General features: G+C 58.5%; 50 protein-coding genes, 4 tRNA genes, 2 pseudogenes and 1 riboswitch (1 of these 57 cut by a window edge). Of the genes and pseudogenes, 15 read left to right on the top strand and 41 right to left on the bottom strand.

Features of this window, described 5'->3' with window-relative positions; all coding sequences use genetic code 11:
* Positions 1 to 536 precede the first annotated feature (536 nt).
* Both PSH64_RS08545 and PSH64_RS08540 read left to right on the top strand, forming a co-directional pair.
* On the top strand, positions 537 to 1,076 hold the full coding sequence (locus PSH64_RS08545) for a hypothetical protein (RefSeq protein ID WP_305480444.1): 540 nt from the start codon (positions 537 to 539) through the stop codon (positions 1,074 to 1,076).
* A 158-nt stretch (positions 1,077 to 1,234) separates the two neighbouring features.
* Positions 1,235 to 4,537: an NERD domain-containing protein gene (locus PSH64_RS08540; RefSeq protein ID WP_305480443.1), complete on the top strand. Its 3,303-nt coding sequence runs from the start codon at positions 1,235 to 1,237 to the stop codon at positions 4,535 to 4,537.
* Between the two features lie 376 nt (positions 4,538 to 4,913).
* Here PSH64_RS08540 and PSH64_RS08535 read toward each other — a convergent pair whose 3' ends face one another.
* The 9 genes from PSH64_RS08535 to PSH64_RS08495 all read right to left on the bottom strand — a co-directional run bounded on the left by PSH64_RS08535 (position 4,914) and on the right by PSH64_RS08495 (position 12,658).
* Complete coding sequence (locus PSH64_RS08535) at positions 4,914 to 6,029, bottom strand: ATP-binding protein (RefSeq protein WP_305481124.1); 1,116 nt, start codon at positions 6,027 to 6,029, stop codon at positions 4,914 to 4,916.
* Positions 6,030 to 6,040: 11 nt separating this feature from the next.
* Positions 6,041 to 6,598 carry a helicase HerA domain-containing protein gene (locus tag PSH64_RS08530; RefSeq protein WP_305480442.1) on the bottom strand — a complete coding sequence of 186 codons (558 nt, stop codon included), beginning with the start codon at positions 6,596 to 6,598 and terminating at the stop codon, positions 6,041 to 6,043.
* Positions 6,599 to 6,613: 15 nt separating this feature from the next.
* On the bottom strand, positions 6,614 to 7,825 hold the full coding sequence (locus PSH64_RS08525) for a DUF4297 family anti-phage-associated protein (RefSeq protein ID WP_305480441.1): 1,212 nt from the start codon (positions 7,823 to 7,825) through the stop codon (positions 6,614 to 6,616).
* Positions 7,826 to 7,906: 81 nt separating this feature from the next.
* Positions 7,907 to 9,133: a hypothetical protein gene (locus PSH64_RS08520; RefSeq protein ID WP_305480440.1), complete on the bottom strand. Its 1,227-nt coding sequence runs from the start codon at positions 9,131 to 9,133 to the stop codon at positions 7,907 to 7,909.
* 828 nt (positions 9,134 to 9,961) lie between these two features.
* The gene (locus PSH64_RS08515; protein ID WP_305480439.1) at positions 9,962 to 10,369 is read right to left on the bottom strand and encodes a sel1 repeat family protein; all 408 of its coding nucleotides are present in this window, start codon (positions 10,367 to 10,369) and stop codon (positions 9,962 to 9,964) included.
* Positions 10,370 to 10,741: a hypothetical protein gene (locus PSH64_RS08510; protein WP_007898892.1), complete on the bottom strand. Its 372-nt coding sequence runs from the start codon at positions 10,739 to 10,741 to the stop codon at positions 10,370 to 10,372.
* Positions 10,738 to 11,079 (bottom strand): helix-turn-helix domain-containing protein, encoded by a 342-nt coding sequence (locus PSH64_RS08505; RefSeq protein ID WP_105339953.1) that lies wholly within the window; start codon positions 11,077 to 11,079, stop codon positions 10,738 to 10,740. The genes PSH64_RS08510 and PSH64_RS08505 overlap by 4 nt, the downstream gene beginning before the upstream one ends.
* 114 nt (positions 11,080 to 11,193) lie before the next feature.
* Entirely contained in the window at positions 11,194 to 11,649 is a 456-nt protein-coding gene (locus tag PSH64_RS08500; protein ID WP_105339742.1) for a YkvA family protein, read from the bottom strand.
* 295 nt (positions 11,650 to 11,944) lie between these two features.
* The gene (locus PSH64_RS08495; protein WP_105339743.1) at positions 11,945 to 12,658 is read right to left on the bottom strand and encodes an FKBP-type peptidyl-prolyl cis-trans isomerase; all 714 of its coding nucleotides are present in this window, start codon (positions 12,656 to 12,658) and stop codon (positions 11,945 to 11,947) included.
* Between the two features lie 269 nt (positions 12,659 to 12,927).
* On the opposite strand from PSH64_RS08495, the gene PSH64_RS08490 reads away from it, so the two are divergent.
* Positions 12,928 to 14,757: a di-heme-cytochrome C peroxidase gene (locus PSH64_RS08490; RefSeq protein ID WP_305480438.1), complete on the top strand. Its 1,830-nt coding sequence runs from the start codon at positions 12,928 to 12,930 to the stop codon at positions 14,755 to 14,757.
* 3 nt (positions 14,758 to 14,760) lie between these two features.
* Positions 14,761 to 15,897, top strand: coding sequence for a catalase family protein (locus tag PSH64_RS08485; RefSeq protein WP_305480437.1), 1,137 nt, complete (start codon positions 14,761 to 14,763; stop codon positions 15,895 to 15,897).
* A gap of 250 nt (positions 15,898 to 16,147) precedes the next feature.
* Here the strand turns inward: PSH64_RS08485 and PSH64_RS08480 are convergent.
* The 4 genes from PSH64_RS08480 to PSH64_RS08465 all read right to left on the bottom strand — a co-directional run bounded on the left by PSH64_RS08480 (position 16,148) and on the right by PSH64_RS08465 (position 16,677).
* Positions 16,148 to 16,224 (bottom strand) — tRNA-Asp (locus tag PSH64_RS08480).
* Between the two features lie 19 nt (positions 16,225 to 16,243).
* A tRNA-Val gene (locus PSH64_RS08475) sits at positions 16,244 to 16,319 on the bottom strand.
* Between the two features lie 187 nt (positions 16,320 to 16,506).
* Positions 16,507 to 16,583 (bottom strand) — tRNA-Asp (locus tag PSH64_RS08470).
* A gap of 18 nt (positions 16,584 to 16,601) precedes the next feature.
* Positions 16,602 to 16,677: transfer RNA gene (locus tag PSH64_RS08465), tRNA-Val, on the bottom strand.
* A gap of 160 nt (positions 16,678 to 16,837) precedes the next feature.
* Here PSH64_RS08465 and rdgC point away from each other — a divergent pair.
* From rdgC to sugE, 3 genes are all read left to right on the top strand, one after another.
* Positions 16,838 to 17,758 carry a recombination-associated protein RdgC gene (gene rdgC, locus PSH64_RS08460; RefSeq protein WP_305480436.1) on the top strand — a complete coding sequence of 307 codons (921 nt, stop codon included), beginning with the start codon at positions 16,838 to 16,840 and terminating at the stop codon, positions 17,756 to 17,758.
* A gap of 152 nt (positions 17,759 to 17,910) precedes the next feature.
* Positions 17,911 to 18,876 (top strand): bile acid:sodium symporter family protein, encoded by a 966-nt coding sequence (locus PSH64_RS08455; protein WP_305480435.1) that lies wholly within the window; start codon positions 17,911 to 17,913, stop codon positions 18,874 to 18,876.
* A gap of 119 nt (positions 18,877 to 18,995) precedes the next feature.
* The gene (gene sugE, locus PSH64_RS08450; RefSeq protein WP_018925158.1) at positions 18,996 to 19,310 is read left to right on the top strand and encodes a quaternary ammonium compound efflux SMR transporter SugE; all 315 of its coding nucleotides are present in this window, start codon (positions 18,996 to 18,998) and stop codon (positions 19,308 to 19,310) included.
* Positions 19,311 to 19,362: 52 nt separating this feature from the next.
* Here sugE and PSH64_RS08445 read toward each other — a convergent pair whose 3' ends face one another.
* The 4 genes from PSH64_RS08445 to PSH64_RS08430 form a co-directional block, all read right to left on the bottom strand.
* Positions 19,363 to 21,237 (bottom strand): MFS transporter, encoded by a 1,875-nt coding sequence (locus PSH64_RS08445; protein ID WP_305480434.1) that lies wholly within the window; start codon positions 21,235 to 21,237, stop codon positions 19,363 to 19,365.
* Between the two features lie 102 nt (positions 21,238 to 21,339).
* Complete coding sequence (locus PSH64_RS08440) at positions 21,340 to 22,491, bottom strand: TDT family transporter (RefSeq protein ID WP_305480433.1); 1,152 nt, start codon at positions 22,489 to 22,491, stop codon at positions 21,340 to 21,342.
* A 106-nt stretch (positions 22,492 to 22,597) separates the two neighbouring features.
* Positions 22,598 to 22,909, bottom strand: a complete 312-nt coding sequence (locus PSH64_RS08435) for a cupin (RefSeq protein ID WP_007936125.1) — start codon at positions 22,907 to 22,909, stop codon at positions 22,598 to 22,600.
* A gap of 42 nt (positions 22,910 to 22,951) precedes the next feature.
* Positions 22,952 to 24,145, bottom strand: coding sequence for an MFS transporter (locus PSH64_RS08430; RefSeq protein WP_105339750.1), 1,194 nt, complete (start codon positions 24,143 to 24,145; stop codon positions 22,952 to 22,954).
* Between the two features lie 91 nt (positions 24,146 to 24,236).
* Between PSH64_RS08430 and PSH64_RS08425 the strand changes: the two genes are divergently transcribed.
* Both PSH64_RS08425 and PSH64_RS08420 read left to right on the top strand, forming a co-directional pair.
* Positions 24,237 to 24,776, top strand: a complete 540-nt coding sequence (locus PSH64_RS08425) for a TetR/AcrR family transcriptional regulator (protein WP_105339751.1) — start codon at positions 24,237 to 24,239, stop codon at positions 24,774 to 24,776.
* 251 nt (positions 24,777 to 25,027) lie between these two features.
* Positions 25,028 to 28,498, top strand: a complete 3,471-nt coding sequence (locus tag PSH64_RS08420) for a hybrid sensor histidine kinase/response regulator (RefSeq protein ID WP_305480432.1) — start codon at positions 25,028 to 25,030, stop codon at positions 28,496 to 28,498.
* 140 nt (positions 28,499 to 28,638) lie between these two features.
* Here PSH64_RS08420 and rmuC read toward each other — a convergent pair whose 3' ends face one another.
* Both rmuC and PSH64_RS08410 read right to left on the bottom strand, forming a co-directional pair.
* Positions 28,639 to 30,003, bottom strand: a complete 1,365-nt coding sequence (gene rmuC / locus PSH64_RS08415; RefSeq protein ID WP_181150615.1) for a DNA recombination protein RmuC — start codon at positions 30,001 to 30,003, stop codon at positions 28,639 to 28,641.
* 175 nt (positions 30,004 to 30,178) lie between these two features.
* Positions 30,179 to 30,502: a sel1 repeat family protein gene (locus PSH64_RS08410; RefSeq protein ID WP_305480431.1), complete on the bottom strand. Its 324-nt coding sequence runs from the start codon at positions 30,500 to 30,502 to the stop codon at positions 30,179 to 30,181.
* Between the two features lie 852 nt (positions 30,503 to 31,354).
* On the opposite strand from PSH64_RS08410, the gene PSH64_RS08405 reads away from it, so the two are divergent.
* Positions 31,355 to 31,579, top strand: coding sequence for a hypothetical protein (locus tag PSH64_RS08405; RefSeq protein ID WP_019407963.1), 225 nt, complete (start codon positions 31,355 to 31,357; stop codon positions 31,577 to 31,579).
* Between the two features lie 53 nt (positions 31,580 to 31,632).
* Here PSH64_RS08405 and PSH64_RS08400 read toward each other — a convergent pair.
* The 9 genes and pseudogenes from PSH64_RS08400 to PSH64_RS08360 form a co-directional block, all read right to left on the bottom strand.
* Positions 31,633 to 31,829, bottom strand: a pseudogene (locus tag PSH64_RS08400) (IS4 family transposase); the annotation flags it as partial.
* Between the two features lie 155 nt (positions 31,830 to 31,984).
* Positions 31,985 to 32,620: a LysE family translocator gene (locus PSH64_RS08395; RefSeq protein ID WP_105339755.1), complete on the bottom strand. Its 636-nt coding sequence runs from the start codon at positions 32,618 to 32,620 to the stop codon at positions 31,985 to 31,987.
* Positions 32,617 to 33,402 carry an SDR family oxidoreductase gene (locus PSH64_RS08390; RefSeq protein ID WP_105339756.1) on the bottom strand — a complete coding sequence of 262 codons (786 nt, stop codon included), beginning with the start codon at positions 33,400 to 33,402 and terminating at the stop codon, positions 32,617 to 32,619. Before PSH64_RS08390 ends, PSH64_RS08395 begins: the two co-directional genes overlap by 4 nt.
* Complete coding sequence (locus PSH64_RS08385) at positions 33,399 to 34,595, bottom strand: acetyl-CoA carboxylase biotin carboxylase subunit family protein (RefSeq protein ID WP_105339757.1); 1,197 nt, start codon at positions 34,593 to 34,595, stop codon at positions 33,399 to 33,401. The genes PSH64_RS08390 and PSH64_RS08385 overlap by 4 nt, the downstream gene beginning before the upstream one ends.
* Positions 34,592 to 35,848 carry an ATP-grasp domain-containing protein gene (locus tag PSH64_RS08380; RefSeq protein WP_105339758.1) on the bottom strand — a complete coding sequence of 419 codons (1,257 nt, stop codon included), beginning with the start codon at positions 35,846 to 35,848 and terminating at the stop codon, positions 34,592 to 34,594. Before PSH64_RS08380 ends, PSH64_RS08385 begins: the two co-directional genes overlap by 4 nt.
* A 57-nt stretch (positions 35,849 to 35,905) precedes the next feature.
* A complete protein-coding gene (locus PSH64_RS08375; RefSeq protein WP_105339759.1) occupies positions 35,906 to 36,862 on the bottom strand; it encodes a TauD/TfdA family dioxygenase in 957 nt (318 codons plus the stop codon).
* 141 nt (positions 36,863 to 37,003) lie between these two features.
* Complete coding sequence (locus tag PSH64_RS08370) at positions 37,004 to 38,845, bottom strand: carbamoyltransferase (protein WP_305480430.1); 1,842 nt, start codon at positions 38,843 to 38,845, stop codon at positions 37,004 to 37,006.
* Positions 38,842 to 40,887, bottom strand: coding sequence for an iron-containing redox enzyme family protein (locus tag PSH64_RS08365; protein ID WP_305480429.1), 2,046 nt, complete (start codon positions 40,885 to 40,887; stop codon positions 38,842 to 38,844). The genes PSH64_RS08370 and PSH64_RS08365 overlap by 4 nt, the downstream gene beginning before the upstream one ends.
* A 177-nt stretch (positions 40,888 to 41,064) precedes the next feature.
* Positions 41,065 to 42,114: a hypothetical protein gene (locus tag PSH64_RS08360; RefSeq protein ID WP_305480428.1), complete on the bottom strand. Its 1,050-nt coding sequence runs from the start codon at positions 42,112 to 42,114 to the stop codon at positions 41,065 to 41,067.
* Between the two features lie 495 nt (positions 42,115 to 42,609).
* Here PSH64_RS08360 and PSH64_RS08355 point away from each other — a divergent pair.
* The 3 genes and pseudogenes from PSH64_RS08355 to PSH64_RS08345 all read left to right on the top strand — a co-directional run.
* A pseudogene (locus tag PSH64_RS08355) lies at positions 42,610 to 42,722 on the top strand (phosphatidylcholine/phosphatidylserine synthase); the annotation flags it as partial.
* A gap of 407 nt (positions 42,723 to 43,129) precedes the next feature.
* Positions 43,130 to 43,612, top strand: a complete 483-nt coding sequence (locus tag PSH64_RS08350; RefSeq protein WP_007936111.1) for a hypothetical protein — start codon at positions 43,130 to 43,132, stop codon at positions 43,610 to 43,612.
* Positions 43,613 to 43,758: 146 nt separating this feature from the next.
* Positions 43,759 to 45,027: an OmpP1/FadL family transporter gene (locus tag PSH64_RS08345; RefSeq protein WP_105339763.1), complete on the top strand. Its 1,269-nt coding sequence runs from the start codon at positions 43,759 to 43,761 to the stop codon at positions 45,025 to 45,027.
* Positions 45,028 to 45,234: 207 nt separating this feature from the next.
* On the opposite strand, the gene PSH64_RS08335 is transcribed toward PSH64_RS08345, so the two are convergent.
* From PSH64_RS08335 to cobO, 13 genes are all read right to left on the bottom strand, one after another.
* On the bottom strand, positions 45,235 to 45,357 hold the full coding sequence (locus PSH64_RS08335; RefSeq protein WP_280523847.1) for a hypothetical protein: 123 nt from the start codon (positions 45,355 to 45,357) through the stop codon (positions 45,235 to 45,237).
* Positions 45,354 to 46,562, bottom strand: a complete 1,209-nt coding sequence (locus tag PSH64_RS08330; RefSeq protein WP_305480427.1) for an MFS transporter — start codon at positions 46,560 to 46,562, stop codon at positions 45,354 to 45,356. Before PSH64_RS08330 ends, PSH64_RS08335 begins: the two co-directional genes overlap by 4 nt.
* Before the next feature lie 52 nt (positions 46,563 to 46,614).
* Positions 46,615 to 47,019, bottom strand: coding sequence for a MarR family winged helix-turn-helix transcriptional regulator (locus tag PSH64_RS08325; RefSeq protein ID WP_105339765.1), 405 nt, complete (start codon positions 47,017 to 47,019; stop codon positions 46,615 to 46,617).
* Positions 47,020 to 47,089: 70 nt separating this feature from the next.
* Positions 47,090 to 47,818, bottom strand: coding sequence for an adenosylcobinamide-GDP ribazoletransferase (locus PSH64_RS08320; RefSeq protein WP_305480426.1), 729 nt, complete (start codon positions 47,816 to 47,818; stop codon positions 47,090 to 47,092).
* Positions 47,819 to 47,820: 2 nt separating this feature from the next.
* Entirely contained in the window at positions 47,821 to 48,396 is a 576-nt protein-coding gene (gene cobC / locus PSH64_RS08315; RefSeq protein ID WP_305480425.1) for an alpha-ribazole phosphatase family protein, read from the bottom strand.
* A complete protein-coding gene (cobT, locus tag PSH64_RS08310) occupies positions 48,393 to 49,448 on the bottom strand; it encodes a nicotinate-nucleotide--dimethylbenzimidazole phosphoribosyltransferase (protein ID WP_305480424.1) in 1,056 nt (351 codons plus the stop codon). Before cobT ends, cobC begins: the two co-directional genes overlap by 4 nt.
* Complete coding sequence (gene cobU / locus PSH64_RS08305; RefSeq protein ID WP_305480423.1) at positions 49,445 to 49,966, bottom strand: bifunctional adenosylcobinamide kinase/adenosylcobinamide-phosphate guanylyltransferase; 522 nt, start codon at positions 49,964 to 49,966, stop codon at positions 49,445 to 49,447. The genes cobT and cobU overlap by 4 nt, the downstream gene beginning before the upstream one ends.
* 140 nt (positions 49,967 to 50,106) lie before the next feature.
* On the bottom strand, positions 50,107 to 51,558 hold the full coding sequence (locus PSH64_RS08300) for a cobyric acid synthase (protein ID WP_305480422.1): 1,452 nt from the start codon (positions 51,556 to 51,558) through the stop codon (positions 50,107 to 50,109).
* Complete coding sequence (gene cobD, locus PSH64_RS08295) at positions 51,555 to 52,547, bottom strand: threonine-phosphate decarboxylase CobD (RefSeq protein WP_305480421.1); 993 nt, start codon at positions 52,545 to 52,547, stop codon at positions 51,555 to 51,557. Before cobD ends, PSH64_RS08300 begins: the two co-directional genes overlap by 4 nt.
* Positions 52,540 to 53,448 carry an adenosylcobinamide-phosphate synthase CbiB gene (gene cbiB, locus PSH64_RS08290; RefSeq protein ID WP_105339772.1) on the bottom strand — a complete coding sequence of 303 codons (909 nt, stop codon included), beginning with the start codon at positions 53,446 to 53,448 and terminating at the stop codon, positions 52,540 to 52,542. Before cbiB ends, cobD begins: the two co-directional genes overlap by 8 nt.
* Positions 53,445 to 54,095, bottom strand: coding sequence for a 5,6-dimethylbenzimidazole synthase (bluB, locus tag PSH64_RS08285; protein WP_105339773.1), 651 nt, complete (start codon positions 54,093 to 54,095; stop codon positions 53,445 to 53,447). Before bluB ends, cbiB begins: the two co-directional genes overlap by 4 nt.
* Positions 54,092 to 55,474, bottom strand: coding sequence for a cobyrinate a,c-diamide synthase (locus tag PSH64_RS08280; RefSeq protein ID WP_305480420.1), 1,383 nt, complete (start codon positions 55,472 to 55,474; stop codon positions 54,092 to 54,094). The genes bluB and PSH64_RS08280 overlap by 4 nt, the downstream gene beginning before the upstream one ends.
* Entirely contained in the window at positions 55,471 to 56,082 is a 612-nt protein-coding gene (gene cobO, locus PSH64_RS08275) for a cob(I)yrinic acid a,c-diamide adenosyltransferase (protein ID WP_007936078.1), read from the bottom strand. Before cobO ends, PSH64_RS08280 begins: the two co-directional genes overlap by 4 nt.
* 81 nt (positions 56,083 to 56,163) lie before the next feature.
* Positions 56,164 to 56,398, bottom strand: a riboswitch (cobalamin riboswitch).
* A 154-nt stretch (positions 56,399 to 56,552) separates the two neighbouring features.
* Here cobO and PSH64_RS08270 point away from each other — a divergent pair.
* Positions 56,553 to 57,137: a hypothetical protein gene (locus PSH64_RS08270; protein ID WP_305480419.1), complete on the top strand. Its 585-nt coding sequence runs from the start codon at positions 56,553 to 56,555 to the stop codon at positions 57,135 to 57,137.
* 68 nt (positions 57,138 to 57,205) lie between these two features.
* A protein-coding gene (locus PSH64_RS08265) for a sorbosone dehydrogenase family protein (protein ID WP_305480418.1) crosses the window boundary here: on the top strand, positions 57,206 to 57,671 show its beginning. Its footprint extends 848 nt past the window's final position; only the first 466 of its 1,314 coding nucleotides appear in the window; it begins with the start codon at positions 57,206 to 57,208; its stop codon lies off the right edge, out of view.

Raw genomic sequence — 57,671 nt, 5'->3', positions numbered from 1 at the left:
TATACGCGGGGTAGGAATATCGAGCCCCAGAGACACTCGACCACGCCGAAGCGTGCCCGCGCACAGCCGCCGCAGCTGATTTTACGGACGCAAGTCAGCAGCCGCAAATCAGAAGTCGACACTTATGTCGTCTTTGGGAGGTTGAAGGGTTCCTACGCCCTGCCACTGAATATGCAGTGACTCCCAAAGCCTACCGATCGAACTCACTGCGCACCAGTTCACGAAAACCGCCACAACTTGAAGGAAACTTCCGAAGACCTTGCCCAGAAATTTCGCTCAGAAAAGGCAAATGTGGGGAAAGCTTCGCTGAAGCCTGGCTTGATTTCTCCACCGTGGGTTAGCCGCTTTAGACCTGGGGCGATGGTCTAGGGATGGAGCTACTGAGAACATTCGGAATGTTCTCGCTGGGGTGTCCAGATGTGACATCTGAAAACGAATATGGAAGCCTTGTAACCCGTTTCCGTTCTTGGTAACAGTGATACCGCCGTACTCACCACAAGGGTGGGCAACACGACCACAGCCCAAGGCGGTCAATCATGCGAATCCTCACGTACAAAAGAACTCACATAGGCGACCCCGACAGAAGTGGTCGATTTGGCATTCACGACTGTATGGGGAACGTGCGGAACTGGGACTTTGATGCGGTAATTGGTATTGGAGGAATCAGTAACGAACCGCAGAGCCACGGAATTGCAGGGCGCGTTACGTGGGTAGGTCGACATCCGAAAAAACAGCTAAATCCGTCTGGCTCAGGACTGCTCGTTACCTTCGAGTCGTTTATCCTTCTGGATAGTAAAGGCCCACTGGTTTCGGACATTGCCCCCAACCTTGCTCGGAGGATGTACGAAGGCCGAGTGCGTACGCTCCTTGACGGCTATTCAATTGACGAACAGGCCGATGCCGAGCATGTCCTCAAAGAACTCCTTGGATCTCCCATGCCGCTCCAAGGGTTAAAGGCAACCGACGATAGCGATTTAATTGAAGGAAAAATTACCTGTTCCAATATCCGCTGTGGATCACGGCGGCGATTAGCAGCTAAAAATTCATGCAGGGGAGCCCCGATGCCGAAGGAATAAGTTGGTGATTAGCGGTTGTCTTGAATCAGTTCAGTATGTGCCAACTCGTTTGCAGCGAGAAATAATCGCCGCAACACGGTTGACGTATGACTTTTGGCTGCAGTAGGTGTGCCGGAACTTACAGTCTGAATGCAAAGCATAAGGTGGGGAAGGCATACATGTTTTTAAGCACAATCACACTCTTCATCGGCGCCCCCATAGAGGAAGAATCTGAACGAGTAGTGCTTCGAACTCTCCTGGCAATACTGGAGGAGCGTGCCGTTTCTGCAACGGTGTTTGCAAACCTGCACATAGGTGGTCGCCAACTCGACTTCGTTATAGGTACTGATCAGCTCACATTAGTCATTGAGGCGAAGGGGGTCTCATACCCACTGCGCGGAAGTTACAACGGTGACTGGACCGCATTGACGCGGACTGGTCGGTGGAAGCAATATCGAAACGCCTATCTTCAGGCTCTCCAAGCTAAGAACGAATTACGTGATGCCATGCGAGCACACGATGCCTCGCTGTCTGGGTACCCCAATGCTTGCGTGTTGTTCACCCCCTCGCTGCCCACCGGCTCTGATCTTCCTGCAAGCAATCACAAAGTAAGCCTCAATGATCTTGGCGAATTCTCAGCGCTGATCAATCAGAGCTCCAGCCTCCGGTGGAGTCCTGACCGCTGGCATCATTTTGCTGAAGCACATGGCCTTCGGCGAATAACTGATGTAGAGCACGCGTTCGACACGCGTTTGCTCGACGCGGAACAATCCCTGCATCGTTATACGAGTGCGTTTGCGGCCACCTATGGGCCGATGGCCGCGCGATACGTGTCGGACATCTATGATCAGGACGGACAGGCCTACGAGCTAGGTGACATTGAGGTCGCGCTCTTGCGTGAGCGGGCGAACCTACTAATTCGCGGTCCTTCAGGTTGTGGAAAGACGTTGCTGTCCCTCTGCCTTGCCAACCGCGTTGTTGCTAGAGGTATTCTCCCTGTCTTAGTTGACTGCAAGTCCTTCGACGGCCAGTTGGCTACATCGCTAGACCGCGAAGCCGCACTACTCGACCTACAATCCGCTGCTGCCCTGATTGCAGCTGCTCGGCGTATGTCCCGGCCGATCGCAGTGTTTGTCGATGGCTACAACGAGTGTCAGGAGGCTAGTAGGGTTCAACTCACAAGGGCTCTTCGCGCTGCATCGGTCAGATACAACACGCTGATTGTGATCACATCACAGATCGATATTGAGCGCCCCGATCTACTGCAGCTTCGACATGTCAGCGTCGGGCGACCTGGGAATGAGCTGAAGGCGAAAATTGCGAGTATCAACCTATCCTCAGATGCCTCCCTAATTCCCCTCCTTGAGGCTGCCACCACTGGTATCGAGGCGGACCTCATTGGCCAGATTGGACGCGAGATTCCGCAATCTTCGAGCAGGTTCGCACTCTTCGATTATTTCGTGCGACGTAAGCTAGGTGATTCGGCCACTGATGGCATACGCCTACTTTGCGCAATAGCGGAGCGACTGGTGGGTCGCATGACATTCAGCTTGTCGATCAGAGAGGTGGATCGGCTCCTAGCTGAACTCGGCCTACCGGCCTCGACTCTGCGGCAAGCTCATGGCTCAGGCGTCCTAAACCTGCGGGGTGATCGTGTGAGCCTGTGCCACGAGATGTACCTCAACGTTTTTGCGACCGAGGCTCTAGTTCGCCAGGCAGGCTTTGATGATGGCGCGATCCTAGCCGCCCTTGCAGTACCGAAATACGGTGCCCTACGTACATTTATCATCGGTGCTATTGAAGACGAGTCGCTGCTAGCGACGATCCTCAGCAGGGTATCTGACAGTAAGTTATTGGAAGCATGTTTCATTGGTGAATGTGGCAGTGCGGCGCGTCTTCTCATCACAGATGCGATAGCTGCTCTCCCGGCGCGACTCACTGAGGAGGCAACGCGGCTGAGGTTTGAGGTCACTGCGGATGGTTGGTGGAATGTAGCAGTCGACCCTAGCAGCCTCACAGCTTGGTCAGATCGCGACTTTGCGCTTCTTACAGTGCTTACGGCCGGGATGGCAGAAGGACGCTGGATAAAGGAGGTACTCGGCGCGGTGAAGAGCATGGATGCCACTCTCGCCGCAGAATTCCGGAGGCTGCATTCGGAAGCAGCGGAGAAGCAGGTCAATATTCGCAGTGGCCTGTTCGCGGCCACGTACCTGTTCGGCTCAGAGCGTGTGGGCCTCACCCACATAGCCTCGGACCTCCATAGCGGCTTTCTCGCTTTACACAGAGCTGGCACTTCAACTTTGGCCGCATCACTGGAACTTGCATGGTGCGAGGTCGAGTCACCCGGGGAACTTTACTTCACCTTGGCGCTATCACGTCTGGCATATGAGATTCGGAGTAGCTTCGCACAGTATGTGTTGCCGTATCTCCAGCAAGAGCGTTGGAAATTTCTTCCCTATCATGTCCGCCTCGACCTTCTCGATTACGCGCACGCCCTTCGTGAAGTCCCGGACCATATCCGACAAGGGTACGTCGATGTACTCCAAGTTCTCCTGCCTGATTTGCATCCATGGTTAGCCCAGACAGCCATTGAGGCACTCAGCGGGTTAGGCGCTTTGCAAGAGGAGGAAAATCAGCACGTAGAGAGTGCTCGCCTACAAGTATGCGAAATCCTGTCTTCGGAGTCCGCAGAGGCTTCCGGCGCAGCGTGGGGCTTCTACAATGCTCAATTTGACCATCCCTTCTGCAGCGCCTACATAGAGGTACTTGAGGAGTTGCCAGCCCAAGAACGACTTTCATTACTGCGTCTCGCATGCGAAGGAGCTGAAGGTGACGCTTTCTTTCTTAGCTCCCTTATTGATGAGCTTGCACGGCTGGGGGATCGCCTTGCTATTCCCTACATCATGCGCTGGACTCAGCTGCCAGCGCAGCAGTCGAAGCTACCTCAACAAGCTATTGAAACGTTCGTCGCTGCATTCGTGGCGCTTGGCGCCCTTGGGAATGATCTACCCGCCGAAACCCTTCGATTCGGAAGGCAACCTCATGAGGATGTGCTTCTCGCATGTGGCGTTCTTTACCATTGGCTTCAACGGCGGGACGCTAGCTCTGTGCTGGAGGAGAATCAGGCGGCATTAGCAGTTAAAGTACTTCAGTCAAACCCTGCCGTAGCAATAGGGGTTCTTTACACAATTTCCAGGTCTATCTCCGGTTTCGGGGGGCGCTCGGTAGAATTGGTGCGTGCATTCCCCGATCAAGCACTAGGGATATGTCGTGCGGCGCTCCAGAGTCCTAGTATCCAGCCCGGCTACTTCGATGGAGCATTCTTTACGGATCACGCCGAGATACTGAACTTTGCCATCAATGTCATAGGTAGGTATGGCTCTGTAGGTGACCTAGCACGACTCCGGTTGTTAATTGACGATCCGCAATCCGCTCTTACTGCCTTGAGCGCGATAAAATCGATCGAAGAGCGCAGAGACTAAGGGGCTTATCGACGCAGGCATTCAGTCTGACAACCCTTAATGCCCTACTTGTTGCGCCCGCGGGATACCTTAGCCCCCTAGAAATGTTCAGCGTCCGTGTCTGACAGACTGCTGCCCTTCCTGGAAGGCAGTTATCGGCCGATTCTGTTGAAAACAGTCGACCATTGTTTACACATCAGAAAGGTACGCGTCCGAGATTGAAATCTTTACTTTTGGCAGAGGCTTCCGGACTCGGATTTCACATAGCAGCGTGCAAAAAGGAGTTTTCACCAGCCAATGAGCAGGCAGTCTGGGCGGACCGACCTTTTCAACGGCATCGGTCAAAATCAGACGCTCGCCTCTCCCTTTAAGCCCCTACATACACGGTGCGTGGAGATTACTTGTACCACTCGGCCTTGATTGTCGCGAAGTCCATGGCTCTCCACTCTTCCTTCCAGAGCTGCCAGTAGGGGATGTCGTTTGAGGATGGTGCGTCAGCACACGGTTCGATCTGGACAATTGACGGAAGTATGATGGATTCACCTACTAGTAAAGCTTCCCCCTGCCGGAACGATGTCATTTTGTCGATCAGCGAGCCAAGCGAGTCCGGAAGTAGCTTCTTCACGTACCCTTGGTCTGCAGGATTAGTAAGGCGCATCGCAATGAAGTTGCTGCACTGAGAAAAGATCGTTTCTGATATTTCGGATGGACGCTGACTCGCTAGCAACAAGGTGACACCATACTTCCGCCCCTCCTTCGCAATACGCTCAATGGAGACTTTTGATGAACGATACTTGGAAAGGTCGCTGTTAGGCACATACTTGTGCGCCTCCTCGTACACAAGCAGAATTGGTACGTCGTTGTTGACCTTTTCGTTGGGATCCTTGGCGCAACGGATTCGTTTGTAAATGTATCCATGTTCGAAAATTAGGCGCGAAATAAGTGAGACTGTTATGCTCAGAACCTCGAACGGAACTCCGCTAAGATCAATAACGGTAACGTTCGACTCGCTTTGCGAAGTGTACCCAAGCAGCTTTTTTAGTGTCTCTTCGAACGTGATAGTTTTTGATTTTTCACCTAGAAAAAAATCGAGCCTACTGTCGTTCACCTTATTCTCTAGTCTATTCACGAAGTTGGTCAACTTCCCGTAGAGGCTACCCTGAGTATATTTAGGCTGCCCGCCCTTTTCCTTGTTGCTAGACGCGTAGACTTCTCCAGTATCGACCATCTCTTCGTTTTTTGCGACTGCATACGCAAGCACCTCTTTAATGTCGAAAACAATAGGCGTGTCGAGGTGGATCTTTTGTTTTTCGGCTTCGGAGCCACTGAATTTTGCGCGTCGATCCCTAACGATCGCTTCCTTGAAGATGTTCCTCTGGTTATGATCGTTAGCTTCGGTGTCGAGAAAGAACTCTTCCAGCTCTTCACTATTCAGCATCCAATATGGCAAGACGAGATTCGAGATATCGATATGGTTTGCGGAGGGGAATGCCGACTTATACTCAGAGTGGATGTCGAAAATTATTACGTGCGAGTTATTAAGTGAAAAGTCGCCGTCTTTCCTTTTACAGCTCTCTGAATAATTGTAGCCAGGGTATGCGATTTGCCGGAGCCGGTGGAACCGACCACAGCTATATGCTTATTGAAGAATTTATTTCCGTTCACGGGCACAGGCACGTTCTCGTTCGAAGCTAGAGTCGAAAATAGAAATCTTGTTTCTTTCGGAACCGAGTCCTCGTAAATCTTCTTAATGTCGGCGATGGTCGCCGGCTGCACTTCCTTCGGAGGAATTGCGAGCGAATCGCCGCCGCGTTCGAATTTGCCGTCCCTCAAGATACCAAGGGGAAAAGCTTCGATTATATAATCTCGCTTCCCATGCGTGCTGACGGAGATCTGGAAGTTCTCGATAATTGCTATAAGGATTGCGTTCTCGTTGTCCGCAATCTTGACATAAGAACCGACTTTTAAGGATTCTTCCGCCACCTTAAAATCTTCGAGGTCATCTACAACAATACGCACCTTGTCGGGGAAGACCGCGATCACTTGGGCGTTGATTTGCTCTTCTTCCTTTGCGTATTCCATGTCCACGTTCCTGTGTTAGATGATGGATTTGACATCCGATAGCCGTTCTACCTGTATCTTGACGTGCTTGACCGCTGGCTTGTCGTAATCGAAATAGCAGCTGCCCAAGTGAAACTGATAGATACACCGTGTTTTCGTTATGGCTTCCACGGTTTGTTCGACGTTGGGAAGTGAGTTTAGAACCTTAATTTTTATCCCATTACCATGCGTCGCCTTCTGCATGATTGAGTGACAACTGAAATCCGAGCCCTGGAAATCGTGACCGTCTATGAGTTTGAATCCTTCCGTGCAGAGCTCTCGCTTTAGTAAAACGAGGTCGTCATCTGTGACTCCATGGACATAGATGTATGGGCAGAAGGGAGTAGGCTCCCGCGCGGACAACTTGGCCCACTTCTTGGAAATCTCGAAGAATAAATCCTTGAGGTCACCTCGATCGTACGAGCCTATGTCAATCTCTACCAAGAAGAAGCGTTCAAACGGGGATACGTTGAGCTCCGTGAAGTACTCTTTGCGAAGCGCGGCTAAGTGGGCCCTCTTACCCCTCTTTTCGACGAACCATTCGTTGAATAGGACAGTGGAGGTGTTGATTCTTGTCAAAAACTTCTTTCTCGTAATTGACCGGTCCGCCGGCGCAGCTCTGATTGAGAGCTCGCGGATAACTGCTAGCGCATTGTTGTAGTAAAAGTATTCAGCAGAGAAAAGTGTTCCTCCAAAGATAGCGTGGAGAGCTCCTATCACTTCGCGGAATTGTTCGTCAAATTCTTTCGCCCACACGTCGATACTGAGACGCTTTAGAAATTCCTCAAGGTCGGCATCGGAGAGACCTAATTCTACGTGATGATAGTAGGTAACTTTTTTCTTCGTATAGGTCAGGAAATTCCTCTTAAGGAAATCGACGTCTATTCCATCATCTAATTTTTCCTGCCCGGAGAGGTAATGCCCCTTAATGGAATACAAAACTTTTGGTTTCGTTCCCGCTAAACTTTCACTGAAATGGGAGACCATGTGCTTCACCGCGTCTTTGATGACTGAGTGGTTATATTCGGTCTTCGCGTAATATTTGCACTGCGTAGCCGTGACATCGGTCGCCGTTCGGATATCGATGTCCTCGATACATTCGATCTCTATGCAATCGTCCGGCGCCGCCAGCTGTAAGACGCTGAGAATGGACAGATCGAACTGGTAAAAATACCCTCGAATAGTATCAACAGCGCTTCTGTCGGTCATGGCATGTCCAGTTATTATCTGTTTCCTTCGCCGTCAGATTCGCCTAGGAAAGCATGGACGATTCAGCTGTTATTCAGCACCTTAAAAATAAGGCTCCGAGTCAGAATCTGAATACTCATTTTTACCTTTGGAAAACCCAAACAACTTTGAACTCTGATCAACAAAGTAATCATGCACAAAGGATATAACTACGAGTCTATCCTCATAAATTATATGCAATTGATTGCTGTAATGTTCAGATCTTGGAAAGATCCGCCAGTGAACAGGCTCCTCTAGAAACTCCTCCTCCGATCCATCACTACGCATTACAAGTATTCTGTCGCAAAATTCAAGCACAGTTCCGAAAGAGGCCGTGCCAGACGCGATGACCACAGGTGATGGATTTTTAAAGCTCAACGAACCAATAGCATTGAATTTTTTATTATATTTTTTCTTAGATTTTTTTTCATTTGCCCGATAGTGCTGAATTTCTATGTGCCCGCCTGTCAGTTTATAGAGTTTTTCGCGGGCGCCCCACGTAAAGCTGTCCTTATCAGTTGGGCTCTGAAATATTTCACTTTGGTCAATTACTCTGTCGACTATTCTGATAACTTTCTTTGAATTTGGTTCTTTCTCTTCTCTAAACGAAGCCATAAAAGCTGAATTTGCACTCCATCCAAGCACGCTCTGAAAAGCCCAGTCGCACGCATTGCACGGTCTTTCCGCTATTTTTCGCGCTTTGCTCAGTGTTTCTCCGGAGCCTTTCAATAAAGAAAAGTCGAATAGTCCATCGCCGCCTGAAGCGGTAGCAATAGCCGTATAACTATCAGAAGCTTTTACTTGGAGCACTGTCGCATCATGGTGACGTTTGGGCTTGAAAGTTGAAGTAAATCGACCACTGGGACGCCCTTGGCGGGGCGCGGAGTATAGGCCTTCATTCCCACCTGCAAAGATATTGTTATAATAAATTTCAGTGTCGGTTGGTAAAAAATTGAAAGGCGTACTTTCTGTTGTCCAGATTTTCTCCCAAGACTCCCTACTTTCGTGAAGCTCAAGACTTGACAGTTTGGAAAGTTGCGCTTTAACAGGTGCCTCTAAATCCGGGTCGCGCAATATTTTTACAACTTTCGGATTATAAAAAAGATCGCTATCAGAAAAAGCGACACGCACGGCAGTCTGGATATCATCATTTTTAAAGGCGATTTGGTCTACAAAGCTTGACCAGTCAATACGATGTAAACCGCCATCGTTGTCGAACAGCAATAGCTCTCCCGAGTAAATTTGCGAATCCCAGTAACTTCCCGCAATAGTGAGCTTTACAGAGCGCATTGTTTCCCCCTATGAATTTTGGCCATTTTGGGCTTGCTAATCAGGCCTAATTCAAACCAAGAAGTAAGAATCGTTTCACTTGGCTTGTCATAAGGGGAGAGCCAATGGGCAACAGGATAACCGTGCCAGTTACCAATCGCATCGCCTACAAATTTAGCGATATGTAGTTGGCAAGATGACGGCGGAGGAGCTACGCCTAAAGGGCTAAGACCGGCCGCCCCTATGTGCAATCCCCAAAAGCTGTCTCTGAATACCCATTCGGCCTGAACCGCGAGATCGAAGCACGCGACTTCCTCAGGCTGCGAGATAGACCATTGCGACTTTACTGCCGCATAGCCGCCATTACGGTGCTGGGGATTTGGAGTGTATGGCACAGCTCGCTCCCTGAGTTGTGGCGGTAGATGCATCAAACCAGCATTAAGTAACAAAAAGGTAGACGGGAAACCGGTTCCCACGCAAGTCGACTTGATAAAAAAAATGAAGACAGCAGACGTTATTAATGACCTCGCTCCATCCGGTATCCGCATTTTTTCTCAAGCAAGCCTGGTGCGAATGTCCGCTATTGGCCGATTCTGTTGAAAAAGTCGACCTTAGTTTCCACGGCAGAAAAGTGCGCGTTTGAGATTGAAATCCTTGCTTTTGTGGCAGAGGCTATCGGACTCAGATTTCACGTAGCAGCGTGCAAAAATGACGTTTTCACCGGCCAATATTCGCACAGTTTGATCAGACCGACTTTTTCAACAGAATCGGCCGAAAGCAGCTCGCCATAGAATTTATAATTGACCATCGTTAGCCCCCCACAACTCTTGCTCATCGAAGGACATCGAATTACGGCTCAGCATCGCCACTCGCCAACCCTTTCAACTTGATCTCAGCCAACGGATGCCCAGCCTTCAAGGCAATACGCCAAAACCGCGCCGCTTCCACCGGATCCGGCGCCTTGCTCGGCGTCCCCGCGAGGCAGATCACGCCCACCTGATACGCCGCCTTGCCATCCCCCGCCAACGCGGCCAGGCGCAGTAATCGCACACCCTCCTCGCGAGCCCCAAGACCGACGCCGCGAAAGGTCAGGATGTGGCCGTAGAAGCTCTGGGCACTGACGTCCCCCAGGTTCGCCATGCGCGCGAACTGGCCCTCGAGCCAGCGCCAGCCTCGCGGCTGGCGCACAAACCACGACCAGTGGAACAACCGGCGGGCCAGCCAGTAACCGGCCCGCGCCTTGAGTCGTAGGAACACTCAGGCTTCCGCCGACTCGGGGTACTCGTATTCGAACACCCGCACCACTTCCGAGGCATGCCAGGATGCGGCAGCCACGCCGTCGGACGGTCCGGAGAAGCGCCCGAGGCGCTCGACACATTCGAAGAAGCCGGTGCGCGGCAAACGACTGGCGCCCTGGCTGATCACCAGCGAGCTGCGCAGCGGCTGCTCGGCCCTGGCGTCCAGCGCGGCCAGGTGCTCAAGGGCGGCGGTCAGGGTTTGCATGGCGGGCGTGGGTAGCTGCAATCGCTCCAGCAATGCCCGATAAGTCAGAAGATGGCGCTGACGGCGCGCCTGATCCAGTTCCCCCAGCAATCCGTCCCAATGTTGACGACTGATGCGTACGCTCACGATTCATCCCTCCATCCTGGCACCGTCAACTCCCAGGCGAGGCTGCGGCGAATAGCAGCGTCGGGTTGACGCTCACCGCTTTCGATCAAGGCGAGATATGACGGACTGATGCCTACCGTGCGGGCAAGCGCCTCAATGGCGATGCCCTTCCCTTCGCGCAAACTGCGTAGTTGATCCAGACCCGGAAGAATCTGGTCTGATGTGGCCGCGGGACGCACTGTGGCTTCGCGCGGTGGTTGTTCGTTGATGCCTGCTGCTTTCAGTAGAGCCTGGTACTGAGCCCATGGCAGAACCGCATATTCTGGTTCGCCTTCGCGTGTAATTATCTGAATATCCATGACTACCCCGTAGGACAACGACACTTAGCGAGTCGGCACTTTTCCTTAGAAGTGTAATCCTAACAGCGGCCAAGGTCGCGGGGGGTATGAATATCTAGAGGAGACTGGATCGACTCAGTTGTTTTTCGGGCCCTGAAGCCGCAGTTGCTCCGGGGTGTCGGGCAGGCGTTCAACCACCGCAAGCTTTTCCGGCGCCTGACGTTTGCGCCAGACGCGGAAGGCATTGAGTTCGTCATCGAGGACTTTCATCAACCAGGCCAGCACGGCGATGTCGTCGAGCATGCCGAACACCGGGATGAAATCCGGGATCGCATCCACGGGGCTCAGGAAATACATCAGGCCGGCCACCACCGAAACCAGTGCCTTCGGGCTGATGGCCCGGTATTCGCCACGCCAGTAGGCCAGGCAGAGTGCCTGCAACAAACGCAGATCGTCCTTGAGCTTGCCCAGCCGGTTACCCTGGCTGGCACTTTTGCTGGCAACCGCGAACAGCAGGGTTGGCAAGCGACCACGCGCCAGCAGGCGTCCGGCCAAAGGTAGGAAACGAGCGAAATTCCAGGGCGTTTTCATCTTTTCCTCCCACTGAAATGTTATCCACACAAATTGTGGATAACCTTGTGAACAGAGCTGCATTTCACCGCTGGAGGCCCCGTTTCACAAGGGTCTTACTCAGATCGGGCGTTTTTTACTCACATAAAAAAACCCAAGATTTCATTGACTTGGCGCCCCGGTACGTCTAGCTCGGGCGCTCTCACTGGCTATGACTCCAGCGTACAGCATCGGTTCGCTTTGTTTACCTTCACCGAACCCCGGATGCAACAACGCCCCGCATAAGCGAGGCGTTGTTTTTTCGAGCAGACGCGGATTACTTGGTGGCGTCTTGTTTGGCTGGATCCTTGATGCCCAGCAGCTCCAGGTCGAATACCAGCACCGAGTTGGCTGGAATCGCCGGGCTAGGGCTTTGGGCGCCGTAAGCCAGTTCGCTAGGGATGTACAGTTTGTACTTCTCGCCAACGTGCATCAGTTGCAGGCCTTCGACCCAACCCGGAATCACACCGCTGACCGGCAGATCGATCGGGCTGCCGCGCTCGACGGAACTGTCGAAAACGGTGCCGTTGGTCAGTTTACCGGTGTAGTGAACAGTCACTACGTCGGTCGGCTTGGGCTGTGCACCATCGGCCTTCTGGACCACTTCGTATTGCAGGCCGGAAGCTGTGGTGACGACACCGGCTTTCTTGCCATTTTCTTCGAGGAATTTCTTGCCGGCGGCTGCCGCTTCTTCACTCATCTTGGCCAAACGCTCTTCAGCACGCTTCTGCAGTGCTGCGAAGGCTTCAACCAGTTCCTCATCCTTCAGTTTCTGTTCTTTCTTGCCGACGGCATCTTCGATGCCTTGGGCTACGGCTTTGGAGTCCAGATCGTCCATGCCTTCCTGAGCCAGGCTTTTGCCCATGTTCAGGCCAATGCCGTAGGAAGCTTTTTGCGCCGGGGTTTTCAGCTCTACGCTGGTCTGCGAATCACAACCCGCAAGTACCAGGCCAACCAGGGCCACCGCCGCCGCCAACCGATGCTGTTTCATGCTATTTCCTTGTTCATGCGCCTAAAGGGCAATCGAGTAAAGCCGCGAGCTTATCAGGCGGCCACGACCAATGGCTACCGGCATGAGAGCAGGAAACTTGCGATAAGTTCAGGTGTTTAAACGCATTTCGAGGTTAGAAGGATGAAGCTTCTGTCATCTGGCCCCCACAGACCCGGAGACCGATTCCCACAGCCCCTGGCGTAATGGCCTCTTGCCGCCCCTCGTCAGCTGAGGCATAAGAGAGCTACAAACTGACAAGGATGTTTATCGTGCGCCTCATAATCCGCTTGCTGATTCTGATCGCAGTACTGCTGGGGCTGGCCCTCGCCGTGGTGCTGTACTACGTCGCCAACCCGAAATTACCGAACTGGTCACCGGCGCAACAGGTGCATTACCTGGAGCAATGGAGCGCCGCAGACCGCCAGGCTTACTACTTCACGCCCCAAGGCACCCAGGTCAAAGGCTTGCGCTATGACTGGTTCAACGCCCTCGAACTGCCCTTCTCGCAAAAACGATTCGCCGCGCCCGAATACCTCGCACGCTTTGGTTTTCTGATCGATCCGAGCCAGAAAGCCACGCAGAACAACCCCGGCAACCTGCCCGTCGGTTTCGCCCGTCATCGAAATGCGGGTAGCCAGGAAGAGTTTCTGGACATCACCTGCGCCGCCTGCCACACCGGCGAATTACGCTTCAATGGCCAGGCCGTGCGCATCGACGGCGGTTCGGCCCAGCATGTGTTGCCGTCCAGCGTCCCGACCCTGCGTGGCGGCAGCTTCGGCCAGGCACTGGTGGCCAGCCTCGCCTCGACTTACTACAACCCCTGGAAATTCGAACGTTTCGCCCGCAACGTCCTGGGCCAGGACTACGATGCGCGGCATCAACAGCTACGCCAGGACTTTAAAAGCTCGCTCGATACCTTCTTGAAAGTGGCCTGGAACGATACCCATCGCGGGCTCTACCCCACCGAAGAAGGCCCCGGCCGCACCGACGCCTTCGGGCGCATTGCCAACGCCAGCTTCGGCGACGCGATTTCGCCCGCCAACTACCGCGTGGCCAACGCGCCGGTGGACTACCCACAACTGTGGGACATGTGGACCTTCGACTGGGTGCAGTGGAACGGTTCGGCGCAACAGCCAATGGCTCGCAATATCGGCGAAGCCCTGGGTGTCGGCGCTACGCTGAATTTCTTCGACGCCAGCGGGCAGCCCCTCAAGGGCGACGACCGCTACCCGTCCAGCGTCCGGGTGCGCGATCTGCACCAGATCGAACAAACCCTGCAACGACTCAAGCCCCCCGTCTGGCCAGAAGCCCTGCTGGGCACCATCGACAAACCGTTGGCCGCAAAAGGCCGCGCGCTATTCACCGAAAACTGCGCCGGGTGCCACGTCCCCCAAGTCACCCAAAGTGACGGCAGGCAGATACAACATCTGAAATTACTGCCCGTGGAAGTGATTGGCACAGACCCCGGTGCCGCCAACAACATTGCCGACCATCGCTTCGACCTGACGGCCTTGCAGTGGGATCCGGCAGAGCTTGCGCAACTGGATGTACAACTGCATCCAAAACCCACGGAACCCTTGGATTTGAGCCAGTTGTCAGTGGCCAAGGGGTTGGCCTATGTCACTGCTTTCGTGGGGAACCAGGCCTACCGCGCAGCCAATGTGACACCCGCGGAGCGCCCGAACCTGGACGGTTTCGGCCTGCCTATCGGTGTACAGGAATTGCGCAGCTACAAGGCCCGGCCACTGGCGGGCGTCTGGGCCACGCCGCCGTTTCTGCACAACGGTTCGGTGCCGAGCATTTATCAACTGCTCTCGCCCCAGGATGAACGCCCCACCACCTTCTACAAGGGCACCTTCGAATACGACCCCAAACACCTGGGTTATCGCACCGAAGCCTTTACCAACGGATTTGTGTTCGACACGCGCATCACCGGCAATCACAACAGTGGCCACGAGTTCCGCGCCGGCGAGCGCGGCAACGGCGTAATCGGTCGTCTGTTGCAACCGCAGGAACGTTGGGCACTGCTGGAATACCTGAAAGTATTGGGCGGCCCGCTGGAGTCGCAATTACCCCCCCTGCTCAGTCAGAAGGATTGACCCATGCTGATCACTCTCTGGCTGCGCCTGGGCGCTTTCCTCGGCAAAACGCTGCTGTGGTTGCTGGGGTTGGGCGTACTCGGCTGGGCGCTGGCCATGGCATGGTTGGCCTGGCAACATCGCGGCCCGGTATCGGCTGAAGAACTGATTCCGGACGGCGAAGCGGCGATGACCCGGGACATCATCCAGACGGCGGTGCGGATCGTCGATCAACACCGCGAAAGCACCCGCTATCTGCGCGACGCACACGCCAAGGCCCATGGTTGCGTGAAGGCCGAGGTTCAGGTGCTGCCGGATCTGGCGCAGGAGTTGCGCCAAGGCGTGTTCAGCGAACCCGGCAAAACCTGGCAAGCGACGATGCGTCTGTCCAACGGCAATGCGTATCCGCAGTTCGACAGCATTCGCGATGCCCGGGGAATGGCGATCAAATTGTTCGATGTGCCTGGCAAACAGTTGCTGAGTGACCGACAAGGGCGCAATGAACAGGATTTCGTGATGTTCAATCATCCGAACTTCTTCGTCAGCGATGTCGCCGAGTATCGTCAGAATGTGGCCGCTCAGGCTGATGGTAAAAAGGTGATGGCATTTTTTCCGGGCTGGGACCCGCGCACCTGGCAGGTTCGCCATCTGTTTATTGCGCTGGCGACACTCTCCCCCGCTCCGGCAAGCCCGACCCAGACCACCTACTTTTCGGTTTCCCCGTACAAGTTTGGTGAGGCCAATGCCAAATTCCGGGTAATGCCCGATCCCGGTAGCTGTCCGGTCTACGCCCTGCCCACGCAAAATCAGAAGCTGCCGAACTTCCTGCGTAGCGCGTTGAACCAGCAGTTATCGACTGACCGGGTGCCGGCGTGTTTCGTTTTGCAGATACAGCGTCAGGACCCGAGCCAATACATGCCGATTGAGGACACCAGCATCGAGTGGCGTGAACGCGACGCGCCCTACGAAACCGTGGCCCGGATCAAGCTACCCGCCCAGGATTTCGACACCCCGGCGCTGAATCTGCAATGCGACAATCTGTCGTTCAACCCATGGTTCGGCCTTGAAGCCCATCGGCCGATTGGTGGGATCAATCGGTTGCGTAAAGCGGTGTATGAGGCTGTCAGCGACTATCGACACAGCCGCAACGCTGAACAATAAGTAATGCCACTCAGCTAAGCGCAGAACCTGTGGGAGCGGGCTTGCTCGCGAAGACGGTGGCACAATCAACATTGATGTCGCTCGACACTCCGCTTTCGCGAGCAAGCCCGCTCCCACATGGATTGCACTTGACCTGGCAGAGCGTTTTTTTCAGCGGATCCAGCAAAAAGCCAAATCCCAGACAGCAAAAAGCCCGCATTAAGCGGGCTTTCTGTGGTGATCTGGCGTTCAGCGTTCCAGATACCGAATATGGCGCAGCGGACGGGACTCGAACCCGCGACCCCCGGCGTGACAGGCCGGTATTCTAACCGACTGAACTACCGCTGCGCGTAGCGTTGAAAGTAAGTGGTGGGTGATGACGGGATCGAACCGCCGACATTCTGCTTGTAAGGCAGACGCTCTCCCAGCTGAGCTAATCACCCTTTACCTTCGTTGCGGGGCGCATTATGCCACAGGTTTTCATAAAGTGTTGATTTAATTGATAAAAAATCAAAAAAATCTGAAAACCGGTAAAACGACACACCCCACAGGAACTTCAGACAGAAAAAAACCCGCGTTAGCGGGCTTTTCCGTGGTGACCTGGCGTTCAGCGTTCCAGGTTACCGAATATGGCGCAGCGGACGGGACTCGAACCCGCGACCCCCGGCGTGACAGGCCGGTATTCTAACCGACTGAACTACCGCTGCGCGTAACACTAAAGCGAATGGTGGGTGATGACGGGATCGAACCGCCGACATTCTGCTTGTAAGGCAGACGCTCTCCCAGCTGAGCTAATCACCCTTCACTTTCGGTGTGGCGCGCATTCTACGTAGCGACCACACCTCTGGCAAGCACTTTTTTAATTAATTTTTTCAGGCCTTCCAAAGGCTTAGCGAAGGGTTGGCCTATGGCGCCGCTAAGAGAATAATGCCCCCCTTTGTATAAAGGAGAGACTCACCCCATGTGGTTCAAAAACCTGCTTATCTATCGCCTGACCCAAGATCTGCCTTTTGATGCCGAGGCGTTGGAAACTGCACTGGCCACCAAACTGGCGCGTCCATGTGCAAGCCAGGAGTTGACCACCTACGGTTTCGTCGCGCCCTTCGGCAAGGGCGAAGACGCACCGCTGGTACACGTCAGCGGAGACTTCCTGCTGATTGCCGCCCGTAAAGAAGAACGCATTCTGCCCGGCAGCGTCGTGCGTGACGCAGTGAAGGACAAGGTCGAAGAGATCGAAGCCGAACAAATGCGCAAGGTCTATAAAAAGGAGCGCGATCAGATCAAGGATGAAATCATCCAGGCCTTCCTGCCCCGCGCCTTTATCCGTCGCTCGTCGACCTTCGCTGCCATCGCGCCGAAACAGGGCCTGATCCTGGTGAACTCGGCCAGCCCGAAACGTGCCGAAGACTTGCTGTCCACCCTGCGTGAAGTGATCGGTTCTCTGCCAGTACGTCCGCTGACGGTGAAGATGTCCCCGACCGCAACCATGACCGAGTGGGTCACCACCCAGAAAGCCGCAGACGATTTCTTTGTGCTGGACGAGTGCGAACTGCGCGACACCCACGAAGACGGCGGCATCGTGCGCTGCAAGCGTCAGGACCTGACCAGCGAAGAAATCCAGCTGCACCTGAGCACCGGCAAAGTGGTCACTCAACTGTCGCTGGCCTGGCAGGACAAGCTGTCGTTCGTGCTCGACGACAAGATGGTGGTCAAGCGCCTGAAGTTCGAAGACCTGCTGCAAGATCAGGCGGAACAGGACGGTGGCGACGAAGCACTGGGCCAACTGGACGCCAGCTTCACCCTGATGATGCTGACCTTCGGCGACTTCCTGCCGGCACTGGTTGAAGCGTTGGGTGGTGAAGAGATGCCACAAGGGATCTAAACCGACGCGCGGTCTAAATGTGGGAGCGGGCTTGCTCGCGAAGGCTGCTTAACATTCAACAATGATGTTGACTGTTACACCGCTTTCGCGAGCAAGCCCGCTCCCACATTGGATCTGCGCAATTTTCGAATACGAATAACAAGGATCAGGCCATGCGCGCACTCGCTGCATTGAGTCGTTTTGTCGGCAACACCTTCGCTTACTGGGTACTGATTTTCGCCATCGTGGCGTTTCTGCAGCCAGCCTGGTTCATCGGTTTGAAAGGCGCCATTGTGCCGCTGCTGGGGCTGGTGATGTTCGGCATGGGCCTGACCCTCAAGCTTGAAGACTTCGCCGAAGTCGCTCGCCATCCGTGGCGCGTGGCCCTGGGCGTGGTCGCCCATTTCGTGATCATGCCCGGCGTGGCGTGGTTGCTCTGCCAGGTTTTCCATTTACCGCCGGAAATCGCCGTCGGTGTGATTCTGGTCGGCTGCTGCCCGAGCGGCACCTCGTCGAATGTGATGACTTGGCTGGCTCGCGGCGATCTGGCTCTATCAGTGGCCATCGCCGCCGTCACCACCCTCCTCGCGCCATTGCTGACACCGGCGCTGATCTGGCTGCTGGCCTCGGCCTGGTTGCCGGTGTCGTTCATGGAGCTGTTCTGGTCGATCCTGCAAGTCGTGCTGTTGCCGATTGTGCTCGGCGTGGTGGCCCAGCGTGTGCTGGGTGATCGGGTTCGTCACGCGGTAGAAGTGTTGCCGTTGGTGTCGGTGGTGAGCATCGTGATCATTGTCACGGCCGTGGTGGCCGCCAGCCAGGCGAAGATTGCCGAATCCGGGCTGCTGATCATGGCCGTGGTGATGTTGCACAACAGCTTCGGCTACGTGCTGGGTTACTTCACCGGGCGCCTGTTCAACCTGCCGCTGGCCCAGCGCAAATCCCTGGCACTGGAAGTCGGCATGCAGAACTCCGGCCTGGGCGCGGCACTGGCCAGTGCGCACTTCTCGCCGCTGGCGGCGGTACCGAGCGCATTGTTCAGCGTCTGGCACAACATTTCCGGGGCGCTGCTCTCCACCTATTTCCGTCGCATGAGCGAGAAAGAGGATCGGAAAATCGCTGCTCAGCAGGTGGCTGACTAAGCCGAAAACTTGATCCTCGGGTTAATGATGGGCACTCTATTGCGCAACGCGGGGACGACCTCGCGGCTCGTTCGAGTCATTAGTCCGGGGACGACCCCATCCATCGATGGAGGTCTCCAATGTCCTGGATCATTCTGTTTTTTGCCGGCCTGTTCGAAGTCGGCTGGGCCGTGGGCCTGAAATACACCGACGGCTTCAGCCGCCCTCTTCCCACCGCACTGACCGTTGCCGCCATGGCCATCAGCCTTGGCCTGCTGGGCCTTGCCATGAAGGAATTGCCGCTGGGCACGGCCTATGCGATCTGGACCGGCGTGGGTGCGGTGGGCACGGTGATCGCCGGGATCATTCTGTTTGGTGAATCCATGGCACTGTTTCGGCTGGCCAGTGTGGCGTTGATCATTACCGGGCTGGTTGGGCTCAAGGTCAGCGCTTAGGCCTCTGACGCCATCGCGGGCAAGCCCGCGATGACGCCCGCAAAGTCACCAACTATCTAACGACTCCACGTAAATCCCCCACCAACGCCTGCAACTTCGCAGGCTCAGCCACTTCAACGGCCACCGCCGGCCCCGCCACCAACGTCACCCGCGACCACAACCGACGGAACAAGCCCTTGTTCGGATCGCGGCTGAAGAAACTCCCCCACAACCCCTGCAAGGCCAGCGGAATCACCGGCACCGGCGTTTCTTCGAGAATCCGCGTCAGCCCGCCCTTGAACTCGTTGATCTCCCCATCAGCGGTCAACTTGCCTTCCGGGAATATGCACACCAGCTCACCGTCCTTCAGATACTGGGCGATGCGGGCGAAGGCTTTTTCGTAAATCTGAATGTCTTCCTGACGCCCGGCGATCGGAATTGTCCCGGCCGTGCGGAAGATGAAGTTCAGCACCGGCAGGTTGTAGATTTTGTAATACATCACAAAGCGAATCGGCCGACGCACCGCGCCACCAATCAACAAGGCATCGACGAACGATACATGGTTGCAAACCAGCAGCGCGGGGCCCTCATCGGGGATCAGCTCCAGGTTGCGATGCTCGACGCGGTACATGGAATGGCCGAGCAGCCAGATCATGAAGCGCATGCTGAATTCCGGGACGATTTTGAAGATGTACGCGTTGACGCCGATGTTCAGCAACGACACCACCAGGAACAGCTGCGGGATCGACAGCTTGGCGATGCTCAGCAAAACGATCGACACAATCGCCGACACCACCATGAACAGGGCGTTGAGAATGTTGTTGGCGGCGATCACTCGGGCCCGTTCGTTCTCGACGGTGCGGGACTGGATCAGCGCATACAGCGGCACGATGTAGAAACCGCCGAAGACTCCCAGCCCGAGGATGTCGATCAACAGCAGCCAGGTGTGACCGAACCCAAGGATTTCGAGCCAGCCATGGCCGGCAACGCTGTCCGGAATCCCACCGGAATGCCACCACAACAGCAGGCCAAATACCGTCAGACCGAACGAGCCAAACGGCACCAGACCGATCTCGACTTTGCGCCCGGAGAGTTTCTCGCAGAGCATCGAACCCAGCGCGATACCGACCGAGAACACGGTAAGAATCAGCGTCACCACGGTCTCGTCACCGTGCATCCATTCCTTGGCATACGCCGGGATTTGCGTCAGATAAATCGCCCCGACAAACCAGAACCATGAGTTGCCGACGATCGAACGCGATACCGCAGGGGTTTGCCCCAGGCCCAGTTTCAAGGTGGCCCAGGACTGACTGAAGATGTTCCAGTTCAGGCGCATTTGCGGCGATGCCGCCGCTGCCCGGGGAATGTTGCGGCTGGCGAGGTAACCGAGCACCGCGATACCGACGATTGCCGTGGACACCACCGGCGCGTAGTTGCTGGCGGACATCATGATCCCGGCGCCAATCGTCCCGGCGAGAATCGCCAGGAAGGTGCCCATTTCCACCAGCCCGTTGCCGCCCACCAGCTCTTCTTCGCGCAAGGCCTGGGGCAGGATCGAGTACTTCACTGGCCCGAACAGCGCCGAGTGGGTGCCCATGGCAAACAGCGCCACCAGCATCAGCGACAAGTGATCGAACATGAAACCGACCGCGCCCACTGCCATGATGACAATTTCCCCGAGCTTGATCAGACGGATCAGCGCGTCCTTGGCGAACTTCTCCCCGAACTGCCCGGCCAGGGCCGAGAACAGGAAGAACGGCAGGATAAACAGCAACGCACACAGATTGACCCAAATCGAGCGGTCACCCTCAATCGTCAGCTTGTACAAAATGGCGAGGATCAGCGACTGCTTGAAGATGTTGTCGTTAAAGGCCCCGAGGGACTGTGTGACAAAAAAAGGCAGGAAGCGCCGAGTGCGAAGCAAGGTGAACTGCGAGGGGTGACTCATCTTCCATGTGTCCCTGATTTTTTTGGTAGAGGGTGGCGTGGATACTGTTATTGGAATGTCGAACGTCGATCCAGGCCACACACATTACCTAATCTTTGCCGGTTATTTCTTTAATCCTGCGATGCACGGCGAGACAAACAACTCACCCCGCCACGCACCCTGTACCGTACGTTTGGCAACAATCAGCCACATCAGCGCCAGCATGGCCACCAACCCGCAACCAAAGACACCGAAAAACGTCAGGTTCAAGGTGCCGGCCAGTTTCAGTGTGGTCAGAGCATAGACACCCAGCGGGAAAGTGAAGCCCCACCAGCCGAGGTTGAACGGGATACCGGCGCGCAAGTAACGCACGGTGATCAGCAGCGCCATCAGCATCCACCAGAACCCGAAGCCCCACAGCGTGATCCCGGCCACCAGTCCAAGCCCCTCGGCTATTTCACCGATTCCCGGCAGACCGTTGGCGGCAAAGATCGCTGGCGCGTCGGCGCCCAACAGCAACATGCCCAACGCACCGGTACCAATGGGGCCGAGGGCCAGCCAGCTCGAGGCGGCCATGTTTTCGTGGGGCAATTTATGCAACGCCATGCGCAGCAACAGGATGGTCAGAATGCTGAACGCCACCGGCAGGGAAAAAGCCCAGAGTACGTAGCTGGTGACCAGCACCACTAACTGTGAATGCGCATCCACCAGATGCGGTGCCAACAAACCACCACTGGCAGCCGCCACTTCCGCCGCCACCACCGGCAACAGCCAGACGGCAGTCATCTGGTCGATGCTGTGTTCCTGGCGGGTGAACATCATGTAGGGAATCAGCACGCCGCAGGCCAGCGACATCGCTACATCCAGCCACCACAGCACTTCGGCGACATGGATCACCCCATCCCCCCAACGCGGCAGGCCGAACAGTAGAAAGCCATTGATGATGGTCGCAAGCCCCATGGGAATGGTGCCGAAAAACATCGAAACCGTGGAGTGGCCGAAAATCCGCCGCGCCTCGTCGAAGAACAATACCCAACGCGCGGCATACATGGCCGTGAACAATACAAACAGGCCAATATTGAACAGCCACAAGCCTTCGGCCAACGCATGCAGACCGGGAGTCGACACCGGTAATTGCGCAAGCGCCAGCGCCAATACACCAGTGCCCATGGTCGCCGCGAACCAGTTGGGGGTGAATTGGCGAATGGCCTCCCGTGGGTGCTGCAAATGACTGAGCGGTTTGATACCGGGTTTAACGCTATGGGTGCAGGTCATGGGTGAACTCCTGTCCTCTCGTGAGGTGGAGCTCATCGTAGATCCGAATCGAATATCGATATAACGGGTAATATCTCTAACTGTTATCTGTTTTGCAGATATAGCATCAGACGCTGCCTTCAGTCTCGATCACCAATATCCTCGCCACGCCCTGGGGATGAGCGACATGTTCGGTGCCCACCGAGGCATAAAAAATATCGCCGACCTCCAGCAGGGTTTCTTTTTCCAGGCCTGCTTCGCGATAACGCATCTGCACCTGACCGTCGAGCACCACGAACACTTCCTGGCCATCGTTGACGTGCCATTTATACGGCTGATCGGTCCAGTGCAAACGGGTGGTGATACCGTTCATGTTGGCGATGTCCAGCGCCGCCCAGGCGCGGTCACCGGTGAAGGATTTGCTGCGGATGATCTTCATGGGTCGGTCCGTCGAAATGAATGGCTGCGCCAAGGCTAACGGTCATCTGACATCGACGCCACAGGCTTTGACGGACCGCTCACGAAGCAACCCGATCAGCGCACCGAGCGACAGGATGATCAGTACCGCGCCGTAACCGTCAGTGGTCGCTACCAGCCCAAAGGCGCGGGTCAGATTACCGGCCAGCAATGACGGCAAGCAGAACGCCAGATAACTGAGCACATAAAACGCCGACATCAACCCGGCCCGCTCATGAGGCAAGGCCAGCGGCACGATGCTGCGCAAGGCGCCAAGGAAACCCGTACCGAATCCGCTGCCCGCCACCAGCGTGCCGAAGAAAAACAAGGGCAGGCTGGCGCTGTGGACCGCCAGCAGAATCAGCGCGACGCCTGCGGGCAGCAAGCTCGCGCCCAGCAGCAAGACCTTGTCGGCCGGCCGATTGCGCAAGGTGTAGATCATCGAGGCGCCGGTCACCGTCAACACGGCCACCGTCGCACCGCCAATCAGGTTCGACGTGGACCCGGTGGCTGTCCGCACCAGGGACGGCGCCAGGGAGGCGAAAAAGCCGCCAAGCGCCCACACCGCGAGGTCTATCGGCAGCACGCGCCACAACATGCGCCGCGCCTGAATCGGCACATGCAGGGTCGGGCGCAGCGAAGCCCAGGCCCCCGGTTGTCGACTGACGCTTTCCGGCAGGCGCCAGACGTACAGCGCTTGCATCACAAACAGCGCAAACAATACCCAATAGGTCAATTGCAGCGGCAGAGGCGCAAACTCGGCCAATAAACCGCAGCCCATGGCACCCATCGCCATGCCCAGCAACGGCGCAACACTGTTGACCATCGGCCCTTGCTGGCGATCGGTGTCCAGCAACGCCGCGCTCAAGACAGCGGTGGCCATTCCCGTCGCAAACCCCTGAAGTACTCGCGCACCGATCAACCAGGCGACGCTGTCGGCGTTGATGAACAGCAACATCGCCAGCATGTTCAGCAACACAGCGGTAAAAATCACCGGCTTGCGTCCCAGATAATCCGAGAGCGAACCGACCGTGAGCAGCGCCGCCAGCAAGCTGAGGGCGTAGACGCCAAAAATCAGGGTCAGCGTCGCTGCCGAGAACCGCAGGTGTTCCTGATACAAGTGATACAAAGGCGTCGGCGCGGTGGAAGCGGCGAGAAAACTGAGTAAGGTGATCGCCAGAAACCACAGGCTGGAACGGTTTGACGTTAGACGGGACATAAGCACACTCCGCAAAAGCTAATTTTTTGCTTTTGCGGAGTGTGCTACTGGCAAACGCTTAAAGCAAATTCTTTGTGTTAAGGTCCGCCGTATGGCTATTAAAGAAGGTTTACGCCCTGGTGGCCGCAGCGCCAGGGTTCAAGAGTCGATTCATTCGGCCGTCCGCGCGCTCCTCGAAGAGCAGGAACGGGCGAGCCTGACCGTGCCGCAAATCGCTGCCCGGGCCGGGGTGACGCCGTCGACCATTTACCGGCGCTGGGGCGATTTGTCAGTGCTACTGGCCGACGTCGCCCTCGCCCGCATGCGCCCCGACAGTGAGCCGGCCAATACCGGCAGCCTGCGCGGGGACGTGCAGGCCTGGGCGGAACAGTATCTGGACGAAATGAGTTCCGAACCCGGGCGCAACATGATGCGCGACGTGCAATCCAGTGCCACGCCGGGCTATTGCGTGACGATCATTGGCGCGCAGTTGCAGACGATTCTGGATCGCTATCCCGATCAACCACGGCCAAGTGTCGACCGGCTGATCAATATGGTGGTGGCACCGACGGTGTTTCGCATCCTGTTTGCGGCGCAGGCGCTGGAGGTTGAAGAGTTGCATCGGTTGATCGATATTGCATTGAGTCAGTAACGCCGCCTTCGCGAGCAAGCCCGCTCCCACAGTTGATCTTCAGTGAATACAAAAAATGGGGGCGCCTGCGAACAAAATGTGGGAGCGGGCTTGCTCGCGAAGAGGCCCGACAAGCCCCCAAGGATCTGACTGATACACAAGCTGCGACACCCCGCCACGCCACGACCTTGGTCGACACTGACTAACTCGGGCGGTCATGCGAGACTGTCTGGGCCGGGTGCAATCCCGGATGTCTTTTGCCTGGAGTTCCCATGTCGCTGTCCATCGGGCTGATCGCCACCGTCGCCCTGGCCTATATGGCCATCCTGTTCGCCATCGCCTTTTACGGCGACCGTCGCAGCACGCCGTTGCCGCCACGGATGCGTGCCTGGGTGTACAGCCTGTCGCTGGCCGTTTACTGCACCAGCTGGACGTTCTTTGGCGCCGTGGGCCAGGCCGCCGAGCAACTCTGGTCGTTCCTGCCGATCTACCTCGGGCCGATCCTGCTGCTGGTGTGCGCGCCGTGGGTCCTGCAAAAAATGGTGATGATCAGCAAGCAGGAAAACATCACCTCCATCGCCGACTTCATCGCCGCCCGCTATGGCAAATCCCAATCGCTGGCGGTGGTGGTGGCGCTGATCTGCCTGGTCGGCGTGCTGCCCTACATCGCCTTGCAGCTCAAGGGCATCGTGCTGGGCGTGAACCTGTTGATCGGCGCCGGCGCCGACGCCATGGGCACACGCGCCCAGGACACAGCGCTGATCGTATCGTTGGTACTGGCGCTGTTCACCATCGTTTTCGGTACCCGCAACCTCGACGCCACGGAACACCACCGCGGCATGGTGCTGGCGATTGCCTTTGAATCGCTGGTCAAGCTGTTTGCATTTCTCGCGGTCGGCGCATTCGTGACCTATGGTCTTTACGACGGTTTCGACGACCTGTTCGACCAGGCCATGCTCGCCCCGCGCCTGGAAGCGTATTGGAAGGAAACCATCAACTGGCCGTCCATGGTGGTGCAGACCGGCGTGGCAATGATGGCGATCATCTGCCTGCCCCGGCAGTTCCACGTGACCGTGGTGGAAAACATCGAGCCCCAGGATCTGCGTTTGGCCAAATGGGTGTTCCCGACCTATCTGGCACTGGCGGCGTTGTTTGTGGTGCCGATTGCGCTGGCCGGTCAAATGATGCTGCCCAGTTCGGTACTGCCGGACTCATTCGTCATCAGCCTGCCCCTGGCCCAATCTCACCCTGCCCTGGCGATGTTGGCGTTTATCGGCGGTGCTTCGGCGGCAACCGGCATGGTGATCGTGGCCAGCGTGGCGTTGTCGACCATGCTCTCCAACGACATGTTGCTGCCCTGGCTGCTGCGGCGCAACGCCGCCGAGCGGCCGTTTGAAGTGTTCCGCCAGTGGATGCTTTCGGTGCGCCGGGTCAGCATCGTGGTCATTCTGCTATTGGCTTATGTCAGTTATCGCCTGCTGGGCTCCACCGCGAGCCTGGCGACCATCGGCCAGATTGCCTTCGCCGCCGTCACCCAACTGGCCCCGGCCATGCTCGGCGCGCTGTACTGGAAACAGGCTAACCGCCGTGGCGTGTTCGCCGGGCTGGCCACCGGGACGTTCCTCTGGTTCTACACCCTGGTGTTGCCGATTGCCGCCAAAAGTCTCGGCCTGCCCCTGAGCGGTTTTCCGGGCCTGGCCTGGCTGCAGAGCAACCCGATGAACCTGCCGATCACGCCGCTGACTCAAGGCGTAGTTCTATCCCTGGCGGGCAACTTCACCTTGTTCGCCTGGGTCTCGGTACTGTCACGTACACGGGTTTCGGAACACTGGCAGGCCGGCCGCTTCATCGGCCAGGAAATCAGCGCCCGCCCCAGTGCCCGCTCGATGCTGGCGGTACAGATCGATGATTTGCTGCAACTGGCCGCCCGGTTTGTCGGCGAAGAACGGGCCCGTCAGAGCTTCATCCGTTTCGCCTACCGCCAGGGCAAAGGCTTCAACCCGAACCAGAACGCCGACGGTGAATGGATCGCCCATACCGAACGCTTGCTGGCCGGTGTACTTGGCGCCTCATCGACCCGGGCGGTGGTAAAAGCCGCCATCGAAGGTCGGGAAATGCAGCTGGAGGATGTCGTACGGATCGCCGACGAAACCTCGGAAGTGCTGCAGTTCAACCGCGCCCTGCTGCAAGGCGCCATCGAAAACATCACCCAGGGCATCAGCGTGGTCGACCAGTCGCTGAAACTGGTGGCCTGGAACCGGCGTTACCTTGAACTGTTCAACTACCCCGACGGCCTGATCAGCGTTGGCCGGCCAATTGCCGACATCATTCGCTACAACGCCGAGCGTGGCCTGTGCGGCCCCGGCGAAGCGGAAGTGCACGTCGCCCGCCGCTTGCACTGGATGCGCCAGGGCCGGGCCCACACCTCCGAGCGACTGTTCCCCAACGGTCGAGTGATCGAGTTGATCGGCAACCCGATGCCAGGCGGCGGTTTCGTCATGAGTTTCACCGACATCACCGCGTTCCGCGAGGCCGAGCAGGCGCTGACCGAAGCCAATGAAGGCCTTGAGCGACGGGTCGCCGAACGGACCCACGAGCTGTCGCAACTCAACCTTGCCCTGACCGAAGCCAAGGGCATCGCCGAATCGGCCAACCAGTCGAAAACCCGTTTCCTGGCCGCCGTCAGCCATGACTTGATGCAACCGCTGAACGCCGCGCGGCTGTTCTCTGCCGCCCTCTCCCATCAGGAAGAGGGTTTGTCCAGCGAAGCGCAGAAGCTGGTTCATCACCTGGACAGCTCACTGCGCTCGGCCGAAGACCTGATCAGCGATCTGCTGGATATTTCCCGTCTGGAAAGCGGCAAGATCACCCCTGATCGCAAGCCCTTTGTACTCAACGAGTTGTTCCATACGCTGGGTGCCGAGTTCAAGGCACTGGCTCAGGAACAGGGACTGAAGTTCCGTGTCAGGGGCAGCGCGCTACGGATCGACAGCGACATCAAGCTACTGCGACGTATCCTGCAGAACTTCCTGACCAATGCCTTCCGCTACGCCAAGGGGCCTGTGCTACTCGGCGTTCGGCGACGCAACGGCGAGCTGTGCCTGGAGGTCTGGGACCGTGGGCCGGGTATCCCGGAAGACAAGCAGCAAGTGATTTTCGAAGAATTCAAGCGCCTCGACAGCCACCAGACCCGTGCCGAGAAAGGCCTGGGCCTGGGCCTGGCGATTGCCGATGGGCTGTGTCGCGTGCTGGGCCACACCTTGCGTGTGCGTTCCTGGCCGGGGCGCGGCAGTGTATTCAGTGTCAGTGTGCCGTTGGCTCGGGCACACACCGCGACACCGGCCAAGGTCGCCGAACTCAATGGCCATTCACTCGGCGGCGCGCAGGTGCTGTGTATCGATAACGAAGACAGCATCCTGATTGGCATGAACAGCCTGCTCACGCGCTGGGGATGCCAGGTCTGGACCGCGCGCAACCGTGATGAATGTGCGACGCTGCTCAAAGACGGGATGCGCCCGCAGCTGGCGCTGGTGGATTACCACCTGGACGATGGCGAGACCGGAACCGACTTGATGGCGTGGTTGCGCACGCAACTGGGCGAGCCGGTGCCAGGGGTGGTGATCAGTGCCGATGGACGGCCGGAGATGATGGCCCAGGTGCATGCCGCGGGCCTGGATTACCTGGCCAAACCGGTTAAACCGGCAGCACTGCGAGCGTTGTTGAGTCGGCATTTACCGTTGTAGTGCGGCAGGTTTGAGCCTTGTTGTGGGGCAATTGACGCCTTCGCGAGCAAGCCCGCTCCCGCATGGTTTTTGTATTGTTCACCATTTGTGCCACAACGCAGATCCACTGTGGGAGCGGGCTTGCTCGCGAAGCTTTTCGGCTACTCGGGCAACTCGGCCAAACCATCGACATCCGTCATGGCCCGCTCCAGCAGATCCGCCGGCAAGCTCTTGCTGGCCCGCGCCCCCAGTAATTTGAGCTGCTCGCTGCGACTGACCAGGTTGCCACGGCCTTCTGTCAGCTTATTGCGGGCAGAGCTGTAGGCCTTGTCCAGTTGCTGCAAGCGATTGCCGACCTCATCCAGATCCTGGATGAACAACACGAACTTGTCGTACAGCCACCCGGCGCGCTCGGCGATTTCCCGGGCGTTCTGGCTCTGCCGCTCTTGCTTCCACAAGCTGTCGATGACCCGCAAAGTGGCCAGCAATGTGGTCGGGCTGACAATCACGATATTGCGGTCGAAGGCCTCCTGAAACAGCGTCGGTTCAGCCTGCAATGCCGCGGAAAACGCCGCTTCGATCGGGACGAAAAGCAGGACGAAATCCAGGCTGTGCAAACCGTCGAGCCGCTTGTAATCCTTGCCGGCCAGGCCTTTGACGTGATTGCGCAGCGACAGTACGTGCTGCTTGATGGCGATCTGGCCGATGCTGTCATCCTCAGCCGCCACATATTGCTGATAGGCCGTCAGGCTGACCTTGGAGTCGACCACGACTTGCTTGTCGCCGGGCAGGTAAATGATGACATCCGGCTGGAAACGCTCACCGTCCGGCCCCTTGAGATTGACCTGGGTCTGGTATTCACGGCCCTTCTCCAGGCCGGCGTGCTCAAGCACTCGCTCGAGAATCAGTTCGCCCCAGTTGCCCTGGGTTTTCTGCCCTTTCAAGGCACGAGTGAGGTTGGTGGCCTCGTCGCTCAGGCGCAGGTTCAGTTGTTGCAGACGCTCCAGTTCCTTGGCCAGGGAAAAACGCTCACGGGCCTCGGCCTGATAGCTCTCCTCTACGCGCTTTTCAAATGACTGGATGCGCTCCTTCAACGGATCGAGCAATTGCCCCAGACGCTGCTGACTGGTTTCGGCAAAACGCTGCTCACGCTCGTCGAAGATCTTGCCCGCCAGCTCGGCGAATTGCGCGCGCAACTCGTCTCGCGAGCCTTGCAGGTCGTTGAGGCGCTGCTGATGGCTTTCCTGCTGCTCACGCAGCTCGGCATTGAGGGACGCGGCCTGGGCGTCCAGGCGACGCAACTCAGCCTCTTTGCCGGCACGTTCGATGTTCCAGGCGTGAGCTGCGTCGCGGGCGTCGTCGCGTTCGATCTGCAGCAATTCGACTTCACGGCGTAGAGCGGCCAGATCGGCCTGTTTGGCGGCATTGGCCTGGCTCAGGTCCGCGATTTCATCACGGCAGGTGTCAAGCTGGGCATTCAAGCCGTCCTGTGTCAGCTGGGCCATGGCCAGGCGCTCTTCCAGCAACGCCAGTTCGGCCTGCCCGGCACTTGCCCGACGCTGAAGTTGCCAGGCCAGTACCAGTAATGGCAGCGCAGCGCCCGCCAACCCCAGCAATGCGCTGGTCAAGTCCATCGCCATAGCCACTCCTGCCGATTCGATAAAGCGTGAAGGTTAACCAAGGCGTCAGGTCTTGGACAGCTCAGTCTTCGATCAGACCAAGTTCCTGTCGGGCGCGTCGGTCCCCGGCACGCGCAGCCTGGCGCAACAGTTCCTGGCCAATGCGACGATCCCGGGCATTCCCGCATTCGCGGCACATCAATTGGCCGAGGCGGCTTTGCGCGGCCACGACGCCTTGGCGGGCAGGCTGCTTGAGCAAGCGTCCGGCGAAGTGTTTGACGGTGGGGTTTTCGCCCAGGCGCGGGCTGTCCAGTAGCCACTCGGCCACACGCATCGAAAAGCGCTTGGGTGGGGTAATGCTGGGGGGGATTGAGGCAGCAGAGACTGAGACTGAGCGAAACTTCATAAAGCACTGTGGGGCAGATCGGAAGGCGCGCCACTCTACTCTTTTTTTCGTACAGGTAAAGTCGAAAAAAGCCTGCACGCCCGTCCTAGAGCAAGCGCTTGGGACAATCCACAGAAGCTGTGGATAACTCAGTGGACAACCGTCCTTGAACTCTCGCAAAGCCGTGTGGAACGGGGCCCGCAGTCAAACTGACGATTTTTTCACCAGTAAAAAAAAGCGATGTTTTTCATTGACTTAAATTTTCGTTACAGGCACCCACTGCCATTGAGGCGAGGATGACAGTGGGATGACAGCTTGTGCAACTTATGTGCACAAGTCCCTGCGAGGCGGTTATATCGATGCGCTTTTTTGGCGCGATTGACGGTAAGGCTTGGGGATAATGCGACTTTTTTGCGAATAGACTTCCCTTCGCCCAGTCAATCCGTTAGTATCCGCGGCGTTAGTACCAAGCTGAAAGTCAATTCTGGTCGAACAAATCCCCCCGGTCAGCCTTCTCCAGGAGAAGCCTCTACCGACAAAGCGGGATCGACCACCTCGATGGTTTCCAGGTAAATCTTGCGCCAACACAGCCTTTGAATCGAAAGCAAAGGGTGTTGCGAAGCTCACTTACTCTGACCGAACCAACCTGCAAATTGATCAGGATCTTCACCCCGGGCCCAGAACCTTTGCCCTTGATGTGTTGCCTGCCCTCCTAAGTACCTACCTGCCAGCCCAAGCGCGCCAATTTATAGCGCTTCAAACTGGCTGCTTTGTTCCAGTCGGGTTCTTCGTTCGACCAATGGTGGTCGTCGTCACTGGAACGTTTTAACTTTGCACGGTTCTTATCCGTGTCGCTTGTAGGAACACCCGATTATGTCTACTCAAATCCACACTCAGGATGCCATTCGCACCCTAACCAACGCTTTTGCTCCAATGAACTGCCTGATCATGGCCGCTCGCAAAGGCTGCTTCAGCTTCACTCTGGTCAACGAACACGGCATCGCTCGTCACAGCGAACGCCTGTATCCCGATCAATACTCCAGCGCCGAGCCGCTGCAGGCCGTGATCGAGCGTACTCGCCAGGCACTGATTGCCTGAGACGCCAGAAAGGCTGAAAACCTCAAAAGCCCTGCTGAAAAGCGTAATGCTGCTCACTTAAGCGGAGCAGCCTTACGGTCCACTGGAAACCGGGTCTTTGATATTTCACCGTCCCCGGCCTTGAAGGCCTTGGACGGTGATCCAGAAACAATCCTCCGATACCCGCTCTTAACTCTGCCAATCATCTGCCTGTGCCTGAAATCGGATTGGCCGTGGCCATCACGATCAGTTGCACGGCAATATCCCCGCACAACCGCCGGATTTGCGCACAAGATTACGCCCATGCTGCGCGCACCATAAAAAATCCAATGCCAGAGGTCTGGCATCGGATTTTCGAGGAAGCCCGGCTGAGACTCAACTACTCAAGTGAACAGCATTACGGTCAGGCGAAACACTCGTTCCTTATCAGGTGAGTGGTTTGCGCAGCAGGATATCGACCGCGAAGATGCCCAGGACAGTCCCGGACACCCAGCGTTGGGTGCGCATGGCAGAAGGTCGCTTGGCCAGGAATCCGCTGACCCGGGAGGCGGCGAGAACGATTATGCCGTTCACGGTGACGGCAATGGTGATCTGTACCAGCCCCATCTGGATGAATTGCTGGAAGGTAGACCCTGCGGAAGGGTCGATGAACTGCGGAATCAGCGCGGAATACATCAGCGCAATCTTCGGATTCAGCAGGTTCGTCACAAGCCCCATGGTGAACAGCCGTCTCGGCGAGTGAGGTGGCAGCTCCCGCGCCTCGAAGGGGGAACTCCCCCTGGGCTTCAGCATGTTCCAGGCCAGATAGCCCAGATAAAATGCGCCTGCGATCCTGACGACATCGTAGGCGACTGGCACTGCCTTGAACAAAGCGGCCAGTCCCAATCCCGCCGCCAACAAGTAGCACACGAAGCCTAGCGCCACACCCGCCAGCGAAATCATCCCGGCCAACCGCCCCTGGGAAATCGCCCGCGAGGTCAGGTAGACCATGTTGGGACCCGGTGTCAGCACCATGCCCAAGGAGATGATGGCCACACCGGCCAGGCTTTCCAGCGCCATCATTGGCGTGCTCCATCATTCAAAGGGGATGTGTCGGCCCGCTGCGGCTCGAACCAGCCGAGACTGCCGCGGAACAGCGCATGCTGAGCACGCTGTGCCACTGGCCGAACCACGATTTCATCGACATTGACATGTGCGGGCTGATCGGCAACCCAAGCCACGACCTGGGCGACATCGTCCGCGCTCAAAGGCCGGTCGACATCCTTGTAGAGGGCGCTGACCCGTTCGGCGTCGCCGCGAAAACGATTCAAGGAAAACTCTGGCGTATGCACCATGCCGGGGAGCACTTCGGTGATACGCACCGGTATACCCTTCATCTCCAGCCGCAAGGAATGGGTCAGTGCGCGCTGGGCACTCTTGGCCGCGCAATAGCCGCCTCCCCCCTCATAACCGGCTAGCGCAGCCGTAGAGGTGATATTGATGATGCACCCTTGGGACGCGATGAGCCGAGGCAATAGCAGTTGGGTCATCCGCAAAGTCCCAAGTACATTACTGTTGAACATGTTCGTCCAGTCCTCGGCACTGGCCGTGTCTACCCCATCCAGGCCGATCGCACCGCCCGCACAGTTCACCAGAAGATCGCACTCGGAAATCCGCACCAAGTCCTCCTCTCGCGCTTGTGTCACATCCAGCACAATGGCGCGTCCGCCGGTTTCGCCGGCAATCTGCTCGAGCCGATCCCCCCTGCGCGCCACAAGGAATACCCGCCAGCCACGACTGGCCAAGGTACGAGCGCACGCCTCGCCAATGCCACTGCTTGCACCGGTCACAACTGCTGTTTTCAAGATTGAGCTCCCCATGATTCGGATAACTGTTCGAAGATCTTCCCCACGTCACGTACCAGCGCGGGACGATCGAAGCTGCGCAGGCGAAGGCGCGTGCCAGCGCCCTCATAAACACCGCTGGCGAAGCGATCCAGGTTCTGCGGTTGAGCCCAGTACAGGGTGCCCAAACCATCACGCGGCGAGCTGTTGCGGCGGGCGATCACCCATGCCCCCCGCTCGCGGTGCAATGGCCTGCCCTCCTTGCTGAGGCTGCGCGCAAGGTCCCTGTAGCGGGTAGACGCCCCGGTCTGGATTTCCCAAGCGATCCCCAGCAGGTCGATATCCCTCACTTCTCGCCAGAGGAACGGGATTTCGGCGCCACCGACCCGGGCACCGATTTCCAGGAACAGCAATTTGTCATCCAGGTCGAACAGTTCGAGGTGGAAGACGATTTCTCGCTCAGGCGCGAAGACTGCCAGCAGTTGCTCGACGCGCCCCGCAATCCGCCGTTCGTCGTCGCCCTCCTCGAGTTCGATGCTACCCAGCGGGCTGTCCGGACCGAAATCGGCACAGCTGTTCACATAACGCGACGCCGTGACTACCACAATCCGTTGCCCATCCCACCAGCCGTCAACATGCAGGATGGGGGCCGCGCAGCAAGCCTGGACCATCATCGGCTCCGTGGCCTGTCTGATTTGATCAAGATCCTTTGGGCCGCGAAGAAACTTTACGCCGCGACTCGCCGTGCCGTAGCGCGGCTTGAGCACCAGCGGATAGCCGTGTTCAGCGGCCAGTCGCTCCACCGCTTCGCGGGAATCGGCAGGCAAGGCAGGCAGCACGCCGATCGACGATTGCCGGCCTGCGACCTCCAGCATGGTGAGCTTGTCGCGGAACCGCTCGGTCCACGCGACAAGATCTCCCGGTACCTGCCATCGCTCACGGATAGAAGCCGCATTGAGCAGGTCGCCCTCATTGAGGGCAACCACCAGCGCTGGAACGCCATGTTGCTCGACCAGACGCTCGGCCTCAGCCATGACAGCCTCAGCATCGTCCAGTGAAACGAGCACCGAGCTTGACGCCAGGCGCTCGCTCGGCAGGGACGCGCAGGATTCGGGCGTACAGATCGCCCGAATCTGCATTCCTGCCGGCAGTTCGTATAGGTCGTATAGCGCTTGGCTGCCGACCCAACGGTGCAAGCAGAGGACATATTTCATGCCGTGGGATCCACGATGAAGTTGACCGCCGCTACCAGTTCGTCACCGATACGCACGGCATCCTCGCGCGAGGTGCCTGTTGCCAGGACATACCCTGAAACGCAGTCGGCAACGGTGTCGAGCGGTGGAATCGTATCGCCCTCATGCTTCTGGATGACTACGGCACGCTCGGCTGCGCCCAGTTCGAACAGGAACGGCAGGAACACCCGTGGCGTCTCGCCTGACTTGGTATGGCGTACATCGACGTCAGGCTTGAGATCGAGCTCGACCTTTCTGACCTTGCCAGGCGTCGGTACGAAGAACTGGATGGCGGCCCCCGCTTTCGGCTCGGGCGACACATCCGGCAGGGTGTCGATACCCAGCGGCACAGTCAGGAACATGCGGTTCAGGTCCAGGCCGAACGCACGCCGCACCAGTTCAGGAGCACCCGAGCCCGCCAGGCGAGCATGGGATTCGAGTACACGAGGCCCCTTGGGGGTCAGCACGAACTCGCTATGGGAGGGCCCCTCCTCCAGCTCTACGGCGTCGAGCAGGCGGCAGGTCATTTCCTTCAGCTCGCTCAGCCATTTCCTGGCCTCGGTGCTCGGCGTGCTGACTTCCCACTCAACGTATTTGTCGTTCATGCGGTACTGGGAGTAACCAATGGGAAGGTGGCGCCCCTTGAACGAGAAGGAGTCGACGCTGACGACCGGCCCCTCCAGGTACTCCTCGATGATAATGTGCTTGACGTCGGCATCCTGAAGCGCCTGCCAGGCCTTGGAAGCAGAGGCTGCGTCATCGCAGGGATGGATATGCAGGCTGGCCACGCCTTCGGCGGGTTTGAGGACCGACTTGCCATGCTCCTTGACGAACGCGACGGCATCCTGCGCACTGGTGACATGGCGATAGGCAACCGGGCTCAGGTTGTGCTCGACCAGCAACTCGCGCATGGCCACTTTGTCCTTGAGCAGGCGCGCAGTCTTATAGGAAACCCCGGTGAGGCCGAAGTGATCGACCACTTTGCCCGTTGACTCGCCGGCCACTTCGGTAGTGGTCATGATGCGATCGAACGGACGGTCGCGGTGCAGGGGCTCGAGGACCTTGATGATGGCCTCGGCGTCGTCAATCCTGGCATGCACCACCTGTTCGCAATGGGCGAGGATTTCCTGCTCGTAGTCACCCTCTTGATGCACCAGCACCACGTCGATGCCCAGCTCCTTGGCACCGTGGATGGGCGAGGGACGGCCACCGACTACTGCGATACGCTTATTCATGCATGAACTCCCTGTCTACTGTGATGTTTGTTGTGTGATGGTTCTTGAAGCAAAGGCTCAACTGCCGTACACCCGGCGCAGCCAGCGCGCCTTGCCGTTGAGCAGAGGCTGGAACGCCTTGCGGCGGTGCAGCACACGGGCATTTTTGAAAATGAAGAAGTCGCCTGGTTGCAACACCACCTCTATCCCCTGGGCATCGCGCAGGCACTGGCGCAGGAGCCCAAGTGCCTTTTCGCTGTCCAGGTCGAGGGCGGCCACGATGCCATCGTCAAAGCGCAGGCGATAACCGCCCTCGTCGTGCTCCAGCACCGGCAGCACCCTCGGCTGGCCATCGAAGCCCTCGTTGGAGGCAGGGGCACCAAAGGTGTAGGCAGACTTTTGCAACTGGGCGATCGCCCAGCCGGGCAGCTTTGAAAGGACATGATCCACACAAACGATGTCGGTGGAGGCGCCTTCAAAGTTGCGCACGGCGGTAAAGGCCAAGAAGTTCGGCACGGCGGTCGCGACATTTCGGCTTTGATCGGCGAAGGGCCAGTTGGGATTGTCGGTGTGCCAGAAAAACTCCACATCCGCGCCCCAAGAGCTGGTGGTGCCCGCGGCCTCCGGAACCGGAACGACGTTTCTGACCAGCTTGCCGAAGTTTTCATACTCGACTGCATGCGGCCTGACACCCAGCAGCCGCAGCATGCCAAAGTGCAGCAGATCGAAGTCAAGAACACACTCGGCGTTGGGCAGGAAACCATTGCGCGGCGTCGCGACGTCCGTAGAGAGCGAAATGCCTCTGATGAGCAGCGCTTTGTGCGGGCTGGCAGGAAATGCGCGAATTGCTTCGACGATGTCCCGACCCAGCACTGTGCCGAGCCAGTCCCCGCCGACCGCTCCCACACTGTCAGCGCAGTGCGGCGTTTCGGCCAGCCTCACGCGACAGCCCTCCAGCCCGGTCAGGTCGGGATCATTGACGACCACCACCTGTACCAACGAAGCCTCCTGAACCTCCATGGCCATGACGCTCATGATTTGCGGTTCAGGTATGAGGTGACCTTGGGGTCCGGCTGATGGGCGAACGCCTTGGTTCGTCGGATAAACATCCCCAACGGCAGGATCAGGTAGAGCAGAACATAATCCATAGTGCACCTTCCCTAGTGTATGAAAGAGTTAATCCAGCGGTACTGTCTCGCGCCAGTCGACCGCCTCCTCGAACTGAGGCTGCTCCGATTTATCGAGGTAGAAGTCGCCAATCGCCAGCACATCCATGTTGGTACGCATAAAGCAGCGATAAGCTTCGAACGGCGTGTTCACAATCGGCTCACCGCGCACGTTGAACGAGGTGTTGACCAATACAGGACACCCTGAACGCTGATAGAAGCGTTCAAGCAGCGCCCGGAACCGCGGGTTGCGCTCCCGGTCCACGGTCTGCACCCTTGCCGAGAAGTCCACGTGGGTGATTGCCGGCAGATCGCTACGCACCAACTTGAGCAAGTCGATCCCGGTAAGCCGCGCACTCTCCTGTGGGATCGCCTTGCGAATGCCCGTTGCAATTGGCGAGACCACCAGCATGTAGGGGCTTTCCTCGACGATGTCGAAGTAGTCTGCCGCTTTTTCCTCAAGCACCACGGGAGCGAAGGGGCGGAAGGACTCGCGGAACTTGATGCGCAGGTTCATGTTTGACTGGGTGTCCGAGCGGCGCGGATCACCCAGGATCGAACGGCTGCCAAGCGATCGCGGACCGAACTCCATTCGCCCCTGGAACCAGCCGATGACCCCGCCGTCCTCTATGCTGGCGCTCACCCGCTGGTCGAGCTCTTCCGGCGAAAGCCTGTGAAAAACAGCGCCGCAGGCTTCCAGTTCGTCCCTGATCTGCTCTTCGCTGTACTCCGGCCCAAGCAATGCTCCGCTCATGCCATCACGCACGCCAGCAGGCAGTTCGCGGCTTGCTACCCCGCGATGCTTGCGGTCAGTCAGCAGCGCGGCGCCCAGCGAGCCACCCGCATCGCCAGCCGCCGGTTGCACCCACAGACGGTCGAAAATCCGCTCACGCGAGATCACCCCGTTGGCTACGCAGTTAAGGGCAACGCCCCCGGCCATGCACAACGCGGTCTCGCCAGTGAGCTCACGGGCGGTCTTGGCCAGGCGCGAAACGACGATCTCCGTGACTTTCTGCACCGATGCTGCCAAATCGAACTCGCGCTCGGTAAGGGGCGCCTCGGGCAAGCGCCGGGGGCCACCGAACAGCTGCTCAAAGGCATCGCCCGTCATGACCCGGCCTTTGATGAACTCAAACTTGGTCCAGTCGAGCCTGAAGCTGCCATCGGGCTTCACATCGATCAGATGCGAGAGGATCGTGTCGACGTAATGAGGCTTGCCATATGGCGCAAGTCCCATGAGTTTGTATTCGCCGGAATCCACCTTGAAGCCGCAGAAATAGGTGAAGGCAGAATAGAGCAGGCCCAGCGAATGGGGAAAGGACAACTCGGCGACCAGCTTGATACCTTCTGGCCTGCCGTGCCAGATGGTGGTCGTCGCCCATTCGCCGACACTGTCGATACACAGGATCGCGGCGCTCTCGAAAGGGCTGGGGAAGAATGCCGATGCGGCGTGGGACTCGTGGTGACCATGCACTTCGATTCGGCGACCGTCCCGGTCTCCCATCTCTTTGAGATGACGCACGACCTCACGGTCCATCCGGCGCTTGGTTGATAGCCATTCGCCAAGCACCGGTGCGTAGGTGCGCGCCGCCGAAAACCCGGCCACGGCGGCCGTCGAGAGTACCCGACGGAACTTCAGTGCCGGGTCTTCGTAATAGGCGACATGGTCGACATCGGCCAGGTTTATACCTGCGTTCCTCAGGACGTACTCGACGGCCTTGCGTGGAAAACCCGGGTCATGCCGTATCCGGCTGAAACGCTCTTCCTGGGCCGCGGCAACGATCTTGCCGTCCACCACCAGAGTGGCCGCGCTGTCGTGATAAAAGGCAGAGATGCCAAGCGTAATCGTCATAGCAGCGACCTCACTTTTTCGCGAAACTTATCCAGCATTGTTTGCTCCCTGGGTGGATTGAGCGCGACGAATCCATTACGGACGCGCGCCCAGAGTTCATCACGGTCACTTCGAGAAAAAGCACAAAGGTAGGTATCCAGACTCGCGGCAGCCCATGCCGTATGCCCGGTGGAGATGTTGTCGATGGAGTTGTGCAGATCGACGAACATCGTCGGATAGCCGTAGGCAACCAACGCCTTGTGGGTACGCCGATAACCGCCCCCTACTCCGGATAGCTCCATCGCCAGGTTCAGCCCGAGAATCTCCGGGCAGTAGGTTTGGGGATATCGCCCGATAGACAACCAGAACACGGGCAGCTCGAAGTTCTCGTCGCTGAAGCAAGCGGCGTTGGCGTATCCAGGGTCAGCGGTGGCCGGCAACTCGCCATGTACTGCCTTGAGCAGATGGCGGTAGATGACGGGATGGTTCTGCGCCTCGATTCCGTTGCCCAACTCATCGAAAAGCGTTTCAAACAGTCTGCTGCCGTACGCCGTGGAGGCTACCGCCGGGTGGGCGAACCCGGCCAGCCAGGCCCCGTCGATCATTGTCAGCGGAGCCAGGGACAGGATATCGGCGACCACCTCATCGCGAGACGGCAGCTCTTCGTCCTGCTCCAGTGCCTGGTTGGAAGCTTCATGCTGGCCCTGCAACCACTGCTGCAGGACACCGGGAGCCCAATGCTCCGGCAACGAGCAATGCCCCTTGGTGACGCCACGGGCGGCCCTGGCCAGCCAGCTCTTCACGTAGTGACCGGCATAGGATTCCTCTGACGGCGTGAGCTCCATTCGCAACAGGCGCGGGTAGGCCTGTCGCGGACTGAATCCGGCGACCAACGCTTGGGTTTCAGCGTCCTTGCGAAGAGCCCCGGCGAGTTTGCCGTCGTCTTTCCACACCTGGAAAGCCGGGGTCTGCCTGGGCGCATCGGCGTAAGGCAAGCTGGAGATCCAGCGGTGAAGAATGGCAATATCGTCGCGACTGAAGATTCGGAACATCTTGCCCCGCGGCGAAATCAGGCTGGTGAGCAGTGGACTCGATTCCGGCCTGCCCGCCCGCACGTAGGCGCTGGCGGCAAGATGGTCGAGAAACTTCAAGGAGTCGTCGACTGCGAGCAAGGGCTTCATCGGCACCTTATTCAACTGAGTCTTGTCATGGTATTGGCAAGCATCCAGCCGACGTCGGCTGATCAGGTGGCGCGCCGCCTCTCTCGGATCGAGCCAGCGCTCAAGCACATCGAGCAGCGCTTCGTTCATCTCCTCGGCCTGCCGACGCGCCCACAGGTAGCCTTGGCGTACCCCATCGTTTCCGGCAGGGCCCATTTGCACGAGAAATTCCCGGACTGCCGTTTCGGCGAGCACGGCAAGATCATCGGCACTACCGGCGGGGTCGCGACGCAGATCGAGAAATTGGCGGGCGGACGGCTCGTTATGGGCGATGAACTCGAACGAGGGCAACAGCCCGCAATGGCGCAGGTAGAGGTTGATCCCCAGGATCTGGGCCGTCAGCGACTCCGGAAAATGCCCCAATACGACCAGGGTCGAGGCAAAGTTGAAGGCTCCGTCCGAGATCCTTGGGTCGGCCACTGCTCGCAAGAGATCTTCGCCAGCATCTGCCAGCGCATGCTGACGCAGCAATTCCAGGTAACGCTGGATACGACTGGCCCCTGGCTGACCGGCACCCACATCCGCCGCATGGATACTCAGCGCGGCCATGGCATGGCGCGCTTCATTATTCCAGCTGCCACACACCCCATGAATCAGGTGCTGACTGCCGATCAGAAAGGGAGCCGACTCCAACGCCGCCTTGGCATGCAACGCCTGGGCATCCGCTTCGCTCCCCTCGATTGTCTGTGCCAACCTTCGGAATCCGTCGCGCAACGGCCCAAGCCGCTCGCATGCAACGCTCGCCAGCCCCGCCAAAGCCGCCGGGCTGGTGAAGTCAACGTCTGCCAAGTCCGTCCCATGCACCGCACCCAGGCAAGTGCGCAGGGTGACCGGCGTGAACATGCGCCTGGCCTCTCCCCCGGTCTCTGCCCCGAGGAAGCTGGAAAAGATTTGCCTATTAGTCTTCATCAGTGCATTGGATATATGGAGGAATTGTTTTTCTTCTTGGCTTTTTTCTTTTTCTTGAACAAAGAACCAAGTGCCTTGCGAATTCGCTTCAACATAGAACCTCCTAAACTTTCATTGCAGGTATCGATGAATGGCGCGTGCTACGACATCACTGCCAAGGTCGGTAAAGTGCGCGCGATCAACGTATAACCATTCTTCATCCGGACGCTCTCTAAAATCATCGACCAAACTGGCAAATCGAATACCCAAGTCATGACAACTATTGGCCAGACTATCGGCGTAATATTCCGCGACAGTGGGAGCGGATATGTCGCCATATAAATGCTGCCAGGTACCAAACCGGGAAATCCGATCAAGCTCATTGAACAGCTTCTGCTCTTCGGCACACGGCGCTCTTACCCAAGTCGCCAAGGGCTGGAGAATAAACGTAAGTTCCGCACCCAAAGAATCCGCGAGTCGTTTCCAGGTAGTCAGACAATTCATGGTGTCTTGCAGAGCGCGTACCAGAGTTTGCGAAACAGGCGGAACCTCCGTCGTTTCGGCTGGCCATTTTGGAAGTTTGCCAGGCGGCAGTTCTGCACCATTCTCCTCAGCAATTTCATCAAACTTTTCGTAATAGTCACCGCAAAAGTAGAACGGTGGCAGATCACCTCGAATGAACTCAGGAAGACGCGCCATGACCAGAGTATTGAAGCCGCCCATGATCACGATGCGTCGCACTTTGGGCAGTCGATGGGCATGCAGCACGAACAGCATCAATTCCTGGGTCGCATTAAAGGTATGCCCCGCGAAATTCAGCCATGGCGTAGCGTCGGGATCATGCATGGACAGGCGGCTCGCTACCGAGGCAGCATCACTGGAAGCCCCGTAACCCAAGGCTGACGAGGCCCCGACCAGTAAATTCACCTCTGATAGCGCGCTGGCCTCGAGGGTGCCGACACTGATCGGCCGGCCTTGCGCATCATGGGCCAGGCGGAATCCGAGCCGATCGGTGTTGATCGATTCCGAACAGTAGTTGGCGGCATTGAAACCCATCACATAAGGCAAGTACTGGGAACGACTGCGACTGGCGAATTGATCGTAGGTGAGCATCTGAGGGGTTAACTTCACACGTTCCAGACTGGGATCATCCAGCGCGGTGCGCTTGCGTCTTTTAAACATGGCCAAGCCACTCCTTTAGCGAGAATCGGAATTCCATTTGATCAGCCAACTTTCTTTGGGACGAACGTCTATTTCGATTATTTAATATCGATAGTACGAATCTGCCAATAACGACCCACAGCAAGCCAGGCACCATAAGTTTGGGATATCACCAATCCAAACTGTTAGATGCATGAAGGTCGAAATTAATTAAAACCGTGTGCGAGCAAAATAATTCACAGCACAATGCGACGAGGCGGGAAATTCACTGATGATTTTTGCGAGGTGCAATTTGAAGGTATTGCAGACTGCAATACGCTGATACGGATAGCTTCCATGCATTGTATCTTCCCTTTTACTTTTTATTCTTTCCGGCCCATCCGAGGGGCTCATGCGATCGATTCTAGACATTGGATCCCAAATGTCAAATGAAAGCACCTGCATTTTATCCATGAAAAAAAATATTCATGAAAAGGCGCGTAAATCAACAATCCCTATGAATGCCCGGTCAAGTTCCCGGCCTGCACCCTGCTGCTGACCGTGTCGCTGATTCTGGCGTCGTCGCTGTTTGCTTCTGCAACCTCAATATGAAGAGTAAGGACAACTCCATCCAGGGCTTCCCCGCCGCGTAGGGCGTGGTTGCACCATGCCTCTACATCATCGACCCGTCGCCGTCGCGTACGCCGGTTCCTGAGCACCTTCACCCAAAACATCCCCATAGAGCGGGCTCCGTCTGCACCGTCCAAGGCCTTCAAGGCCAAGGACGGTGAAAATATCAAAGACCCGGTTTCCAGTGGACCGTAAGGCTGCTTTTATTGCCCGGTATTTCTCTTTTAGCCGCCATTGCCTAAGCACCAACCGATATAACGGTTATAACTCGAAGCTGAAAATATTTTAAAAACAGTCCTTTACAGCAAAATAATGACACTACACTTCAACTCAAGCGGCTTGATCCGCTTCCGGCGAGCCTGATTCGATCCATAGCTGCCAAGGCCCCCTTCAGGTATCGCCGACCACTTGATGTTCCGAGGGCTTTATGGGTATCGCCGCCAGCGAACTGTGCCGTTATGTGATCCGTCCGACATTGATCTACCTCGGACGCCATAGCGCGACTGCCGAATCCCTGCTGCTGGGCATCGCCGCCAGTCAGTCAGCCCTTGGCTCAGCCCTGCATGACCGCCGTGGACACGGCTTGTACCGCATCGCCGAACCCCGCCACCAGGCCCTCTGGGATCACTACCTGGCCCTGGACCCGGAACGGGCGAGCCTGGTTCGCGGCCTGGCCAGCCAGCATGCATTTCTCAGCGGACCGCACCTGGAATTGACCGTCAACCTGCGTTACGCCACAGCCATCGCCTGGCTGCTGGTAGAAGAACAGAACACTCCCCTCCCCGCCTCCGATGACTTGCTGGGAATGGCCCGAATCTGGCGCCAGACCTTCCAGCCGCAAGGTCGTCTGCGAGACTTCACTTACGCCTGGCAAACCTGTGTTTCATCGTTGAATCAGGTCGCCTGCTGATCCCCGCGCTTTCAAAGATCGCATAACTTGTCGCGATTTTGGTCGGATTGTCCTACAAAACCGCTCTAAATCAAGCGATACGGGCTATAGCGCCCGGACGAAAATGTTGGTAATTTTCGCCCCGGTGATCACCAGGAGTTCTAATAATGAAAAAAGTAATGCTCAAAACCACCATTAGCCTCGCCGTTGCCTTGGCATCCACCCAGATCTTCGCAAGTGGCTTTGCCATCAACGAACAAAGCATCAGCGGGATGGGTACAGGTTTTGCCGGGCGATCTTCCTCTGCCGACGACGCAAGCACCATTTTCGGCAACCCTGCCGGTATGTCTCGCCTCAAGCGCGAACAAGTAACCGGCGGTGCTGCACTGCTTGACGCACACACTGATATCAGCCACGCCAGCTCCCGCCCGAACGGCGGCAGCAACGATGGCGACATGGTTCCCCTGGTCGCCGTGCCGATGGGTTACTACGTCAAGCCAATCGATGATCATTGGGCATTCGGCATCGGTATGTACGCGCCCTTCGGTCTGGTGACCGACTACGAGAATGGCTTTGCCGGCCGCTACTTCGGCAGCAAGAGCGACGTAAAAGTCATGACCTTGCAACCAACCGTCAGCTACGCCTTCAACGACAAGGTGTCGATCGGCTTCGGTCCGACCATCAACCGCATTGACGGCACCCTCGAATCGAATCTGTCGCTGAACCCGCGCGCGCCGGACGGTAGCGTCAAGATCAAGGGTGACGACACCGCGCTGGGCTACAACATCGGTATCCTGGTTCAAGCCACCGACAGCACTCGCGTCGGCCTGACCTACCACTCGAAGGTGAAGTACAAGCTCGAAGGCGACACCAAGGTCAACTACAGCCTCCTCGGAGCTCTGGGTCAGAACCCACGCCAGAAGTACGATGCTTCGCTGGCCCTGACCACTCCTGAGTCGGTTGACATCTCGCTCACTCACCAACTGGATGACAAGTGGACCCTCTACGCGGGCAGCACCTGGACTCGCTGGAGCCGCCTGAAAGAAATCAGCGTCGACAACAGTGGTGTCCCTGCTGCCCTGAACGGCCGGTTTGGTACCATCACCGAAGAGCAGAACTGGCATGACACCTGGGCTCACGCCATCGGTGCTTCGTACCAGTTGAACAAACAATGGGTTCTGCGTACCGGCCTGTCCTTCGACCAGGCACCGACTAACAACGAAAACCGCTCCCCGCGCATTCCAACTGGCGATCGCAAGATTTTCAGCATTGGCGCGGGCTGGAGCCCGACCGACGACCTGACCATCGATGTAGCGTACTCGTACCTGCGCGAAGAGTCGGTCAAGGTCAACAACAGCAACGGTCGCCAGACTTATAGCGCCAAGTATGAAAACTGGGCGAACGGTTTCGGTTTGGGCGCGACCTACCGCTTCTGATCATTCACGGCGAACCAGAACCCTCGCCGCCTGAATTGAAAAGCCCCGCTCTCTTGTACAGAGGCGGGGCTTTTTAGTGGGTGTCGATCAGGGTTTTGAGGCCAGAGCTTTCTCCACCCCCCCAACGAACCCAGGATTGTCGGGTTTGGCCAGGCTCGATAAATGGCGATTACCTTGCCCTGACGATCAACTTCCTTGTGCCGCTCGCTAGCAAGTCCCCATGCCCAACTGCATCAATCCCAGCCCACCCTGATGCCAGCCCCACCACGCCAGGGCCAGCAACAATACGCCGACGGCGAAAGCAGCCATCCGCGGCCAGAAGCTGTTCATGCAGCACTCATCCGGGTTTGCAGACGCGCCACCGGCTGCTCGCGCACCGGCCAGTTCAGGGCCGCGGCCATCAGACTCAAGAGAATCGCCACCTGCCAGATCAAGTCGTAGCTCCCGGTCCGGTCATATACCACCCCGCCCAACCAACCACCAAGGAACGAGCCCAATTGATGGAACAGGAAAACAATCCCACCCAGCATGGACAGGTTTCGTACGCCGAACAAGGTGGCCACCGTGCCGTTGGTCAAGGGCACCGTCGACAGCCAGAGGAAGCCCATGGCCATGCCGAACAAATACGCAGAGACCTGTGTGACGGGTGCCCAGAGAAACAGCGCAATCACCACCGCCCGCAACAGATACAGGCCGGTGAGCAAGCGCGGCTTGGACATCCGCCCGCCAAGCCAGCCCGCGGTATAGGTACCGAAGATATTGAACAGCCCGATCAGCGCCAGCACAGTGGTACCGACGGAAGCCGGCAGGTGTTGATCCACCAGATAGGCCGGCAGGTGCACGCCGATGAACACCACTTGAAAACCGCAGACAAAAAAACCGAACGCCAACAACCAGAATCCCGAATGGGAGCAGGCTTCGCGTAGCGCTTCAGCGAGGGTTTGCTCATGCCCGAGCACCGGCAGCGGCTTATCTTTAAGCATGCTCACCAGTGGCACGATCAGCGCCACCAGCAGGCCTAACACCAGCAATGCCGCAGACCAGCCAAGCCAGCCGATCAGCCCCAGTGTGCCAGGCAACATGGCGAATTGACCGAAGGAACCGGCGGCACTGGCGATCCCCATGCCCATGCTGCGTTTTTCCGGCGGCACGGCACGGCCGACCACGCCGAGGATCACTGAGAACGAGGTGCCGGACAGGCCGATACCGATCAACAACCCGGCGCTCAAGGACAAGGTCACCGCCGAATCGGACAGCCCCATGAACACCAGACCCAAGGCATATAGAACACCACCGATCAACACCACCTTCGCGGCACCGAAGCGGTCGGCCAATGCACCAGTGAACGGCTGCGCCAGCCCCCAGATCAGGTTCTGCAAGGCAATGGCGAAGGCAAACACCTCGCGCCCCCAACCGAACTCGGCGCTCATGGGGGCCAGAAACAGCCCGAAGCCGTGTCGCACCCCCAGGGACAACGCCAGAATCAGCGCACTCCCCAACAGCACCCAACCGCACATACGCCACATTGATGTCATTGTTGTTCTCCGGTAGCGGGTATATACCCGCTTAAGATCGAACAAACCGGCCTCAAGCCAGTTCGTCCAGCAATTTGAGCAAGGTTTCACGCTTCTCGGCCCCCAGACGGTCGATCAACCGCTGCTGCGCCGCTTCCCAGGCCGGCAAGGCCGCTGCCAGACGTTCGCGCCCTGTCTCGGTGAGCAGGACGATGCGATTGCGCATGTCCTCGCCCTCGATCAGCGTCACCAGGCCTTCCCCCTCAAGCACCCGCAAATTGCGCCCCAAGGTGCTGCGATCCAGACCCATGGCCTCGGCCAGAGACGAGATGCTCGGCTGGTCGAGACGCTGCAGATTGCACAGCAGAGAATACTGGGCAACGTTGATCCCGAAGCCGTCGAGAGCGCCGTCGTAATACCTGCTGACGCCACGAGCGGCGCGACGCAGGTTAGTGCACAAACATTGAGAAGGAAGCATGGTGCGTGTATATACCCGCGGTTAAATGAAAGCAAATTTTTCGACACATTTTACCCGTAGGGACGAGAATTCAGAGCAGCGCCAATCCCACCAGCAGCGCCACTTCCAGCAACTCCAGCAACGCCCCGGCAGTGTCGCCAGTCGTCCCGCCCAATCGCCGCATCATGACTTGCCGCAACCAGACAAACACCACCACTGCCAGCGCGAGCGCCCATACACCGCTGAGGCCCGCGATCAACACACAAGCCACCGCGCTGATCGCCAACACCTGTTTCCCGGCCAAACGCGGCAGATGATCGGCCAGCGCCTGTCCCAATCCACCAGGACGCACATAAGGCGTGGTCAGGAATAATCCCAACAGCGCGCTGCGAGCAATCAGTGGAACGATGATCAGCACCACGCTGTGCTGCTCGATCAACGCCAGCAACGCGGCGAACTTGAGCAGCAACACCAACACCAGCGTCACCACGGCGATCGGCCCGCTGCGCGGGTCTTTCATGATCGTCAGGGTTCGCTCGCGGTCGCCGTAACCACCGAGCCAGGCATCGGCGCTATCGGCCAGGCCATCCAGGTGCAACGCACCGCTGAGCACGACCCAAACACTCAGCAGCAGCGCGGCGTGAAGCAACAATGGCGTACCCAGCAATAGCCAATTCAGTCCCCACAGAATCACGCCGAACAGCAAACCGACCAGCGGATAAAACAACAACGACCGGCCCAACTCCTCGGGCGTCGGCATGCCCGGCAGACGAATCGGCAGGCTGCTCAGAAATTGCAGGGCGATCCGGAACGGCAACATGATCAGATCACTTCCCTTAACGAGACGCCGGGTTCGACCGACAGCGAGAACAACGCGCCATGGCCAACCTCAACGTTGAGCAGCTGTTCACGCGGCAATCCGCGCGCTTGCGCCAGCAACAAGCGCATGACGCCGCCATGGCTGATCAGCAAGATTCGCTCCCCTGCATAGGCCGCATGCAGCCGTTCGATGGCCGCCAACACTCGCGCAGAAAAGTCCGCCACCGGCTCACCGTCGGGCGGTGTGAACGAATAGGGGTCGGCCCAGAACAAGCCCAATGCCTCGGCGCTGGTTTCCATCAACGCCGCCGCGCTGTGCCCCTCCCAGGCGCCGAAGTGCAGCTCTTGCAGATCCTTTTCCAGCTGAACCGGCAAACACAGTTGCGCCCCAAGCTCTTGCGCGAAGCGGGCGCAACGCTGCAACGGCGAGCTGACCAAACGATCCCAAGGCCCCTGCTCGACCACCGCCGCGCGCATCTGCTCCCAGCCCTTGCCGGTCAGCGCATCGTCAAGGCTGCCGCGCAGACCACCACCGAGCTCGGTTTCGCCATGACGCAACAGGTCCAGGCGCAAGGTCATGCCGGGCGGTCCGCCACCGCCGCTTCGGCGAATGTTGCCATCTGCCCATGAAGGTCGCAGGCCAGACGCAGCAAGGGCACGGCCAACGCCGCACCGCTGCCCTCGCCCAACCGCAGGCCGAGGTCCAGCAACGGTTCGGCGTTCAGGGTTTCCAGCACATGACGATGGCCCGGCTCGGCACCGCGATGACCGAACAGCAACCACTCCCGGCAGGCCGGATTCAGACGCACCGCCACCAGCGCGGCGACACTGCAGATAAACCCGTCGACCAACACCGCGACGCCTTCCTGAGCACAGGCCAGATACGCGCCGACCAGTGCAGCGATTTCGAAACCGCCGAGGTTGAACAAGGTGTGCAGCGCATCACCCCGTTGAGCATCATGCAACGCCAGGGCCCGTTCGATAACCTGGGCTTTATGGCTGACACCCGCCGCGTTCAAACCGGTGCCCGGTCCGGCCAGATGCACCACCGGGCAATCGAGCAAGGCACAGGCCAGCGCGCTGGCCGCCGTGGTGTTGCCGATGCCCATTTCGCCACCGATGAACAACTGCGCACCTGCTGCGATGGCGCGTTGCACACTGTCGCGACCGGCCTGCAAGGCGAGTTCGCCCTGGGCCTGAGTCATCGCCGGGCCCTGAACGAAGTTCGCTGTGCCCGGGCCGATGTTCAGGTGCCGCACACCCGGCAGATTCAACGACGGCGTAACGGTGCCGAGGTCGACCACTTCAAGGGAAGCCCCCAACTGCCGCGCCAACACGCTGATCGCCGCGCCGCCGCTGACGAAGTTGTGCAGCATCTGCCCGGTGACTTCCTGCGGAAATGCCGACACGCCTTCGGCAACCACGCCATGGTCACCGGCAAAAATCGCAATCCACAGTTGCTCGAGGGTCGGCTTGACCCGCCCCTGCAACCCGGCCAGTCGCACCGCCACCGCTTCGAGCTGGCCGAGGGAGCCGGCAGGCTTGGTCAGTTGCTGTTGTCGCGCCTGCGCCTGTTCGACCGCTTGCGCGTCGCTCGGCTTGCACGGGTTCAGCCACCAGGAGTGAGTCATAACGCAGTTCCTTTCAAAGTCAGGGGCAGGCCGGCGACGGTCAGGACGACACGTTGGCAGCGCTCGGCCAAGGCTTGATGCAGCCAACCGGCTTCATCGACATAGCGGCGAGTCAATTCGCCCAGCGGCACGACACCCATTCCGGTCTCGTTGCTGACAAAAATGATTTCACCCGGCAACGACGCCAGGCAGTCCAGCAGGGCTTCGCGCTCGGCCGACAAACGCTCGGCGTCGTCGAGCATCAGCAGATTGGTCAACCACAGCGTCAGGCAATCGACCAACAGGCAACGGTCGGCACTGGCGGTTTCGCGCAGCACGCGGGCCAGCTCCAGTGGTTCTTCGATCAATGCCCACTCGACTGGACGACGGGCGCGGTGATGGGCCACCCGTTCGTTCATTTCACCGTCCAGGGGCTGGCTGGTGGCGATGTAGGTGACGTGAAGCCGACTGTCTGTCGCCAGTTTTTCAGCCAGGCGACTTTTGCCGGAACGGGCGCCGCCGAGGATCAGTTGCAGCATGGTTCATTCCTTCAAATGTGCGGTGAGGCGGCTTCCGTCTTCGCGAGCAAGCCCGCTCCCACAGTGGGCCGCGCTTCTTCAGGCAACACACTTTCTAATGTGGGAGCAGGCTTGCTCGCGAAGAGGCCAGCACATTCACCCTAAAACCCGCAGAGCTCACGCAACAGCGAGGTATCCAGATGCTTCTCCACCAGATCCGCCAACCGCTCGATATCACGCTCGCGCAACCCGTGGTAATCCACCTCCTGCACATCCTGCAAACCAGCCCAGCGCAACAGTGCACTGCACGCTGCCGGTGACTCGAACAAGCCATGCAGATACGTACCGAAAATCTGCCCGTCGACACTGTGCGCGCCATCGCAGCGACCATCGTCCAGCTGCACAGCAGTGTTTTCCAGTGCCGGCCCGGTGGTCACGCCGGCATGAATTTCATAGCCGCTGACCTGTGCATCCTCCAGCGCCAGACGCCCACGTACATTGCGCAACTGCTTCTCTTCTTCGAGCCGGGTTTCAAACGCCAGCAAACCCAAACCGGCACTGGAACCCGGCGCGCCTTCAAGGCCCAGCGGGTCATGCACCTGCTCGCCGAGCATTTGCAGACCGCCGCAGATCCCCAGCACTTTGCCGCCATAGCGCAAGTGCCGCGAGATCGCCGTGTCCCAGCCGTTGTTCCGCAGGTAGGCGAGGTCGCTGCGCACGCTTTTCGAGCCAGGGAGAATGATCAGGTCGGCCGGCGGAATCGCCTGGCCAGGGCCGATGAATTGCAGGTCCACTTGCGGATGCAGGCGCAGCGGATCGAAATCGGTGTGGTTGCTGATGCGTGGCAGGACCGGCACCACCACTTTTAGCACCTGGTCGGCCTTGTTGGCCTGACGCTGATCAAGGCCATCCTCGGCCTCAAGATGCAGGTCCATCACATAAGGCAACACGCCGATCACCGGTTTGCCGGTGCGCGCCTCCAACCAGTCCAGCCCTGGTTGCAGCAAGGCGATGTCGCCGCGAAAGCGGTTGATGATGAAGCCTTTGACCCGTGCCTGTTCGCTCGGCGACAGCAGCTCCAGCGTACCGACCAAATGCGCGAAAACCCCACCGCGATTGATGTCGGCAATCAGCACCACCGGGCAGTCCACCGCCTCGGCAAACCCCATGTTGGCGATGTCGCCGGCGCGCAGGTTGATCTCGGCCGGCGAGCCCGCCCCTTCAACCATCACCAGCGGATACGCCGCGCTCAGCCGCTCATGGGAGGCCAGCACCGCTTGCATGGCGATGGCTTTGTAGTCGTGATACGCGACAGCATTCATGGTGGTGACGGCGCGACCATGGATGATCACTTGGGCGCCGGTATCACTGTTGGGTTTGAGCAGCACCGGGTTCATGTCGGTGTGCGGTTCAAGGTTTGAAGCCTGGGCCTGCACCGCCTGAGCGCGACCGATCTCGCCACCGTCGGCGGTCACCGCGCTATTGAGGGCCATGTTCTGCGGCTTGAACGGCACGACGCGCACACCCTGGCGCGTGACCCAGCGACACAGCGCAGTCACCAGCGTGCTTTTACCGGCGTCCGACGTGGTGCCTTGCACCATCAACGTTGTCATGGGTTTTCCTTGGCATAGATTTGCAGGGCTTGTTCGAGGCGCGACCAGTGCGCTTCCTCCGCTGGCAAGCCAAAACGCACGCTGCTGTTGTGGGTGAACAACCGCAGCAGAATGCCGCGCCGGGCCATGAACTCATGCAGCGCTTCAGCGTGCTCGGTGATCAACCATTGGAACAACGCGCAGCCGCCCTGAGGCTTGAAGCCGTATTGCTCAAGCAACGACGCCAGACGCTCGCCAGCCTCGTCAGTGCGAATGCGCTGTCGGGTGTGCCCGTCCGTATCCGTCAGGCAAGCCTGGCCCAGCACTCGCGTCGGCCCGCTGACCGCCCAGGGCCCGACTTGTTCGGCCAGCAGTTTGAGCAACTTGCGCTCGGCCAGCACAAATCCCAGCCGCACACCGGCCAGGCCAAAAAACTTGCCGAAGGAGCGCAGCACGATCAAGCCGATCTGGTTGGTGGACGGCGCCAGACTCAAATGCGGCGTGTTGTCCATGAACGCCTCGTCCACCACCAGCCAGCCACCGCGCTGGGCCAGCCGCGAATGCCAATCCAGCAGGCGAGCCGGGGTCAGGCTCAGGCCCGTCGGATTGTTCGGGTTGACCACCACCAGCACGTCGAGGCTGTCGAGAAAGAAGTCGACTTCCTGTTCCAGCACTTCACGCACGACGTAACCGTTACGACGCCAGGCTTCGGCGTGTTCGGCGTAACACGGCGACAGCACGCCGACCTTGCCGGCCCGGCGCAAACGCGGCAGCAACTGAATCGCCATTTGCGAACCAGCCACTGGCAACACCTGAGCCGCACCGTAATAGTCGCAGGCGGCCTGCTCCAGACCATCATCGGTTTCCGGCAACCGCGCCCAGGCCCGCAGCGGAATGTCCGGCACCGGAAATGGCCAGGGCGCCAGGCCGCTGGACAGGTCGAGCCAATCGGCTTCGGCGATACCGTATTCAAGTGCCGCCTTGCGCAACCGGCCACCGTGCTCAAGCATAGAATTCAGCCCCCACGCAGAGAATCAGCAGCCATAACCATACCCCGCGCTGGACCAATTGCCAGCCACGGTCGATGGAATCGGCATCCGCCGGCACGCCTTCGCCCAGTTGCGGACGTTGATGCAATTCACCGTGATAAATCGCCGCCCCGCCCAACTCGACACCCAACGCACCGGCACCAGCCGCCATCACCGGCCCGGCATTCGGGCTGTCCCAGGTCGGCCCCTGGGTGCGCCAGCATTTCAGCGCCAGTCGGGTTTTGCCCAATAGTGCGTAGGTCAACGCCACCAGGCGTGCGGGAATGTAGTTGAGAACATCGTCGATCTTCGCTGCGGCCCAACCGAAACGCTCGAAGCGATCGTTGCGATAACCCCACATCGCATCCAGGGTGTTGCTCAGACGATAGAGCACCACACCAGGCGCCCCCGCCACGGCAAACCAGAACAGCGCGGCGAACACCGCATCGCTGCCGTTCTCCAGCACCGATTCGGTGGCGGCGCGGGCGACTTCGGTTTTGTCCAGTTCGCTGGTCTGACGGCTGACCAGATAGCCGACGCGTTCGCGCGCCTCGATCAGATCATCACTGCGCAGGGCCTTGGCCACCGGCTCGACATGCTCGCCGAGGCTGCGCATGCCAAGCGCGCAATAGAGCGCGAGAATCTCGACGATCCAGCCAACGTAAGGTGCCCAGGACAGCGCGGTGACCAGCAAGGTCAGCGGCACCACCGCCATCACCCAGGCCGTCACGCCGTGACTGCGCCAGCCGCGACCACCAGAGTTGAAACGTTGCTCGATGCGATCGGCAAAACGACCGAACCCAACCAGCGGATGCCAGCGTTTGGGCTCACCCAGCAGCGCATCCAGCGCGACCGCGGCGACACTCAACAACGCCACACTCATTGACTCACTCCCCAATAATTTTCATACAGCAACTCGTTGAGCGGACGCGCCTGCGCCCAGCCTTCGAGTACCAGCATCGGCGCCGGATAGAATTCCTTGACCGGCCCCAGGCAAAGAACGGCCAACGGCTTGGCCCCGCTCGGTAAACCCAGCAAATCCGCCAGGGCTTGTGGCTCGAACAGCGACACCCAGCCCATGCCCAGGCCTTCGGCGCGGGACGCCAGCCAAAGGTTCTGGATGGCACAGGACAGCGAGGCCATGTCCATTTCCGGCAGCGTACGCCGACCGAAGATATGCCGTTCACGGTCATCCATCAGCGCGGCAACCAGCACCTCGGCGCAATCGTTGATGCCTTCGACCTTGAGCTTCATGAATTCGTCGGAGCGCTCGCCGAGGGCTTCGGCGGTGCGGATGCGTTCTTCTTCCACCAGTTGCTGGATCTTGCCGCGCAGCGCACGGTCGCTGATGCGGATAAACCGCCAGGGCTGCATCAGGCCGACACTCGGTGCCTGATGTGCGGCTTCGAGCAGGCGCCGCAGTAACTCGGGCTCGACCGTGCCGCCGCTGAAGTGACGCATGTCGCGGCGTTCGCCGATGGCTCGGTAGACGGCTGCGCGTTCGGCTTCGGAAAAGGCGTTGTCCGTCATGGACTCTTCGCGGGCAAGCCCGCTCCCACAGGGTTTAGGTGATCCAATGTGGGAGCGGGCTTGCCCGCGAAGGCGGCATCAAGGTCCGGCACAAAAAGCGCAGCAATCGCCGATGGATTGGACGGAAAATAAAAATGCACATAAGAGGCCGTCATCCGCCCCTCGCGAAAAACCGCCTCTGCCCCTCGCCCGCCATTGGGGCTCAGGCCACGCGCAATCGGCTCAAGCTCGGTGCTGGTCAACGAGTGGTGATACGTGTGCCCACGCAGCAAACCTTCCGGCAATTCCACCGCCTGCAAGGCCAACGCAGCCAGCCGCTTCTGCATCACCGCATCACCGGCCAACAAACCGACCAGTTCAGCGCGAGTACCCTCGACATCGGTCAACGAGTCCAGCAGGTACAGCATGCCGCCGCACTCGGCCAGCAACGGTTTGCCCGCCGCGTGGTGAGCGCGGATGGCGTTTAGCATGGGTGTGTTTTGTGACAACGCCACATGGTGCAATTCAGGGTAACCGCCCGGCAGATACAGGCTGTCTGCTTCCGGCAATTCGGAGTCGCGGATCGGCGAGAAGAAAGACAACTCGGCGCCCATGGCCCGCAGCAGATCCAGGCTCGCGCCGTAGGTAAACGCAAAAGCTTCGTCCCGAGCCACGGCAATCCGCACACCGGCCAGCAACGGTTCGGCCGCGATCATTTCAGGCGCGGCGAATTCCACGGCCGGCGGCAGTGCCACGTCGCAACTGCTGGCCAGTGAGTCAGCCGCCGCATCGAGGCGCAGATCGAGATCATTCAATTCGCTGGCCTGTACCAGGCCGAGATGCCGACTCGGCAATTCGATCCCCGTTTCCCGGGACAGCGCGCCGTACCAGCGCAAGCCTTCCGTCAGGCTGCCTTCGAGCAACTGCGCATGCCGGACGGTGCCGACCCGGTTGGCCAATACGCCGGCAAACGGCAAATCCGGCTGATAGCGCGCCAAGCCCAGGGCCAGCGCGCCAAACGTCTGCGCCATGGCGGTGCCGTCGATCACGCCGAGCACCGGCACGCCGAAATGCCGCGCTAGGTCGGCGCTGGAAGGCGTACCGTCAAACAGCCCCATCACGCCTTCGATGAGGATCAGATCGGCTTCGCCAGCGGCTTCCCACAACAGACGACGACTTTCCTGCTCGCCGACCATCCACATGTCCAGTTGATAAACCGGCGCACCGCTGGCGCGCTCGAGAATCATCGGGTCGAGAAAGTCCGGGCCGCATTTGAACACGCGCACCTTGCGCCCCTGATTGCGATGCAAACGGGCGAGCGCGGCGGTGACGGTGGTCTTGCCCTGACCGGAAGCCGGCGCGGCGATCAGTACCGCCGGGCAATGACGTGGCTGAATCACAACTCGACGCCTTTTTGCGCTTTGATCCCGGCCTGGAAGGCGTGCTTGATCATGCCCATTTCGGTGACGGTGTCAGCCAGTTCGATCATCTCCGGTTTGGCGCCACGGCCAGTGACCACCACATGCTGCATCGGCGGACGGGCCTGCAAGTCGCTGAGCACCTGATCCAGATCGAGGTAACCGTGCTTGAGGGCGATGTTCAATTCATCGAGCACCACCAGGCCAATGGACGGATCGCTCAGCAGTTCGCGGGACACCGCCCACGCGGCCTCGGCGGCGGCGATGTCACGCTGGCGGTCCTGGGTTTCCCAGGTGAAGCCCTCGCCCATCACATGAAAACGCACTTGCTCCGGGAAACGCCGGAAGAACAGCTCCTCGCCGGTGCTGCTGCGCCCCTTGATGAACTGCACCACGCCGCACTGCATGCCGTGGCCCATGGAGCGCGCGAGCATGCCGAACGCCGAACTGCTCTTGCCTTTGCCGTTGCCGGAAAGTACCAGCAGCAGGCCGCACTCATTCGGCGAGTTGGCGATGCGTTCGTCGATCACGGCTTTTTTGCGCAGCATGCGCGCCAGATGGCGTTCGTCACGATCGGGGGTATCAGTCATGGGGGAGCTCTCCGTTGAGGCTGGATAACGGCGGGCAGGCACAAGAATAGACGGCAAGAAGCCTGGCATCGCCCACCGTGATGCCGCTTGGATGGATCAGGCCGGTCTCCGGGCTCATGAGCGGCGCGGGGCCAACTGCGCGCCTTCCCATGTCGACAGTCGACACAGTGGCTCAAGGCACAGTCTTCACTCATTTACCGTTGCGGGGGCAGCGCCGGGATCGTGATCGTTCTTCGCTTGAAGAAACTCACTCACCGGCTTCCCTGTTTCACTCTGTCGACCAAGGCCACAGAGCACCTGAAACAAGCCGCGAAGGTTAGAGGGTTGGGGGTGGAGCGTCAATTGAAGACGGGACACCAGTGAGCGAATAACTGCCGTCGATCAATTTACTGACGCCAATCTTGTGCCACACTGCCAGCAGTGATATCAAAGAGCCACAACCTCATAACACAATAACAAGGGTGAGCCACATGCAAGGCATGATCATCAGCAATCCGAAGCTGGAATTCCTGCGCCCGGTGCTGGAACGCTGGTTTGACTGTATCGACCGCTACAACGCCGTGCGCGGCGATAACGATACGCCTTACTGGTACGACGAAAGCGCCAACCTCGGCCTGCTCTCTGCCGCAGCCTGGATGGCGGAAATGGTCACGCTGCAGCAAACACCGTCGCGCAAACAGACCGAAGAAGGCGAACGCAACGCCCGCGCCGATCTGTTTATCGCTACCAGCGAAGAACGCGCTTACCTGCAGGCCACCCAGCGCTGGCCACGGGTCAATAGCCTGAACCTGACCCAGGCACTGGCGGACATCACCAGCGACGCGAAGCGCATCAGCTACGCCAGCGACCTGAAACTCGGCTGCCTGTTTGTCGCCCCGCAAAAAGCCCAGCACAGCGCCACCCCGGAAGAACTCCAGGACATGCTCGACGACCTGCAAAAGGAACACACCTGCGCCGTGGCCTGGTATTTCCCTTACGCCTACCGCAAGTTGCGCAATGAGGCCGGCAACTACCACCCAGGGATCGCCGTGCTGTTCAAGGAAGCCCGCGGCTGACCGGTTGAACCATCACGCAGCTACGCTTCTCTATGATTACGTCAATGCATTCATAGGGAAGATCAGTAATGCGCAAACCCCAGCTCGTGTTCATCATCGCGCTCGCCGGAGGGCTCGCCGCCTGTGGTGAAACCTCCAGCCTGCAAGTCTCGGACGGCACCGGACCGTCGCCCAAGCTGCCAGAACCGAACAAAACCCTGATCCCGACGGTGAACATCGCCCCGGCGATCGGCTGGCCTCAAGGTAAAAAACCCGTCGCCGCCGCAGGCACTCAAGTAGTAGCGTTTGCCGAAGGCCTCGAGCATCCGCGCTGGCTCTACGTGCTGCCCAACGGTGACGTACTGGTGGCCGAAACCAACGCGCCGGCCAAATCCGATGACAGCAAAGGCATTCGCGGCTGGATCATGGGCAAAGTCATGGGCCGCGCCGGTGCCGGCGTCCCCAGCCCGAACCGCATCACTCTGCTGCGGGACAAGGACCACGACGGCGTCGCCGAAACCCGCACGGTGTTCCTGGAAAACCTCAACTCGCCTT

This window comes from Pseudomonas sp. FP1742, assembly GCF_030687145.1.
GTDB lineage: Bacteria > Pseudomonadota > Gammaproteobacteria > Pseudomonadales > Pseudomonadaceae > Aquipseudomonas > Aquipseudomonas frederiksbergensis_D.
This window is presented reverse-complemented; position numbering and strand designations above follow the sequence as displayed.

Bases quoted from the DNA above. Each gene is read 5' to 3' on its own strand.
- PSH64_RS08545 (WP_305480444.1), top strand. From the start codon at position 537: ATGCGAATCCTCACGTACAAAAGAACTCACATAGGCGACCCCGACAGA.
- PSH64_RS08540 (WP_305480443.1), top strand. From the start codon at position 1,235: ATGTTTTTAAGCACAATCACACTCTTCATCGGCGCCCCCATAGAGGAA.
- PSH64_RS08530 (WP_305480442.1), bottom strand. From the start codon at position 6,598: ATGGAATACGCAAAGGAAGAAGAGCAAATCAACGCCCAAGTGATCGCG.
- PSH64_RS08525 (WP_305480441.1), bottom strand. From the start codon at position 7,825: ATGACCGACAGAAGCGCTGTTGATACTATTCGAGGGTATTTTTACCAG.
- PSH64_RS08520 (WP_305480440.1), bottom strand. From the start codon at position 9,133: ATGCGCTCTGTAAAGCTCACTATTGCGGGAAGTTACTGGGATTCGCAA.
- PSH64_RS08505 (WP_105339953.1), bottom strand. From the start codon at position 11,079: ATGGATATTCAGATAATTACACGCGAAGGCGAACCAGAATATGCGGTT.
- PSH64_RS08500 (WP_105339742.1), bottom strand. From the start codon at position 11,649: ATGAAAACGCCCTGGAATTTCGCTCGTTTCCTACCTTTGGCCGGACGC.
- PSH64_RS08495 (WP_105339743.1), bottom strand. From the start codon at position 12,658: ATGAAACAGCATCGGTTGGCGGCGGCGGTGGCCCTGGTTGGCCTGGTA.
- PSH64_RS08485 (WP_305480437.1), top strand. From the start codon at position 14,761: ATGCTGATCACTCTCTGGCTGCGCCTGGGCGCTTTCCTCGGCAAAACG.
- rdgC (WP_305480436.1), top strand. From the start codon at position 16,838: ATGTGGTTCAAAAACCTGCTTATCTATCGCCTGACCCAAGATCTGCCT.
- PSH64_RS08455 (WP_305480435.1), top strand. From the start codon at position 17,911: ATGCGCGCACTCGCTGCATTGAGTCGTTTTGTCGGCAACACCTTCGCT.
- sugE (WP_018925158.1), top strand. From the start codon at position 18,996: ATGTCCTGGATCATTCTGTTTTTTGCCGGCCTGTTCGAAGTCGGCTGG.
- PSH64_RS08445 (WP_305480434.1), bottom strand. From the start codon at position 21,237: ATGAGTCACCCCTCGCAGTTCACCTTGCTTCGCACTCGGCGCTTCCTG.
- PSH64_RS08440 (WP_305480433.1), bottom strand. From the start codon at position 22,491: ATGACCTGCACCCATAGCGTTAAACCCGGTATCAAACCGCTCAGTCAT.
- PSH64_RS08435 (WP_007936125.1), bottom strand. From the start codon at position 22,909: ATGAAGATCATCCGCAGCAAATCCTTCACCGGTGACCGCGCCTGGGCG.
- PSH64_RS08430 (WP_105339750.1), bottom strand. From the start codon at position 24,145: ATGTCCCGTCTAACGTCAAACCGTTCCAGCCTGTGGTTTCTGGCGATC.
- PSH64_RS08425 (WP_105339751.1), top strand. From the start codon at position 24,237: ATGGCTATTAAAGAAGGTTTACGCCCTGGTGGCCGCAGCGCCAGGGTT.
- PSH64_RS08420 (WP_305480432.1), top strand. From the start codon at position 25,028: ATGTCGCTGTCCATCGGGCTGATCGCCACCGTCGCCCTGGCCTATATG.
- PSH64_RS08410 (WP_305480431.1), bottom strand. From the start codon at position 30,502: ATGAAGTTTCGCTCAGTCTCAGTCTCTGCTGCCTCAATCCCCCCCAGC.
- PSH64_RS08405 (WP_019407963.1), top strand. From the start codon at position 31,355: ATGTCTACTCAAATCCACACTCAGGATGCCATTCGCACCCTAACCAAC.
- PSH64_RS08395 (WP_105339755.1), bottom strand. From the start codon at position 32,620: ATGATGGCGCTGGAAAGCCTGGCCGGTGTGGCCATCATCTCCTTGGGC.
- PSH64_RS08385 (WP_105339757.1), bottom strand. From the start codon at position 34,595: ATGAAATATGTCCTCTGCTTGCACCGTTGGGTCGGCAGCCAAGCGCTA.
- PSH64_RS08380 (WP_105339758.1), bottom strand. From the start codon at position 35,848: ATGAATAAGCGTATCGCAGTAGTCGGTGGCCGTCCCTCGCCCATCCAC.
- PSH64_RS08375 (WP_105339759.1), bottom strand. From the start codon at position 36,862: ATGAGCGTCATGGCCATGGAGGTTCAGGAGGCTTCGTTGGTACAGGTG.
- PSH64_RS08370 (WP_305480430.1), bottom strand. From the start codon at position 38,845: ATGACGATTACGCTTGGCATCTCTGCCTTTTATCACGACAGCGCGGCC.
- PSH64_RS08365 (WP_305480429.1), bottom strand. From the start codon at position 40,887: ATGTTCACGCCGGTCACCCTGCGCACTTGCCTGGGTGCGGTGCATGGG.
- PSH64_RS08360 (WP_305480428.1), bottom strand. From the start codon at position 42,114: ATGTTTAAAAGACGCAAGCGCACCGCGCTGGATGATCCCAGTCTGGAA.
- PSH64_RS08350 (WP_007936111.1), top strand. From the start codon at position 43,130: ATGGGTATCGCCGCCAGCGAACTGTGCCGTTATGTGATCCGTCCGACA.
- PSH64_RS08345 (WP_105339763.1), top strand. From the start codon at position 43,759: ATGAAAAAAGTAATGCTCAAAACCACCATTAGCCTCGCCGTTGCCTTG.
- PSH64_RS08335 (WP_280523847.1), bottom strand. From the start codon at position 45,357: ATGAACAGCTTCTGGCCGCGGATGGCTGCTTTCGCCGTCGGCGTATTG.
- PSH64_RS08330 (WP_305480427.1), bottom strand. From the start codon at position 46,562: ATGACATCAATGTGGCGTATGTGCGGTTGGGTGCTGTTGGGGAGTGCG.
- PSH64_RS08325 (WP_105339765.1), bottom strand. From the start codon at position 47,019: ATGCTTCCTTCTCAATGTTTGTGCACTAACCTGCGTCGCGCCGCTCGT.
- PSH64_RS08320 (WP_305480426.1), bottom strand. From the start codon at position 47,818: ATGTTGCCGTTCCGGATCGCCCTGCAATTTCTGAGCAGCCTGCCGATT.
- cobC (WP_305480425.1), bottom strand. From the start codon at position 48,396: ATGACCTTGCGCCTGGACCTGTTGCGTCATGGCGAAACCGAGCTCGGT.
- cobT (WP_305480424.1), bottom strand. From the start codon at position 49,448: ATGACTCACTCCTGGTGGCTGAACCCGTGCAAGCCGAGCGACGCGCAA.
- cobU (WP_305480423.1), bottom strand. From the start codon at position 49,966: ATGCTGCAACTGATCCTCGGCGGCGCCCGTTCCGGCAAAAGTCGCCTG.
- PSH64_RS08300 (WP_305480422.1), bottom strand. From the start codon at position 51,558: ATGACAACGTTGATGGTGCAAGGCACCACGTCGGACGCCGGTAAAAGC.
- cobD (WP_305480421.1), bottom strand. From the start codon at position 52,547: ATGCTTGAGCACGGTGGCCGGTTGCGCAAGGCGGCACTTGAATACGGT.
- cbiB (WP_105339772.1), bottom strand. From the start codon at position 53,448: ATGAGTGTGGCGTTGTTGAGTGTCGCCGCGGTCGCGCTGGATGCGCTG.
- bluB (WP_105339773.1), bottom strand. From the start codon at position 54,095: ATGACGGACAACGCCTTTTCCGAAGCCGAACGCGCAGCCGTCTACCGA.
- cobO (WP_007936078.1), bottom strand. From the start codon at position 56,082: ATGACTGATACCCCCGATCGTGACGAACGCCATCTGGCGCGCATGCTG.
- PSH64_RS08270 (WP_305480419.1), top strand. From the start codon at position 56,553: ATGCAAGGCATGATCATCAGCAATCCGAAGCTGGAATTCCTGCGCCCG.